Origin of the sequence: Alistipes sp. (assembly GCF_048465575.1) — a bacterium.
In the GTDB taxonomy this organism is placed as follows: Bacteria; Bacteroidota; Bacteroidia; order Bacteroidales; family Rikenellaceae; genus Alistipes.
Genome location: NZ_DBFWLG010000029.1, coordinates 1 through 54,824, shown reverse-complemented (window position 1 = coordinate 54,824; position 54,824 = coordinate 1). Strand labels below are relative to the sequence as shown.

35 protein-coding genes and 1 tRNA gene are annotated in these 54,824 nt (G+C 63.2%); 20 read left to right on the top strand and 16 right to left on the bottom strand.

The genetic code is table 11. The annotated features are described in order from the left end of the window. Window positions 1-730: 730 nt before the first annotated feature. The 8 genes from nagB to ACMQ11_RS08140 all read right to left on the bottom strand — a co-directional run bounded on the left by nagB (window position 731) and on the right by ACMQ11_RS08140 (window position 14,413). Window positions 731-1,525 carry a glucosamine-6-phosphate deaminase gene (nagB, locus tag ACMQ11_RS08175; RefSeq protein ID WP_418992275.1) on the bottom strand — a complete coding sequence of 265 codons (795 nt, stop codon included), beginning with the start codon at window positions 1,523-1,525 and terminating at the stop codon, window positions 731-733. Window positions 1,526-1,579: 54 nt separating this feature from the next. Continuing rightward, a complete protein-coding gene (locus tag ACMQ11_RS08170; RefSeq protein ID WP_418992274.1) occupies window positions 1,580-3,529 on the bottom strand; it encodes a 6-phosphogluconolactonase in 1,950 nt (649 codons plus the stop codon). A gap of 1 nt (window position 3,530) precedes the next feature. Further along, window positions 3,531-4,178, bottom strand: coding sequence for a carbohydrate-binding family 9-like protein (locus ACMQ11_RS08165; RefSeq protein WP_418992273.1), 648 nt, complete (start codon window positions 4,176-4,178; stop codon window positions 3,531-3,533). 1 nt (window position 4,179) lies between these two features. After that, window positions 4,180-5,277, bottom strand: a complete 1,098-nt coding sequence (locus tag ACMQ11_RS08160) for a phosphotransferase enzyme family protein (protein ID WP_418992272.1) — start codon at window positions 5,275-5,277, stop codon at window positions 4,180-4,182. 132 nt (window positions 5,278-5,409) lie between these two features. Further along, window positions 5,410-6,411, bottom strand: a complete 1,002-nt coding sequence (locus ACMQ11_RS08155) for a DUF5017 domain-containing protein (RefSeq protein ID WP_418992271.1) — start codon at window positions 6,409-6,411, stop codon at window positions 5,410-5,412. 20 nt (window positions 6,412-6,431) lie between these two features. Continuing rightward, window positions 6,432-8,270 (bottom strand): RagB/SusD family nutrient uptake outer membrane protein, encoded by a 1,839-nt coding sequence (locus ACMQ11_RS08150; protein WP_418992270.1) that lies wholly within the window; start codon window positions 8,268-8,270, stop codon window positions 6,432-6,434. Window positions 8,271-8,294: 24 nt separating this feature from the next. Further along, window positions 8,295-11,435: a SusC/RagA family TonB-linked outer membrane protein gene (locus ACMQ11_RS08145; protein ID WP_418992269.1), complete on the bottom strand. Its 3,141-nt coding sequence runs from the start codon at window positions 11,433-11,435 to the stop codon at window positions 8,295-8,297. 23 nt (window positions 11,436-11,458) lie between these two features. Then, entirely contained in the window at window positions 11,459-14,413 is a 2,955-nt protein-coding gene (locus ACMQ11_RS08140; protein ID WP_418992268.1) for a chondroitinase family polysaccharide lyase, read from the bottom strand. A gap of 181 nt (window positions 14,414-14,594) precedes the next feature. Between ACMQ11_RS08140 and ACMQ11_RS08135 the strand changes: the two genes are divergently transcribed. The 5 genes from ACMQ11_RS08135 (at window position 14,595) to ACMQ11_RS08115 (ending at window position 25,553) form a co-directional block, all read left to right on the top strand. Further along, window positions 14,595-15,809 carry a glucuronyl hydrolase gene (locus tag ACMQ11_RS08135; RefSeq protein WP_418992267.1) on the top strand — a complete coding sequence of 405 codons (1,215 nt, stop codon included), beginning with the start codon at window positions 14,595-14,597 and terminating at the stop codon, window positions 15,807-15,809. 21 nt (window positions 15,810-15,830) lie between these two features. Next, window positions 15,831-18,896, top strand: coding sequence for a chondroitinase family polysaccharide lyase (locus tag ACMQ11_RS08130; protein ID WP_418992266.1), 3,066 nt, complete (start codon window positions 15,831-15,833; stop codon window positions 18,894-18,896). A gap of 3 nt (window positions 18,897-18,899) precedes the next feature. Continuing rightward, window positions 18,900-20,435, top strand: coding sequence for a sulfatase (locus tag ACMQ11_RS08125; protein ID WP_418992265.1), 1,536 nt, complete (start codon window positions 18,900-18,902; stop codon window positions 20,433-20,435). 15 nt (window positions 20,436-20,450) lie between these two features. Next, window positions 20,451-23,042 carry a DUF4955 domain-containing protein gene (locus tag ACMQ11_RS08120; RefSeq protein ID WP_418992264.1) on the top strand — a complete coding sequence of 864 codons (2,592 nt, stop codon included), beginning with the start codon at window positions 20,451-20,453 and terminating at the stop codon, window positions 23,040-23,042. Between the two features lie 177 nt (window positions 23,043-23,219). After that, complete coding sequence (locus ACMQ11_RS08115) at window positions 23,220-25,553, top strand: PL29 family lyase N-terminal domain-containing protein (RefSeq protein WP_418992263.1); 2,334 nt, start codon at window positions 23,220-23,222, stop codon at window positions 25,551-25,553. 133 nt (window positions 25,554-25,686) lie between these two features. Here the strand turns inward: ACMQ11_RS08115 and ACMQ11_RS08110 are convergent, their stop codons facing one another. Together ACMQ11_RS08110 and ACMQ11_RS08105 are read right to left on the bottom strand one after the other, a co-directional pair. Then, complete coding sequence (locus ACMQ11_RS08110) at window positions 25,687-26,652, bottom strand: type I phosphomannose isomerase catalytic subunit (RefSeq protein WP_418992262.1); 966 nt, start codon at window positions 26,650-26,652, stop codon at window positions 25,687-25,689. A 4-nt stretch (window positions 26,653-26,656) separates the two neighbouring features. Then, window positions 26,657-27,763: an ROK family protein gene (locus ACMQ11_RS08105; RefSeq protein WP_418992261.1), complete on the bottom strand. Its 1,107-nt coding sequence runs from the start codon at window positions 27,761-27,763 to the stop codon at window positions 26,657-26,659. A 222-nt stretch (window positions 27,764-27,985) separates the two neighbouring features. Between ACMQ11_RS08105 and ACMQ11_RS08100 the strand changes: the two genes are divergently transcribed. The 11 genes from ACMQ11_RS08100 to ACMQ11_RS08050 all read left to right on the top strand — a co-directional run bounded on the left by ACMQ11_RS08100 (window position 27,986) and on the right by ACMQ11_RS08050 (window position 44,231). Beyond that, entirely contained in the window at window positions 27,986-28,909 is a 924-nt protein-coding gene (locus ACMQ11_RS08100) for an endonuclease/exonuclease/phosphatase family protein (RefSeq protein ID WP_418992260.1), read from the top strand. Between the two features lie 164 nt (window positions 28,910-29,073). Next, window positions 29,074-30,102, top strand: coding sequence for a LacI family DNA-binding transcriptional regulator (locus ACMQ11_RS08095; protein WP_418992259.1), 1,029 nt, complete (start codon window positions 29,074-29,076; stop codon window positions 30,100-30,102). A 66-nt stretch (window positions 30,103-30,168) separates the two neighbouring features. After that, window positions 30,169-31,092, top strand: coding sequence for a dihydrodipicolinate synthase family protein (locus ACMQ11_RS08090; RefSeq protein WP_418992258.1), 924 nt, complete (start codon window positions 30,169-30,171; stop codon window positions 31,090-31,092). Between the two features lie 293 nt (window positions 31,093-31,385). Continuing rightward, window positions 31,386-32,294 (top strand): ribokinase, encoded by a 909-nt coding sequence (gene rbsK, locus ACMQ11_RS08085; RefSeq protein ID WP_418992257.1) that lies wholly within the window; start codon window positions 31,386-31,388, stop codon window positions 32,292-32,294. 35 nt (window positions 32,295-32,329) lie between these two features. Continuing rightward, a complete protein-coding gene (locus ACMQ11_RS08080; RefSeq protein ID WP_418992256.1) occupies window positions 32,330-33,334 on the top strand; it encodes a GRP family sugar transporter in 1,005 nt (334 codons plus the stop codon). A 141-nt stretch (window positions 33,335-33,475) separates the two neighbouring features. Continuing rightward, window positions 33,476-34,498: a nucleoside hydrolase gene (locus ACMQ11_RS08075; RefSeq protein WP_418992255.1), complete on the top strand. Its 1,023-nt coding sequence runs from the start codon at window positions 33,476-33,478 to the stop codon at window positions 34,496-34,498. A 33-nt stretch (window positions 34,499-34,531) separates the two neighbouring features. After that, the gene (locus ACMQ11_RS08070) at window positions 34,532-37,603 is read left to right on the top strand and encodes a SusC/RagA family TonB-linked outer membrane protein (RefSeq protein WP_418992254.1); all 3,072 of its coding nucleotides are present in this window, start codon (window positions 34,532-34,534) and stop codon (window positions 37,601-37,603) included. A gap of 11 nt (window positions 37,604-37,614) precedes the next feature. Beyond that, window positions 37,615-39,264 carry a RagB/SusD family nutrient uptake outer membrane protein gene (locus ACMQ11_RS08065; protein ID WP_418992253.1) on the top strand — a complete coding sequence of 550 codons (1,650 nt, stop codon included), beginning with the start codon at window positions 37,615-37,617 and terminating at the stop codon, window positions 39,262-39,264. 1 nt (window position 39,265) lies between these two features. Then, the gene (locus tag ACMQ11_RS08060; protein ID WP_418992252.1) at window positions 39,266-39,916 is read left to right on the top strand and encodes a hypothetical protein; all 651 of its coding nucleotides are present in this window, start codon (window positions 39,266-39,268) and stop codon (window positions 39,914-39,916) included. Between the two features lie 11 nt (window positions 39,917-39,927). After that, complete coding sequence (locus ACMQ11_RS08055) at window positions 39,928-42,285, top strand: hypothetical protein (protein ID WP_418992251.1); 2,358 nt, start codon at window positions 39,928-39,930, stop codon at window positions 42,283-42,285. Window positions 42,286-42,290: 5 nt separating this feature from the next. Beyond that, window positions 42,291-44,231 (top strand): hypothetical protein, encoded by a 1,941-nt coding sequence (locus tag ACMQ11_RS08050; RefSeq protein WP_418992250.1) that lies wholly within the window; start codon window positions 42,291-42,293, stop codon window positions 44,229-44,231. 272 nt (window positions 44,232-44,503) lie between these two features. Here the strand turns inward: ACMQ11_RS08050 and ACMQ11_RS08045 are convergent. Together ACMQ11_RS08045 and ACMQ11_RS08040 are read right to left on the bottom strand one after the other, a co-directional pair. Continuing rightward, window positions 44,504-44,576, bottom strand: a tRNA-Lys gene (locus ACMQ11_RS08045). A 91-nt stretch (window positions 44,577-44,667) separates the two neighbouring features. Next, window positions 44,668-45,972, bottom strand: a complete 1,305-nt coding sequence (locus ACMQ11_RS08040) for a glycoside hydrolase family 2 TIM barrel-domain containing protein (RefSeq protein WP_418992249.1) — start codon at window positions 45,970-45,972, stop codon at window positions 44,668-44,670. Between the two features lie 50 nt (window positions 45,973-46,022). On the opposite strand from ACMQ11_RS08040, the gene ACMQ11_RS08035 reads away from it, so the two are divergent. Further along, window positions 46,023-46,469, top strand: coding sequence for a type I restriction enzyme HsdR N-terminal domain-containing protein (locus ACMQ11_RS08035; RefSeq protein ID WP_418992248.1), 447 nt, complete (start codon window positions 46,023-46,025; stop codon window positions 46,467-46,469). 11 nt (window positions 46,470-46,480) lie between these two features. Here the strand turns inward: ACMQ11_RS08035 and ACMQ11_RS08030 are convergent, their stop codons facing one another. The 4 genes from ACMQ11_RS08030 to plsY form a co-directional block, all read right to left on the bottom strand. Next, window positions 46,481-47,218 carry a LytR/AlgR family response regulator transcription factor gene (locus ACMQ11_RS08030; RefSeq protein WP_418992247.1) on the bottom strand — a complete coding sequence of 246 codons (738 nt, stop codon included), beginning with the start codon at window positions 47,216-47,218 and terminating at the stop codon, window positions 46,481-46,483. Further along, a complete protein-coding gene (locus ACMQ11_RS08025) occupies window positions 47,211-48,281 on the bottom strand; it encodes a sensor histidine kinase (protein WP_418992246.1) in 1,071 nt (356 codons plus the stop codon). The genes ACMQ11_RS08030 and ACMQ11_RS08025 overlap by 8 nt, the downstream gene beginning before the upstream one ends. A gap of 260 nt (window positions 48,282-48,541) precedes the next feature. Next, window positions 48,542-50,242, bottom strand: a complete 1,701-nt coding sequence (locus tag ACMQ11_RS08020; RefSeq protein WP_418992245.1) for an AMP-binding protein — start codon at window positions 50,240-50,242, stop codon at window positions 48,542-48,544. A 22-nt stretch (window positions 50,243-50,264) separates the two neighbouring features. After that, window positions 50,265-50,966 carry a glycerol-3-phosphate 1-O-acyltransferase PlsY gene (plsY, locus tag ACMQ11_RS08015; protein ID WP_418992244.1) on the bottom strand — a complete coding sequence of 234 codons (702 nt, stop codon included), beginning with the start codon at window positions 50,964-50,966 and terminating at the stop codon, window positions 50,265-50,267. Between the two features lie 207 nt (window positions 50,967-51,173). Between plsY and ACMQ11_RS08010 the strand changes: the two genes are divergently transcribed. The 3 genes from ACMQ11_RS08010 to ACMQ11_RS08000 form a co-directional block, all read left to right on the top strand. Further along, complete coding sequence (locus ACMQ11_RS08010) at window positions 51,174-52,163, top strand: YitT family protein (protein ID WP_418992243.1); 990 nt, start codon at window positions 51,174-51,176, stop codon at window positions 52,161-52,163. Window positions 52,164-52,207: 44 nt separating this feature from the next. Next, a complete protein-coding gene (gene miaB, locus ACMQ11_RS08005; protein ID WP_418992242.1) occupies window positions 52,208-53,566 on the top strand; it encodes a tRNA (N6-isopentenyl adenosine(37)-C2)-methylthiotransferase MiaB in 1,359 nt (452 codons plus the stop codon). 31 nt (window positions 53,567-53,597) lie between these two features. After that, window positions 53,598-54,824: DEAD/DEAH box helicase (locus ACMQ11_RS08000; RefSeq protein WP_418992241.1), on the top strand; the 1,227-nt coding region annotated here is incomplete at its 3' end.

Sequence of the window (54,824 nt, the reverse complement as noted above, 5' to 3'; positions counted from 1 at the left end):
GCGAAGACCGATCGGTAAGTGGAATAGTTATCCGGGATCGCCGGGTGGTGCCATGCATAGCTGCCGTCGTTCATGAAAGAGAGTTTGCGCGCAAGTTCCGACGGCCCGCCCGGCGGGGGACGGAACAAAGATACAACATCGGAGAGGCGATGTCAAGGGTTTAGCCGGATTTTTCTATCCGATTTTCGAAAAATCCGGCTAAACCGATTCACAATTCATCATTATTTTCGCAGGTGGTTGGGTTGCGGGCTGTCGATGTTGGTCAGGAAAGGAAGAAAATGGGCTTGCGACCCCTTGACGGGGCTCGGGGAGCGAGGAGGAGGGGTTTGCGAGCTCTCGACGGGGTTCGGGGGTCGAAGATGACTTTTCACCTTTGTCCTTTCACCTTTCACCTTGGTCTCGACCCTCGTACGGGCTCGGGGATCGAGGTCGGGTGAATTGGCTTCTCGGCGTTGCTCTGGTGTCGTGGGCACCTTTCACCTTTCACTTTATTTGCAGCCCTCCGCCCGGGGTGGCTGCGGACTGCCGCCGCCGAGGGCGGCGCGGACAAGACAGTAAGCGGAAGATTCCTTGCATGCGCTCGGAATGACAACGATTGACCGGCGACCCCTTGACCGGGCTCGGGGAGCGAGGGTTGGGATGACGGAATATAATTATGAATTGTGAATTATGAATGTGAATTTTTTGAAATCCCCCGCGAACCGGAGTTTGCGGGGGATTTAAAAACGTCTCAGATCAGGTTCTCGCGTTCGATGTCCTTGAAATAGCGGTAGGTCGCCACGCGCAACTCCTGTGCGGCTGCGTCGTCGCAGACCAGGATGCCGCTGGGGTGAACCTGGAGCGCCGAAATGGTCCATTGGTGGTTGTAGGAACCCTCGACGCCGTGGCGCACGGCGCGGGCCTTTTTGGGGCCAGTGGCCAGGATCAGCACCTTTTTCGACGCCAGCACCGTGCCCACGCCCACCGTGAGCGCCGTTTTGGGTACGAGCGAGGTGTCGCCGCCGAAGAAGCGGGCATTGACCTGGATGGTGTCCTGCGTGAGTGTTTTCTGCCGCGTGCGCGACTGCAACGATGAGAACGGTTCGTTGAAAGCGATGTGTCCGTCCTCGCCGACGCCGCCCATGAAGAGGTCGATGCCCCCCGCTTCGACGATGCGCGCCTCGTAGTCGGCGCACTCTTTCACGAGGTCCTCGGAATTGCCGTCGAGAATGTTGACGTTTTCGGGCCGGATGTCGATGTGCGAGAAAAAGTTGTTCCACATGAACGAGTGGTAGCTCTCGGGGTGATCCTCCGCGAGGCCGACATATTCGTCCATGTTGAACGTGATGACGTTGCGGAACGAAACGTCGCCCGCCTTGTGGCGACGGATCAACTCCTTGTAAGTCTCCAAGGGCGTGGAGCCGGTCGGCAGTCCCAGCACGAAAGGCGAGGTGGTGTACTGCTCCTTGTTCTTGATCTGGCGGATGATGTAGTCGGCGGCCCACTGGGCGACCTCGTGCGGGGTATTTTCGATGATTAAACGCATGGCTTATAAAAGTGAAAAGTGAAAGGTGAAAAGTGAAAGGTGAAAGATCGAAAATCAGAACATTTTCACGAAAACCTCGATCGCCTGGTATTCGGCCATGCCGAGCCGGTCGTAAAGTTTTGCGGTGTTCTGCGTGCGCTCTTCGGCCCGCTGCCAGAACTCGCGGGGGTCGCTGCCCGGGAAAGGCATGATGTCTTTCTGCGAGAGGTGGCGGTAGATGGCGTGACGCTTCATAATCAGCTCGTCGGGCGAGAGGGGCACGGCCATGTCGACCATCCCCAGGTCCCACTCCATCCAGGCGCCGCGGTAGAGCCAGAGGTGGCAGTCGCGCAGCCACTCGTCGTCCTTGACTACCTCCAGCGCGCCCAGGATCGCCTCCATGGCCGTGCGGTGCGTGCCGTGGGGGTCGGCCAGGTCGCCGGCGGCGTAGATCTGGTGGGGCCGCACCTCGCGCAGCAGGTTGACGATGATCTGAATATCCTTGTCGGTGAGCATCCCTTTCTTGATGCCACCCGTCTCGTAGAACGGGAGGTTGAGGAAATGGGCGTTGGTGTCGGGGTTCAGGCCGAACGAGCGCACCGCGGCGCGCGCTTCGGCGCGGCGGATGGCCCCTTTGAGGTCCAGCAGCGCACGCGGCTCGGGCTCGCCTTTCTTCTTGCCGGCGATGATCCGCTCGATGTCGGCGTAGCGGTCGCCGAAGCCCAGCTCGCGCGCCGTGTCGATGTTCTGGAGCACCACGTCGTCGTGCACGGCCACGTTGCCCGAGGTTTCGTAGGCCACATGCACGTCGTGGCCCTGCTGTACGAGGCGGATGAACGTGCCGCCCATCGAGATCACGTCGTCGTCGGGGTGGGGCGAGAAGACCACGATGCGCTTGGGGAACGGCGCGGACGGGACGGGGCGCGTCGAGTCGTCGGCGTTGGGCTTGCCGCCCGGCCAGCCGGTGATGGTGTGCTGGAGGTCGTTGAAGACGTCGATGTTGATCTGGTCGTAGGTGCGGCCCTGTTCGAGCAGCTCGCCCAGCGAATTCTCGATGTAGTCCTTGTAGGTGAGCTTCAGGATGGGTTTCCGGACCACCCCGCACAACCAGACGACGGCCTTGCGGACGAATTTGGGCGTCCAGTTGCAGGGGCCGACCAGCCAGGGCGTCTGCTCGCGCGTCAAGAGCTGCGCGGCGTTCTCGTCGATGACCACCTCGATGTTGGGGTGGCTCTGGAGGAACGAGGCGGGCACCTGCCCCGTGATTTCGCCCTCGACGACTTTCTGCACGATGTGGGCTTTCTCCTCGCCCCACGCCATGAGGATGATGCGCTCGGCGCGCATGATGGTGTCGATGCCCATCGTGATGGCCATCTTGGGCGTGTTCTCCAGGCCGAAGAACGCCCCCGACTGAATCTTGCGGGTGTTGTGGGTGAGCTGCACCAGCCGCGTGCGCGACTTGGAGTAGGAGCCCGGCTCGTTGAAGCCGATCTGGCCGTCCTCGCCCACGCCGATGATCATCAGGTCGATCTTGCGGATCGCATGGTCGTACGAGGCGCAATACTCCGAGATGCGGTCCTCGGGGGTGGTGCCGTCGGGGATGTGGATGTTCTCGGGCTGGATGTCGATGTGGTTCAGGAACTCCTCGTGGATGCGGAAATTGCGGCTCTGCTGCTCGGTGGTGCGGATGGGGTAGAACTCGTCGAGGCTGTATACGGCCACGTTGCGGAACGAAACCTGCCCCTCGCGGTGGCGCTTGACCAGTTCGCGGTAGAGGCCCAGCGGCGTGCGGCCCGTCGTAAGGCCCAGCACGAACGGCTGCGACTCCTCGTAGACCTCGTTCGAACAGTGGATTTCGTTGTAGTTGCGGATCGCCTTGACGATCACGTCGGCCACGTACTGCACGCCCCGGTACTCGTTTTCGTAGACCCGGGTGTGGATCTTCTCGTAGCGGTGGATGATGTCGCGCGGGGCCGATTCGGCGATCAGGCCGCCGTCTTTGGGCAGGGAATATTTGTTGTTCATGTCAGTTTGAAAATTTGATTCGTTCGAAAAATTCGGGGCGGTGGAAATCGGGTTTCGGAGCCTCGACGGGCCGCCACGAAAGGAAATGCGGATGCGACAGCCGGTCGCCGCACTTGTAGAGGTTCATGCGGGCCTCCAGGCCGTCCCACGACGTGATCGCGTGGCGGAAGAGCGCACGGGGCGGAATGGCAAGGGTGAGGGACCAGCGGTTGTCGCCCTCGCGTTCGGGGAACGGGATGCCCAATGGCAGCGTCGTCGTGCGCTTCACCGCAGCCATGATCTCCGGCGAGGCATGCACGGCGTCGGCATGCGTATGGCGAAATCCGAGGAGCATGCGGCCGATCGGGGTCGTCTCGAAATTGTAGTAGCCCCGTTCGCCGCCCACGGCCAGGAAGAACTCCACGCACGAATCGGTCCAAACCTCGCCGTTGTCCTCCGAAACGAGCGCCGCGGTATAGCGCTCGGCGACGTCGAAGCGCAGCAGCAAAAGGTCGCCCGTGTGGAACATGCGGAACGAGACCTGCGGCGCATAGGGGAACTGCTCCGGCCAGTTGCAGCACGCGATAGGCTCGGGTGCGATCCGCTCGAAAGCCCGACGGACGGCTGCCGCGTCTTGGGTATCGAGATCGGTTATCTTGCTGATTTCCATCTTATCTGTATTTGGCCGCGGTATCGCAGACGATGCGGCACATTTCGGGATAATGCTCCTCCATGCTTTCGAGCAGCCGGTACTGGGCGTGCGTGCGCACGAGGTTGTGCTCGGGGTACCTGATCTTGTAATAGGTGTCGCCGTCGATGTAGTCCATGAGAAAGCGCAGCACCTGTTCGAAAGTGATGTAGCGGGCCGAGAAGGCCAGGTGGTCGATCTCGGAGGGTGCAAGCTGGCGGGCGCGCTGCGAGAGGTAGCCGTCGGTGTAGGCGCGGAACATCTCGAGCGAAAGGCCCACGCGCGCAAGGTCGCGGTCGTCCTCGTCGCCCGTGTTGCAGTAGGAGCGGATGGCGTCGCCGAAATCGTTGAGCGATGTGGAGTTCATCACCGTGTCGAGGTCGATGGCGCAGAGCACCTCGCCCTGGCGGTCGAAGAGGATGTTGTTGATCTTGGTGTCGTTGTGGGTGACGCGCGTGGGGATGATGCCGTCCTCGACCAGCGACCAGAACGCGAGCATCTCCGCGCGGCGCGCCTCGATCCAGCCGATCTCTTCGGGGAGCTCGCCGACGCGGCCCGCGGCGTCGCGCCGGAGCGCCTCGTCCCACTGCGCGAAACGGTGGCGGATGTTGTGGAAGCCGGGGATGGTCTCCGCGAGCGGTTCGGTGAAATCGGCCAGCTGGGCCTGGAACTTGCCGATGCCCTCGCCGCCCTTGCGGGCCAGTTCCGGGGAGTCGGCCCGGTTGTAGGCCGCCGTGTCGTCGATGAAGAGCGTGACGGCCCAGTATTCCCCGTCGGAATCCAGATAGCAGAGTTTGCCGTCGAGGGTCGGAACGACGGTCATGGCTTCGCGCTCCGGGTCGCCGCCCGCGGCCGCCACGCGGCGGCGGATGTGCTCGGTGACCTTGCGGATGTTCTCCATCATGGCCGGTACGTCCCGAAAGATTGTCTTGTTCTTGCGCTGGAGGATGTAGTCGGGGGCGTCGCCCGCGGTGCGGACGATGAACGTGTCGTTGATGAAGCCCTCGCCCAGCGAGTCGATCTTCAGAACGGGGCCTGCGAGTGCGAAATGCGACGCTATCTCCTGTAAATGTGTCTTCATGTGCTAAGGTCCGGTCTATTTTCAGGTTACAGACTCAAAGGTACTGAATTAAACGCAGAACTGCAAACCCTATTGTGTGAAAAGAGCCTGTCTTTCGAAAGAAAAACAGGCTCCGGAACTCTTCGTGGCGCGTCATCGGATCGATTCGACCACCGTGAACGTCACCTCGCGCACGACGCGCGACTGGCCCTGGTAGTTGCCCTTGGAGACGATGAACGTGGCGGTGTAGGTGCCCGGACGGTCGTAGGTGTGCTCGTAGGAGGGGATGTCGTCTGTCACGCCCTTGATGTTTTCGCCCGTGTCGGAGGCGATCGTGTTGAGCCGGATGGGCTGCATGAAGACCCACTGCGCGACCTCGCCCAACTGGTTGGCGTTGCCGCCCTGGAACGTGATCTGCCCCGTATCGACCGTAGCGCCGCCCTGGCCCTGGAACTTGGGGTTGCCGTTGCCCGAGGCGTTGTGGATGTAGGGGTTCGAGGCGTGACGCGCGGCCAGCGAGAACGAGACGAAATTCATCGCCGAGTAGCCGTATGTCTGCGGCTCGTACTGCTTGAACTGCACCGTCAGCGACGGATTGACGAAATAGAAGCGCATGGCCTGGTCCGCCGGAGCGTGCAGGTACATGGCCCAGGAGAAATTGTCGGCGTAGGGCGTCACGTCGTAGGTGCGGGTCTGCCACTTGACCGTGCTCGAGCGTTTTTCGACCGTGTAGTCGAGCGTCTGCCAGTCGGCCCGGTCGATCGACTCGACCACCGGGCGGTCCTTGGCAGCATCGGAGCCGTCGAGCCCCGCGAACTTGTTGCCGACCAAGAGGTCGAGGTTGCTCGTGAGGTCCGTGGGCCCCCACTGCTGCCCGATTTCGAGCGTCAACTCGCACTTTTCGATGTCCGCCAGATCGACCGTCGTGCGGTCGCGGTAGCGGTATTCGTGGCCCGTGTCGCCGTTCCAGACGGTGATGAAATCGGCGTTGCCCTCGAACCGGAAGAGCACGGGTTCGCCCGCGCGGTAGGTGTTCTCGGGGGCGAGACTTACCGTGAACTCCATCTCTTCGTAGATGTCGTTGTGCTCGCAGGAGGCGGCAGAGACCGCGAGGGCCAGCGCCGCTGCGAGGTATGCGATGCGTTTTGGTTTCATATCGATCGGCTTCATAATGGTTACCATAGAGGATTCTGCCGCAGGGCATGGTTGACGCCCAGCTCCTTGGTGGGGATGGGCAGGTAGATATGCCGGGCCGCGACGTTGGAGTAGTTGACGGCGGCGAAATTGACGATCGTGCCGTTCTTGTAGCGGTTGTCCGACGGAATTTCGGCCCCCGCGGCGTGCATCTCTTCGACGAACTCGCCCCAGCGGATCAGGTCCCACTTGCGCAGCCCCTCGAACGCCAGTTCGCGAGCCCGCTCGTTGCGCACCAGCGCCAGGAACGACACGGGATCGCCCAGCTGGCTCTCGTCGGTCTTGATGCCCGCCCGGCTGCGGACCCGGCGCACGGCCTCGCGGGCCTGCTCGTCGGGCGCTCCGGTCGACCGGGTGACCGCCTCGGCGTACATCAGGAGCACGTCCGAATAGCGCAGGATCGGGAAGTTGATCGTGGTGTAGAGCCGCTTGGCCGACATCTGCTTCTCGTAGACGGTCTCGCGGCGCCACTTGCCGGCGTTGCGCACGGCGGCCATGACCGTGGGGTCGTAGAGGAGGCGGTCCGTGTCGAACGGATTCTCCACCGTGAGGTCCTGCCCGTCGATCTCCTCTTTGGGCAGCGAGAAATTGTTGTTATAGACCCAGGGCGACTTGTAGAGGCTGGCCGGGATGGTCAGAATCTCGTTGGTGTACTGCACGTTGTCGTATTTGTACGAAATCTTGCGCGCGTTGTGCCCCTGGTAGTTGTAGGGCGGGAGGTTCCACTCCTGGCGCACGTCGGTGATCTGCCTGTTGTCGGCCTCCTCCTCCGCGGTGCGGTCCGTGGCCCAGTAGAGCTGCCACAGTCGGTACGATCCGTTATAGTAGCCGTAGGAGTAGTTGCAGGCCCACTCCGAGTAGTTGTTGGCGCTCGACTGCGATTTCAGACCGATCAGGTCGCCGATGCGGCCGTTGGTCCACGCGGAGGCGTTGGAGCGGTCGCCGAGGAACTCGGCCTCCCACATCGACTCGCGGTACTGGGTGTCGTACTTGTCCTGGATCATGTTGATGAACACCTGCCGGTAGCTGGGGTTGAGGTCGTGCTTGCCCGAGGCGATCGCCTCGTTGGCCCAGTAGGCCGCACGGCCGTAGAGCTCCTGCTTGGTGAGCTCCTCGATCGGCTTGACGCTCTGGCCGGCCATAAAGAGGTGGATGCGCGCCAGGATGCCCTGGGCGACGGTCCGGCTCACGCGCGAGGGCGTGCCTTCGACCCCCTCGCTGAGGTCCGGGACGCAGGCTTCGATCTCGTCGACCGCCCATTTGAGGATGCGCTCCTGCGCCGTCGCGGCCAGCTGCACGTCCTCGGGGTTGGGCGAGGTGGTGGCGCGGGTCCTCAGCGGCACGTCGCCCCAAGCCTGTGCCAGCAGGAAATGGTAGTAGGCTCGCAGGAAGCGGGCTTCGGCGACATAGAGCTCCAGCGGATGGGACATCTCCTCGGGTTTGAGGGTCACCTTTTCCATCGCTTCGAGGAAGCGGTTGGCGTTCTTGATCCCCTCGTAGAGCTTGGACCACGTGCCGTAGATCACCTCCGTGCTGGCCGAGTGGTTGTACTTGTCCACGCGCGATTCGGTGTTGTTGTAGTTGGCGTAGTAGCAGAGGTCGTCGGCGTTGCTGATTTGCAGCGAGTAGTTGTTGCCGTAGACCTCCTCGCTGTTGAGTGCTCCGTAGACGCCGGCCAGTCCGTAGACGATCTTCTGCTCGCTCGTGTAATACCCCTGGTCGGGAATGACGTTCGGCTCCATGTCGAGGAACGAGCAGGCCGGGAGCGCCGCCAGAAGCAGCGCGCAGGTTCCCGGAACGAATATGCTTTTGATTTTCATAGCGTAAAGTGTCGTGTTAAGCCGTTAGAATGTGAGGTTCACGCCCGCCGTGAAGCCCAGGGCGCGCGGGTAGGCCGACCAGTCGAATCCGGGGGTGAGGACCGAGTTGCGGGTCGAGACCTCGGGGTCGGGACCGCTGTACCCGGTGAGGGTCCAGACGTTGTCCGCCGAGACGTAGAACCGCAGGTTGCTGATGCCCGCCTTGCGCAGCGAACGGCCGGGCAGCGTGTAGCCCAGCGAAACGTTCTTCAGCCTCAGGAACGACCCGTCCTCGACTACGCGCGAGGAGTAGACCTCCGTGCCGTTGGCCCGCGAACGGGGGATGTTCGACGCGGGGTTGTCCGCAGACCAGCGGCCGGCGTAGGAGGCCAGCTGGTTGGTCTGGCTCTTGCGGCCCGACTCGAAGATCAGCCGGTTGGCGTTCAGCACGTCGTTGCCGTAGCTCCACGAGAAGAAGATGTTGAGGTCGAAGTTCTTCCACGTGAGGTTGTTGCCGAAGCCGCCCGTATGCAGGGGCTGGCCGCAGCCGATGATCGTGCGGTCGAAATCGTCGATCGCCCCGTCGCCGTTCATGTCGCGGTATTTTGGGTCGCCCGGCCGGATCTGGTTCCGCTGGAACGTGCTCATGTGTGCAATGTCCTTGAGCAGCAGTCCGTTCTCGTCGAAATCCGAGGCCTTGTAGATGCCGTCGTAGATGTAGCCGTACATCATGCCCGTGGGCTTGCCCACCTGCGAAATGTAGGGGAACTGCGAGTTGTAGGTCATCTCCCACGCCACCGACGACTGGAGGGTGTTCTGGTTGTCGACCAGCGCCAGGATCTTGTTGCGGTTGAACGCGATGTTGAACGAGGTGGACCACTGAAAATTGCGGTTCTTGACGTTGACCGTTTCGAGCGTCAGCTCGAAGCCGCGGTTGCGGATCTTGCCGATGTTCATCATCGCCTGCGTGTAGCCCGTCGAGGCGGGCAGCAGGGCATAGAGCAACAGGTCGCGCGTGTCTTTCAGGTACCAGTCGCCCGTGAACTTGATGCGGTCCTCGAAGAAGCCCAGGTCGAGGCCCACGTTCCACTGCTCGGTGGTCTCCCACTTGAGGCGGTCGTTGGCCATGTTCGAGACGTAGTAGCCCGGGACGCGCTCGCCGTTGAAGACATAGTCCAGCGAGTTGCCCGCGCCGGGCTGCACGGTGATCTGCGAGTAGTAGTCGTAGGGGGTCTGCGTGCGGTTGTTACCCGTCAGACCCCATGAGGCGCGGAGCTTGCCGTTCGAGAGCCATTTCTTCTCTTTCAAGAGGTTCTCGCGGTTGAAATTCCACGAAGCGCCCACCGAGGGGAAATAGCCCCAGCGGTTGCCCTCGGGGAACTTGGACGAACCGTCGGCGCGGAACGAGAACGTGAGGTAGTACTTGTAGCGGAAATTGTAGTTGGCGCGCATGAGGGCCGACATCATCCGCCAGTCGCTGTATACGCCCTTGACGATCTGGTAGTTGCCGGTGTAGATGCCCGCGATGCCCAGCTCCTCGGAGGTGATCTGCGTCGAGGAGACGCCGTCGTAGGTCTGCTTCTGGCCCTGAAGCGTCAGACCGGCCAGCAGGTCGAGGTTGTGGCTGCGGCCCAGGCGCTTCTTGTAGGTGAGCGTGTTCTCGTTGAGCCACGAGCGCTGGTCGGTCCAGTAGATCGCGCCGTTGACCCCCTTGCCGCTGGGCGAGCCGGCGTAGCCGGTGTAGGTCTCGCTGCCGTTGAACTCCTCGCGGCGGCGCTGGTTGAGGGTGTAGCCGCCCGAGAGTTTGAGCGTCAGAGAGGGGGTGATCTTGTAGGTGAGCGCGGCGTTGGCGTTGAGGTAGTCCACCAGCGTCTTGCGGTATTCGTTTTTCGCCGTCTTGACGGGGTTGAAGCGGTAATCGTCCGAGCCGGAGACCGCCTGGTCGAGCATCGAGTCGAGGATGTCCTGTCCCGGGGGTGTTACCGGGCGGTAACCCCAGACCGAGAACATCAGCCACCCGGTCGACGAGGAGGTGCTCTCGGCCGTAGTGGGCGTGACGCCGTTGGTCGCCGTGCGCGAGTAGTTGGCGTTCATCGTCAGCTGCAACTTCTTGGTGATGGGCAGCGTGAGGTTGGCCTTGCCCTGGTAGCGCTGGAAATTGGAGCGGATGATGATGCCGTCCTGGTCGAGGGCCGAGAAGCCGACGTTGTAGCGCAGCCCCTCCTTGTTGCCGCCCGAGAGCGAGACGTTGTAGTTCTGCTGGAGCGAATTGCGGTAGAGCTGGTCCTGCCAGTCGACGGCCGGGATGCGGCGGTAGTCCTCGAGCGTGAGCCCCTCGCTGAAATAGCTCTTGTTCATGGTCGACTCGTCGAGCAGTTCACCCTGCAACTTGACGAAATCGTAGGAGTCCATCAGGTCGATCTTGTTGGCGATGCGGTTCAGGGTGAACGAGGCGCTGAAATTGACGGTCGGGCGCCCCTCGGTGCCGCGCTTGGTGTTGATGACGATCACGCCGTTGGCGCCGCGGGCGCCGTAGATGGCCGTGGCCGAGGCGTCTTTCAGCACGTCGATCGATTCGATGTCGGCGGGGTTGATCGCATTGGCGAACGAACTTTCGGAGGGGAAGCCGTCGATGATGTAGAGCGGCGCGCTGCTCTGCGTGAGGGAGTTGTTGCCGCGGATGGTGACGTTGGCCTCGGCGCCCAGCGCACCGTCGCCCGTGGTGACCACCACGCCCGCGATGCGGCCGCCCAAGGCCTGGTCGAACGAGGTGACGTTCGATTTGAGGATCGTCCCCAGGTCGGCCTTGGCCACCGAACCCGTCAAATCGCGCCGAGTCGAGGTGCCGTAGCCGATGCTGACCACCTCGACGGCGCCGATCGAGGCGGCCTCCTCCTGCATCTTGACGTTGATCGCCGTGCGCTTGCCGACGTGCTCCTCGACCGTGGTATAGCCCAGGTAGGAGAAGACGAGCGTCTGGTCCTCGCGGGCCTGGATCGTGTAGTTGCCGTTGGCGCCGGTCGCGGTGCCCGTCTGGGTGCCCTTGACCAGGACGGTGACACCCACCAGCGGTGCGTCGGAAGAATCGACGACGCGCCCGACGACGGTCTGCTGCGCAAATGCTCCGGCCGATACCGATAGGGTCAGCAGCAGCACGGCAGCCATTCGTTCGAGTGTTTTTCTCATGTTGGTTGTAGATTGGAATATGCTTACTTTTTCTTCAGCCGGAACTCCACGGGCTGTCCGTGGCGGCAGGTTACATGCAGGAGGGTGCCCGTGTCGGTGGAAACGGTCTCCACGCCGGGATATTGCGATGCAAGCTCCCAGCTGCCGGTCAGCAGCACCTCTTTTCGGATCGGCTGGCTCTCCTGGGCCGTGGTGTAGGTCTTTTCCGTCAGGCCCAGGTCGGGCGTGCAGACGCTCATTACCAGCTCTCCGTCCGCGACAGTGCGCTCCATGAGGATCGTCTCGCCCGTGGCGCTTTTCACCAGCCCCTCGCCCGCAAAGTCCGTGAAAAGCACGTAGCCGGTGATGCCCGTCTCCAGGTCGCGGACCACATGGGCGTCGTTGTCGCGCCGGAGGACCTCGTAGGTCTCTTTCTTGGCGATGCGGCCGATCTCCTTGTTCGTGGGCTGGATGTAGACCGCATACTCGTAGGCTGCCTCCCGGGGCGCCCGGCCGTGGTCGATGTATGCCGTGGCGAAATCGCCCGACTGCGGCTGGTGCGTCTTGTCGTTGGGCGAGGTCTGCCGCTGCCGGAGGATGTTGACCGGGCCGGAGTTCTTCACCACGTAGAAATTGCCCTTGGTGTCGGAGAGCATCAGCCGCTCGGCGCCGCTCTTCGAGAGGCTGAACGGAAACGCGTCGACCACCTCGCCGTCGATCTCCATCGGTTCGCCCTTGTCCTTGAGCTGAAGCTGGAAAAGGGTGGTCTCGGTGGGGTAGGAGGCGTTGTCGTTGCGGATGCCGCTGCCGATGCAGACCAGGCGGTTGTCGAAACAGAAGATCGACTTGCGGGCCGTGGCGCCCTCGGTGAAGCGGGGATAGTCGCGCTCGACGAACCAGAGTGCCAGGGCGCCGTTGCGGCCCTCGAGCGACGAAGCGCCGGAGAAGCGGATCGGGTTGCGCTCCATGAGCGTGCCGGGGCGCGGGCTCTCGAGCTCCTCGAACGGCAGGTGGATGGTCGTGGCGCCGGGCGGGCGGTTCCAGTCCCAGCCCTCCTGCACGAATCCGCTCTCGGCGGCCGTGACGGGGTTGCCCGAGCCGATGATCGGGGCGGTGCCGTAGCTCTGGTAGCGGCCGTAGCGGTTGTCCTTGGCGTAGATCTCCGAGCCCCAGACGTCGCTGTTGTAGGCCTTGAGCGTCACCATCCAGTCGCCGCGGCGGTGGATGCCCGTGGCGCCGTAGTTCAGCACGAAGAAGCCCGAGGGCGTGGGGCCGGCCTGGATGCCCTCCTTTTTGAAGCGAGAGGCGAGCTCCTTGTCGGTGCCTTTCAGGCGCAGGAAAGCGCCCGCCAGCTCGGGATCGGAAGCCTTGCCGCTGCCCGTCAGGTCGCCCAGCGCCGCGAGGTAACCGAATGCGTTGACGTCGGCGTCGGGGATGCGGCCGTTCTTGTTGAGCGGGTGGCGGCCGGCGATGCCCAGCCCCCAGTCGCGCAGGTCGGTGTAGTCGGCCATTGTCATGAGAGCCAGCTTGAACGTGCGCCGTGCGGCTTCGGAAAGGGTGAAATCGGTGCCCTCGGTGGCCTTGCAGTAGTAGCCGATGGTGGCGAACGCGCCGGTGGAGTAAGCGGGGTAGAAGCCGCCGTGGTGGAACGTCGTGCCGTCGGGTTTGATGCCGCCGATGGTGCCGGGCGTGAAATCGAGACTGCCCGAGAGCCAGACGCCGAGGGCTTTCATGGCGCGGTACTGCTCGGCCTCGGTGGGGAGCATCAGGGCGCTGATGAGCTTGGGCGTGAGGAGCGTGTGCCAGGCGTCTAACAGCTCGTCTCGGCCGTAGACGTAGGGTTTGCGGGTCTCGGCCAGGCCGCTCCAGTAGGCCAGCACCCGGACGTATTCGCCGGTCTTGCCGCGGGCGGCGATCTTGTCGCGCATGAGCCACATGGCGTCGTAAATCTTGCGGACGTTGTAGCCGTAGTGGTGGTTGGTGCCGTTGCCGTGGCCGAAAGCGAAGCCCTGGTCGATGGCGTGGTCCATGACCAGGAAGAACTGGTCGTCGTATTTGTCGTCGCGGTTGACGTAGCTGTTCAGCGCAAAGGCGTAGAGCATGTTCTCGATGTCGTCGAGCCGCAGTTCGCCCTTGGGGCGGTTGCACTCGTCGTTCGAGAGGAGCGGGGCGCCAGCGAGGCTGCCGTCGGCACGGCGCTCGATGGCCGCCTTCGCGAGGTTGGCCTGGGCGCGCGGAATGATGGTGCCGTTGATATAAGGTACGCTCGACATGGTGGCCGTGACGATGGCGTCGATGCGCGACTTGACGCGGTCCAGCATCTTTTTCTCATCGGCCGTCGGCTCCCGCAGCGGCTCGGCGTACTGGTACTGCTCCCACTCCCAGAGCCTCGCCCAGTGCCAGAGCGTGCGCCGCAGGTTGCGGTTGTTGTCGGGAATCTGCCGGTCGGGGGTGATCTGGTCGTTGAGCTTGAACTCGGCGAACGTCAGGCGGTCGAGGAAGATTTCGCCGTTGGGCACACCCTCGGGCGTGGTGACGGTCATGCGGGAGAGCTGCTGGGAGGAGTGGTCGCCCCACATGTCGTTCCATTTGATCCAGCAGGCGCGCCAGCCCGTGAAATCCATGTGGAAATCGAAATGGTAGGGTTTCTCGCCCGTCGGGGTCTCGAACGTGAAGCGCAGGTCGGCGTCGGCGGCCGCGGGGTTGTAGATCCAGAGCATGATGCCCGCGCCCTTGGTCCGGGCCGAGCGCATCAGCGAAGCATAGTCGGCGTAATGGAGCGCCGAGGGGGCCGTCCAACTCCAGCGCAGCGACTGCCGGCCGTCCTTGTAGCGGTCGCCGCTCAACTCGATCCGGCTGTTTTCGTCGCACGTGAATCCTTTGGGAATCTCGGTTTCGAACGTGATCCTGGCGTCGATCGCTGCCGAAACCTCCGTGCTCCGAAAGGCCGCAGTGAGCCCTAAAAGCGCTGCTGCACCATATATAAGTCCCTTTTTCATAGAGTATATATTTAGTCAAATGTAGGCAAAGAATTCGGAAAGCCCAAATTTAACGGGAAAATAATAATAAAAATTTTATCCACATAAGAAATAATTATTAAAAAGCGTTCTAACTCCGAAAAAAAGTTTAACTTTGTACGAAAAGCCTGTTCGATTTAAAATTAAATTTAAAGACTTTCTTATGAGATTCGCAATGAAGAGCCTGATCGCCGCGCTGCTGGTCGCGGGAGTTACGGCCTGCACCGAGGGCCCGAAGCGTGCAGCCATCATCGACGAGAACGTGGCCGTGGCCGTGCAGCAGATCGGTGCGCTGGCCGACCGAAGCGAGGCGGGCGGCACGATCCGCATCCCCTCGACCTACAAGAACGGCGAGGTGGAATACGTGCCCGTGGACGACTGGGTGAGCGGCTTTTTCGCCGGTACGCTCTGGTACATGTACGAGCTGACGGGCGATGAGGCGTGGGCCGAGCGTGCGCAGTGCCACACCGAGGTACTCGACTCGGTGCAGTGGCTCCAGTGGCATCACGACGTGGGTTTCATGATCTACGACAGCTATGGCAACGGTCTCAGACTGAAGAATATCCCCGGATACAAGGAGGTGATCGTCCAGACCGCCCGATCGCTCTCGACGCGCTTCCGCGAGGTGCCGGGCGTCATCCAGTCGTGGGACGCCGACCGCGGCTGGCAGGGCGAAAGGGGCTGGCAGTGTCCGGTGATCATCGACAACATGATGAACCTCGAACTCATGTTCAAGGCCTCGGAGTTCTCGGGCGACAGTACCTATTATAATATGGCCGTGCGCCACGCCGACCGCACGATGCAGGAGCATTTCCGCGACGATTACAGCTGCTACCACGTGGTCGACTACGACCTCGCGGACGGCCATGTCCGCGGCCGCTGCACGGCCCAGGGCTATGCCGACGACTCGGCCTGGGCGCGCGGGCAGGCGTGGGCTGTCTACGGTTTTGCGACCTGCTACCGCTTCACGGGCGACCGCCGCTACCTCGACCACGCCGAAAAGGTGGCCGGTTTCGTGCTGAACGATGAGAACATGCCCGCCGACCTGGTGCCCTACTGGGACTACGACGCCCCGAACATCCCCCAGGAGCCGCGCGACGCTTCGACGGCGGCCGTGCTCGCCTCGGCGTTCTATGAAATGTACACCTACACGGGCAACGAAATGTACAAGCAAACGGCTGACCGGATGATCGAGTCGCTCTCGTCGCCCGCCTACCGCGCTGCGGTCGGAGAGAACGGCGGGTTCCTCCTGATGCACTCGGTGGGCAGCATTCCCCACGGGAGCAACATCGACGTGCCGTTGAACTACGCCGACTACTATTTCCTCGAGGCGCTGATCCGCAAGGGGAAAGTGGAGGCCGGCCAACCCTTGTTCTAACACGCTAAACCGGGTACCGATTTGAAATTGCGCAACCTCATCCTGATCGCCGCCGCCGTGTTGGCCTGCCCGGTGCAGGCGCAGCCGGCCGCAGACGTGGCCGACGAGCGGATTCTCTCGTTCGAAAGTTCCGCGGCGCCCCTCGAGGCGTCGGCCGGCTCGCGCGTGGAGCTCTCCGGGCTCCACTACAAGCACGGGACCCGCTCGGCGCGCTGGCAGTGGTCGCGCGACGGGGCCCGGCTGCGCATCGCCGCCCCGGTCGACTACCTGTCGAAAAATCCCAACCCCAAGGAGACCTCCGTCTCGACGTTCGTCTTCTGGGTCTATGCGCCCCGGGCGCTGGAGGGAAAGTTGCGTTTCGAGTTCCGCAAGGCGGGGCGCACCTGCGCGTGGTTCGACTACGGCCTGGGCTTCACAGGCTGGCGCGGGGCGTGGGTGGCGTTCGACCGCGACATGCAGGGCCGCCCCGAGGAGGGGATGGACGAGCTGGTCGTGACGGTCGAGGGGGCGGCGGAGGGAGAATTGTTCCTCGACCACTGGATTCTGGCGTCGTTCCAGGACGTGAGGCACCACACGGCCGATTTCCAAGCCCCGCTGATCAATGCCGGGACAACCAACCACTGGCTCGTGCTGCTCGACTCGTGGCGGCATCCGCTGCCCGAGGCCGCCGCCGAGGTCTCTGCGGAGGAGTTGCACGACATGGCCACGGTCGAGAAGCGGCTCGTGGAACTATTGCTGGAGGACAAGCGCCCCGCAGCGCTCGGCGGGCTGCGCGAACGCTTCGCGGCTTACGGCATCGAGGAGAATCCCGACGGCACGGTGCGCGGCAAACCGATCTGGTTCGTGCGCTACTCCGAGACCTACATCAATTTGGGCCACCCCGACGTCCACAAGCTCTTTGCGGCCAACGGGCAAACCGTGAGGGCTTATAACGACCTCATGTACCAGATCGCAGTTGCCCACAGCCTGAACGAAAACCCGGCCGAGCGCGACGAACTGGCCGGCATGTACGTCCGCATGACGCGGCACCTGCTGGACCAGGGCTTCGCCGCCGGCAGCGCGCTGGGCACGCTTCACCACCTGGGGTACAGCATGCGCAATTTCTACACCGCTCCCGTGCTCATGCGCAAGGTGCTCGAAAGGGCGGGGCTGCGCCACAGCGTGCAGCAGGCGATGGAGTGGTTCTCGGGCGTGGGGGAGGTCAAGCTGCCGCCCCGGGAGTTGGGCATGGACATCGACGCTTTCAACACCTCGCTCGTCGGCCGGCTGGCCAGCATCGTCATGCTGCCCGACACGCCCGAAAAGGCGGTCTGGATGGAGTGCTTCTCCCGCTGGGTGGACAACGGCTACAAAGTGACCGAGGGGCTGTCGCCGTGCTTCAAGAGCGACGGCACGGTCTTTCACCACCGCCACCACTACCCGGCCTACGCCGTGGACGGCTTCAGCGGCGGAGCGGTCAACGCCGTGTGGCTCTTGAGCCGCACGGGCTTCCGCGTCAGCCCCGAAAGCCATGCCAACCTCAAGCGCGCCCTGCTCGAAATGCGCTTCTATTGCAACCTGCGCTCGTTCCCGCTGGCCCTTTCGGGCCGCCATCCCGACGGCAAGGGGGCGCTCGTGCCGTGGCACTACGCCCGCCTGGCCGTCTCGGGGACGCCCGACGGCATGCGCGAGGTGGATGAGGAATTGGCGGCGGCCTACCTCCGGCTGGCTGCGGGCGAGGACCGCTACACGCGGGCGTTCCGGGCTGTGGGCATCCGCCCCGAGCCCTCGCCCGAGGGGACGCGCGTCTACGGTTACAACGCCTCGGTGGCGCACCGCGGCGGCGACTGGCTTGTAACGGCGGCCGGACACAGCCGCTACCTCTGGGCGGCCGAGACCTACCAGGGGGCCAACCACTACGGCCGCTACCTCACGCACGGCAGCCTGCAACTGCTCGCGGACGGCGATCCCGTGTCGGCTTTCGGCAGCGGATTCCGCCAGGAGGGGTGGGACTGGCGCCACATTCCCGGCACCACGGCGCTCACGATTCCGATGGAGCGGATGCGGGCCGACATCCTGAACGTCGACACTTGCTCGGGCTATGAGGAGATGCTCCTCTCGGACGAGGCGTTCGCCGGGGGCGCGAGTCATCGGGGCCGTTTCGGGGCGTTCGGGATGAAACTGCACGAACACGACAAATACAACGGGTCGCTCAGGGCCCGCAAATCCTATTTCTTCTTCGGCAACCGCGTGGTGGCGCTCGGTTCGAATATCGAGAACGCCGCCCCGGGTGAGGTGCATACCACCCTGTTCCAGAACTACCTCGCCGACCGGGCCGCGCCCGTCGCCGTGAACGGCGAGCCGGTGACGGCATTTCCCTACCGGAGGACGTTGACCGATGGCGGCGTGCTGCGCGACAATTTCGGCCATGCCTGGTTCGTTCCTCATGGAAAGGTGGAGCTGCGGCGCGAGCGGCAGCACTCGCTCGATGAGGAGACCGACGCCCCGACCGAGAACGACTTTGCCACGGCGTGGATCGACCACGGCACGACGATCCGCGGTGGATGGTACGAATACCTGCTGGTCGTTCATCCCTCCGACGAGGAGGTGGCCGAATACGCGGCCCGGCAGCCCTACGAAACGTATGCCGCCACGCGCGAGGTGCATGCCGTGCGGGACCTTGCGAGCGGGGTCTATGCCGCGGTGGTGTTCGAGGCGACGGACGACGTGCCCGGAGCCGATGCCGTGGTGGCCGTCGAGCGGCCCTGCATCCTGCTTGCGAGCCGCGATGACGGCGGGTTGCTGACGCTGAGCGTCGCGGACCCCGACCTCAGGCTCTACGAGGGCCCGAGCGACGAGCGGTACGACGCCGACGGCAAACGCATCGAGCGGAGCATCTACTCCCGCACGTGGATCGACAACCCCTCGGCCGAGTCGCCCGTGCGTGTGACGCTCTTCGGGCGTTGGGAGCTCGCCGAGCCGTCCGACTTTTGCCGGGTCGTGCACGTCGGACCCATCCCCGGCGACGAGGGGGCGACGGGCACGGTGCTGGAATTCGCGTGCCGCGAGGGCGCGACGCGCGAGGCGAAACTCAGAGAGACAAGATAGCAAATGGTGAAATTCAGAAATATCGTTCCCTTTTCCGGGCTGATACTCGTGGCTTGCTCCCCCGGGGCGACCGCAGAGCGGCCCAATGTGATCTACGTCTTTCCGGACCAACTGCGCAACTCCTCGCTGGGGTTCTGGAGCGATCCGGAGTATGCGTCGCAGGTGGGGTGGCGCGGCGACCCGGTCCTGACGCCCAACCTCGACCGCTTCGCGTCGGAGTCGGTGGTGTTGAGCGAAGCGGTGAGCAACTGCCCCGTGAGCAGTCCCCACCGCGGGATGCTCCTCACGGGCATGTGGCCCGAGCGCAGCGGCGTGGTGCTCAACTGCATGTCGGAGCGGCCCGAGAGTTCGCTGCGCGAGGATGCCGAGTGCATCGGCGACGTCTTCGCGGCGGCCGGGTACGACTGCGCCTACATCGGCAAGCTGCACGTCGACCATCCCACGCCGAACAACCCCCAGCGCCCGGGCACCTACGTGAGCGACGACCTACCCGAGTGGGATGCCTACACCCCGCCCGAACGACGCCACGGATTCAACTACTGGTACTCCTACGGCACCTACGATGTCCACAAGCACCCCCACTACTGGGACACCGCCGGCAACCGGCACGACGTGGACGAGTGGTCGGTGCAGCACGAGATCGGCAAGGCGATCGACTACATCCGTAATGCGGATGGGGTGCGCGACGCGGACAAACCGTTCTTCATGATGATCGGGCTCAACCCGCCCCATTCGCCCTACGCCTCGACCGACGACTGCGACCTGGAGGGGTACGCCCACTACAAGGATAAGTCGGCCTCGGAGCTGCTGGTGCGCGCCAACGCCGACACGACGATGGCCAAGACGGCCGCCGCGCCGTTCTATTTCGCCAACGTGTCGGGCATCGACCGCGAGTTCGGGCGGCTGCTCGACGCGCTCGACCGGGCGGGCCTCGCGCGAAACACCATCGTGGTGTTCGCTTCGGACCACGGCGAGACCCTGTGCAGCCACGGCATCGTCGATCCCAAGAACTCCGTCTGGCGCGAGTCGATGAACATCCCCTTTATCGTGCGCTATCCGGGTCGGATCCCGCACCGCGTGGACGACCTGCTGCTCTCCTCGCCCGACATCATGCCCACGCTGCTGGGCCTGGCGGGCCTCGCGGAGCGCATCCCCCGAAGCGTCGAGGGGCGCGACCTGTCGTCGGTGCTGATGCAAAGTCCCGTGCAGGCCGAACGGCCGCAGGCCGCGCTCTACATGCGCAACCTCGACGGCGAGCGCGACGCCGAGGGGCTGGTGCGCGGCTTCTTCGCCGAAGCGCGGGGCGTGAAGACCCTGGAACATACGCTCGAACTGGCCGTGGACCGCGCGGGCCGGCTGACGCGCGTGCGGCTGTTCGACGACCGGACAGACCCCTACCAGATGAACAACCTCGACCCCGCGCGGCACTCCGAGCTCTTCGCCCGGCTGTCGGGCGAACTGGCCCGGCTGCTGCGGGAGTCGAACGACGCATGGTACCGCGAGCGGACCCTGTCGGATATAGTACCTTACGATAATTAATACTTTGAATCGAATATGAACAAAATCTTGCTGTGGATTGCAGCGGCGGCGGCCGTCGTCCTGCAATCGTGCGAAAAAACCGACGGCATCCGCGATGAGATCGAGTCGCTGAGGGACCGCATCGCAGCGCTGGAGGCCCGGGTCGGCGATGTGAACCGCGACATCGTGGCGCTGCACCGCCTGATGGACGAGTCGACGGTGATCGTCGGGGTGAAGACCACTGCGACGGGGTACGAAATCCAGTTGAGCGACGGAACGTCGCTGCCCGTCATCCAAGGCGAGAAGATCGAAGCGCTGGTGCCCCTGATGGGGATCGACGCCGAGGGCTTCTGGACCGTCAGCCTCGACAACGGCCAGACCACCGAGCGGCTCGTCGTGGGCGGCGAATTCGTCTCTGCCTGGCCCCGCAGGGACGGTGCTCCCGAGGAGAACGCCGAGGGCGTTACGCCCCGCCTTCGGGTCGATGCCGACGGGAACTGGCTCGTGGCGACCGACGGGGCGAACTACGTGCCGCTCTTGCAGAACGGCGAAAAGGTCAATGCCCTGGGCGACAAGGTGAACGTCCAATACAGCGGGTTCTTCAAGTCGGTGGAGTACGACGCCGAAAAGGGAACGCTCCGGATCGAACTGCTCACGGGCGGAACGCTTGCGCTGGCCGTGCAGGACGATTTCGGAATCACCGTCACGGCGGCTGCGAACGAACCGTTCCGCCTGGGCGAAACCCGGCAGTTCGAGGTCGTGCAGAAGAACGTAGCCGAAGCCCTTATTACGGCTCCCGCGGGCTGGTCGGCCCGGCTCGAGGAGACGACCCTCACGGTGACCGCGCCCCGCTCGTTCGACGCCGCCACGGCCGCTGCGACGCTGTCGCTGGCCGCCGTGTCGCCCCAAAACTACCGCAAGGTGACCGTCGTGAACCTAACGCTGCTCAACGAGCAACTGGATGCCAACGCCGCCCTGGCGTGGCGAAATTTTAAGGCCGGAACTGCGGAGAACGTACTGCTCGATTTCTCGTATGCCGGTTACAAACACGGAGAGGTCGCCCCTGCGGACGTTTCGACCTTGGGTTACAAGGTCTACAACGTCCTCGATTACGGCGCCGATCCCACGGGTGCGACCTCCTCGCGGGCCGCTTTCGTGCGGCTGCTCGAAGAGCTGAAGCTCACCGGACGCAACGCCTCGGGCGGCAACCAGGCCAATGCCGACGCCCGGGCCGTGATCTATTTCCCGGAGGGCGATTTCGTCCTGCACGACGCCGCGGACAACACCCCGGCCGGGGACGGCACCTACACCAGTTCGGACCTCGTCGTGCTGGGCGGCAATTTCGTCATCAAGGGCGCCGGACGCGACAAGACGCGCCTGCGGATGGACGCGCCGAACTGGCCGGCGAACCCGGCCAATCTGTGGTCGTCGCCCGTGATGCTCAACATCAAGCACAACAGTTCGCGCATCGACACGCCCTTGAAAAAGTACGAGGCCCTGGCCACCGTGACGGAGGACGCCGCCAAGGGCGCTTTCACGGTGACGGTAGGCTCTCCGTCGGGGCTGCGGGCCGGGCAGTGGGTGATGCTCTACCTGCAAAGCACCGATCCGCAGCTGGTGGCCGCGGAGCTGGCTCCGCACGAGCGCGGCTCGCTGATGACCGACATCCAGACCGTCTGCGTCTACGACTACCACCGGATCGCCTCGGTCGCGGGCAACCGCGTGACGTTCCGCGAACCGCTCATGCACGCGGTGGAGGCCCGCTACGGCTGGCAGATACGCGAATACCCCCACTATGAAAACGTCGGGATCGAGGACCTCACGTTCGTCGGGCACGCCAAGGAGCAGTTCAGGCACCACGAAACGTGGCAGGACGACGGCGCCTACAAGCCCGTGCAGATGATGCGTCTCACGGATTCGTGGATGCGCCGCGTGGCGTTCACCGACGTGAGCGAAGCCCTCTCGATCGTCCACAGCGCCAACTGCTCGGCCTACGACATCGAGATCGGCGGCAACCGCGGCCACTCGGCCGTCCGGGCCCAGGCCTCCTCGCGCGTCTTCATCGGCAAGGTCCGCGACCGCAGCGACGGCCACACGCTCGTAAACGCGGGCGGAAACCAGCTCGGAACCTATGCCGAGGGCGTCGGTCAGTACCACGCCTCGGGCGTTTCCGAGACGTCGATGGGCACCGTGCTGTGGAACAACACCTGGGGCAGCGACGCCCTGTTCGAGGCGCACTCGCGCCAGCCGCGCGCCACGCTGGTGGATCGCTGTACGGGCGGTTTCGTGCAGTGGCGCTTCGGCGGCGACCAGGCCTCGGTGCCCAACCACCTCGCGGACCTGACGCTGTGGAATCTGAACGCCACCACGGCTGTGCATGAATTCGGCTCCGGGGTGTTCAAGTGGTGGAAGCCCAACGGCGAGGATACCTACTGGAAGACGCTGCCGCCCGTGATCGTGGGATTCCACGGCGCTGCGGTGAATTTCGCCCTGCGCGACGAACAGGGGGTGGAGCAGGTCAAATACCTCGAAAGCAACGGAACGCCCGTCGAGCCGCTCTCGCTCTACGAGGCGCAGCTGCGCGAACGGTTAGGGTACGTTCCGGCCTGGCTCGAAGCATTGAAATGAATCATGCAATCCATCCTATCATGTATGATTACCCGTTACCGTATCCTCTTTTCGCCGCCTGCGGCGTCGTTTACTATTCTGACCCCACCCTAAACCCCTCCCTCAGGGAGGGGCTTGGCGCCGCAAGCGGCAAATGGCACTTTGCAAGGATTAGCATATAATACAACTGAATAAATTATGAAAAAGTTTCTGATGATGTTCTTCGTCGCGCTGGCTGTCGGTTTTCAGTCGTGCGACAACAACGACGACCTGTGGGATGCCATCGACGATCTGAAAGGTCGCGTGCAGGCGCTCGAAACCCAGGTCAATGCCCTGAATGGCAATGTCGAGGCGTTGCAGCAGCTCTACTCGGGCGCCACGATCAGCCGGGTCGAGGAGCTGGCTGACAAGTTCGTGCTGACGCTGACCAACGGGGAGCGGATCGAACTGGCGAAAGGCAGCCGGGCCGAGGCGGTCATTCCGGTGATCGGTATCGACGACGACGGCCAGTGGCGCTACTCGGTCGAGGAGGGTGTCTGGATTCCGCTGGGCGTCAAGGCCGAGGCCGAGGACGGCAAGACGCCCCAGTTCCGCATCGACGAGGCGACGGGCTACTGGCAGGTGCGTTACGCCGATACGGAGGAGTATGTCAACGTCGTCGACACCGCCGGCCAGCCGGTCAAGGCCATCGGCAACGGTACGGTGACGGACAAATTCTTCGAGGAGGTCCGGATGGAGGGCGACGAGTTCTATGTCAAGCTCCTGGACGGGACCGAACTGCGCGTACCGGTGGTCAAGGATTTCTACATCCGTATCGTGACCGCGACCGAGGGCGTGCAGCAGTTCGACGCCGGGGCCACCAAGCGCTTCGTGGTCGAGAGCAAAGGGGTGGTGAACACCGTGGTGACGGCTCCCGAGGGGTGGACGGCCTTTCTGACCGATGCGGGCGACGAACTGGTCGTGACGGCTCCCGAGGCCGCAACACCCGTCTCTCGCGCTTCGGCCGACACGTCGAAAGACGTGGCCGTGCAGGCCACCTCGGCCGGCGGGTTCTCCGCCATCGCCAAGATCGAGGTCGCTTCGAGCGGCGTGGCACCCGTGGCTCCGACGCTCACGGTGGCCAACTCCGCGACCGTCGAGCCTACCGCTTCGACGCTGACGTTCGACGTGACGACCGACGGCGACAGCTGGAAATACCTGATCCAGAAAAAGGCCGAGGCGACCTCGCCCGATGCCGAGACGATCGCTGCGACCGGAACCGCCGGCACGGGCTCCTCGGTGACGGTCGAGAACCTGGAGCCCAACACGTCCTACACGTTCTATGCGGTGGCTATCAAGCAGAACGAGCCGGTGCTGTACAGCGAGGTGCGGAGCGCCGAGAATACCACGGCCCAGATTGTCCAAAACGTGACGGATTACTACCAAATGTACCTCGACGGTGAAACGATCACTGTCGGCGACCTTGCCGTAAACAAAACGGCTTATCCCGAAGCACAGCTTGTCAAACCGGCCGAGCTGACGAGTGCGCTGTTGCAGAAAGGCGGATTGATCTTTATTGACAATTCGGACGAGACGGCCCTGACGCAGACGATCGCCGGCACGTCGCTCCGGGTGGGACAGACTGCCGCGGGAGACGGCACCGTGCTGATCGGCCGCATCCGGGAGAACGCCCAGGCCGAGTTCTCGATGCCGGAGTTGCGCTGCGAGAAGAGTGTGGCGGTGATGAACCTGCATCTGAAAGTCAACAGCGGGGTCAACTACAACTTTACCACCTCCAATGCGGTGGTGAATCCCGAACTGCTGCTCGTCGACTGCACCGTCGAGACTGGCCGCTATATGATCTACGATGTCAATCCCGATCACGGATTTGCCAAGGTTCTGGTAGATAATTCGATCATCAAATACCCCAATCTCACCAACCAGCCCGCTCTGTTCTCGCTTCCGACCACGGTGAAAGCGACTTATCCGAACCGGAGCATCCGGGTAACCAACAGCGTGCTTTACGCCGACGTCCGGTTGCAGGCGCATATCGTCCAGTGCGGAAACAATACAAATTTCAAGACGACGGACCTGCTGATCGAGATCAAGGGCAATACATTCTACAACCTCTTCCAGCCCAACGTGCTGACGCGGGCCGGACTGGTCAAGGGAATCGTGAAAGAGAACAACGTAGGCTATGTCGATTACACGGGCTTGGCCGCTACCAATCCGACCTACCTGATGTGCGTTTACGGTGCCGAAGCCGATACAGGCGTTTCGTCCGTGGCAGGCAACTACCTCTATGCACTCGGCATGGCCGGAACGGGAGCCAATGAGGGCAAGCTGGTCCCCTGGTCGCTGATCCACGGAAACAACAAGGTGACGGTGAACGGCCGCGATGAGGCGACGATCTGCAACGGAAATGAAAATCCGTCCGGTTACCCGTTCCTCTCCGCCGATACCGCCAAAGGCTATTTCCCGGTCGACACGGGAGTCGTGACCAACGGCGCGGGCGCTTCGTACGACACCAAGCTGTGGCTCGAAGCGAATTGATCCGCTCTTTCGGATGATGCAAAAAAGCCGGCTCGAAATTCGAGCCGGCTTTTTCGTGGCGCCGAAAACGGTACGCAAAAAAGGCTGTCTCCAGAGCGGGGACAGCCTTTCGCAGTCAGCCGGTACGCGCGCGCTATGCGATCCAGCTTGTCAGCACTTTCATTCCCTCCTCGGGGGCGATCGCAACCGAGCCGACCGAAGCCGGAATGAGCACGGTCTCACCCCGATGGAGTGGCATTTCATTCCCACGGTCGTCGCGGAGCGTGCCGCAACCCTCCGTGCAAATCGCCACGACGAACGAGTCCAGATCGGACAGATCGAGCGTGTAGGGCGCCGTCAGATCGAGCAGCGAGGTGGTGAAATAGGGGCAGGCGACCAGCTCGACGCGCTCGTTCGGCGCCTTGCGGTAGGGCGTGCGGTAGTCGGGCAGCACGGTGTAGTCGATGGCGCCCTTGGCCAGTTCGGTGTGCAGTTCGCGGGTCTTGCCTTGGGCGTCGCGGCGGTTGAAATCGTAGATGCGGTAGGTGATGTCGGAGGTCTGCTGGATCTCGGCGATGAAAGCCCCCGCACCGATCGAATGCACGCGGCCCGCGGGCAGGAAGAAGAGGTCGCCGCGGTGGATTTCGTATTCGGCCAACAGGTCGGTGATCGTGTTGTCCGCGACGCTGGCCTCGTACTCCTCGGGCGTTACGGCCTGGGCGAAGCCGGCGCGGAGTTTGGCGCCCGGATCGGCGTCGACGACGTACCACATTTCGGTCTTGCCTTTCGACCGGTGGCGCTCCCAGGCCAGGCGGTCGTCGGGATGCACCTGAATCGAGAGGTCCTGCCGCGCGTCGATGAACTTGATCAGGAGCGGAAACTCCCCTCCGAAGCGCTCGGCGTTGGCCTGGCCCACGAGGGCGGCGCCGTCGCGGGCGATCAGCTGGGGCAGGGTCATACCGGCGTCGGGCCCTGCGGCCACCACCGATTCATTGCCTTTCACGCCGGACAACTCCCAGCTTTCGCCGACGGCCGTCTGCGCCGATTCGATTCCCTTGTAGGGGATGATTTTCTCGCCGCCCCAGAGCGTCGATTTGAGAATGGGTTCGAATTTGTACATATTGTTACTCGTTTTGTGCATCCAACTGACTCAGGGCGAATGCGTAGGCCCCCACGGAGATGGCCTGGCTCGCGCCCAGTTTCGAGATCATGACGCCGATACGTTTCTGCGGGTCGTAGGCCACGTAGCGGTCGGTGCCGTAGACGGCCAGCGGGCGCATGTTGCCGCGCGCGAACTCCGTGAATTGCGCCTCGTCGTCCAGGTCGTAAACCTGCATCTGCACGCGGTTCAATTCGTCGCCCCCCAAGGTGCGCATCTTCGAGCGCAGCTCGGCGAGGAGACTGGGCATGATCCACTTGCGGGCCGCGGTGATGCCGCCGCCGATGACGATCAGTCCGTCGATGAGCGTCACGGCCGTGGCCATGGCGTCGCCGGCGATCTCGCCCAGCTCGGCGAATGCCCGTTTGGCGGCTTCCACATCGCCCGGACGTTTGCCGTCGGCGATCTCGCATATCTCCTTGGGTTCGAACGTGTGGTTCACGTCGCCCGACTGCTCTCCGTAGACGCGCTTGATGGCGCGCACGGCCACGCCCTCCTCGACGATCACACCGGGCTGCTTCTTGTGCCTCAGACAGAACGTCTCGACGCACGAGTTGTCGCCCCGGTTGAGGCGGTTGTCGACCACCACGCCCACACCGAAGCCGGTGCCGAACGTATAGCCGACCAGGTTCTTGTAGCGCTTCGAGCTGCCCGCGGCGGCCAGCCGCGCGTTGACCTCGGGCAGGGCGCCGCCCAGGGCCTCGCCGTAGGCGAACAGGTCGCCGTCGTTGTTGATGAAGACCGGAATGCCGAACGTGTATTCGAGGAACGGACCCAGCGCCACGCCGTCGCGGAACGACGGGAAATTCGGCAGGTAGCCGCCGATAATGCCGTTCGGGTAGTCGGCCGGACCGGGAAAGGCGAAGCTGATGGCCACGGGTTTCTCGGGCAGCCGGTCGATCACGGCCCGAAAGCCGTCGACCATCGTCCGAAGACACTTGTCCAGGTCGGCGGCATTCGAGGGGGTTGTGATGGGTTCGACGATGAACTTATTGGCCTGCATGGCGCCGAATACGAAATTCGTACCGCCCGCGTCGAGTGTGATGACCACACGGTTGTCGTTTCTGTACATAGGTAGCTGTGGGTTGATTCGTGTGACAAAAATAACAAAAAAACCGGAATATCGCCCCGGCCGGCCGCGGAAAGTGCTATCTTTTGCATTGCCGGCGAATTTCCGGCTGCCGGCCGGAAAAATCTGCGCGGTTTTTCCTACCTTTGCCGAACGTATAATCCGACACGGATGAGCGGTAGTATGAACTGCGCTCCGTGGCATTCAAAACCAAAACTGCTTGCTATGACCAAAAAATCGATTTTTCTGCTGTTGCTGCTCTTTGCAGTCCGTATGCTCCCGGCTCAGGAGCTGACCGTCGCATCGTACAATGTCCGCAATGCCAACGACTCGGATCGGGCCGCGGGCAACGGCTGGGAGCAGCGGAGCCCCTGGCTCTGCGGACTGATCCGCTTCGTGGATTTCGATATTTTCGGATCGCAGGAGGTGCTCCACAAGCAACTCGGGGACATGCTCGAACTGCTACCCGGCTACAAATATATCGGCGTGGGGCGCACCGACGGCAGAGAGGACGGCGAGTATGCGCCGATCTTCTACAAGGCCGAGCGCTTCGAACTGCTCGACGAGGGCAATTTCTGGCTCTCGGAGACGCCCGAAAAACCGAGCCGCGGGTGGGACGCCGCTCTGCCGCGTATCTGCACGTGGGGCCATTTCCTCGACCGCCGGAGCGGAAAACGCTTCTGGTTCTTCAACCTGCACATGGACCACATCGGTGTGCAGGCCCGCCACAACGGCGCGGAGCTGGTCATGCGCCAAATCGCCGCCATGTGTTCTCCCGGTGAAGCTGTCATCCTGACGGGCGATTTCAACGTAGACCAGACCGATGAGATTTATGGGATTTTCACCGCCTCGGGCCAGTTGCGCGATAGCTACGAGGTCGCCGCTCAGCGCTACGCCCCCAACGGTACGTTCAACGATTTCAAGACCGAACTGAAGACCGACAGCCGCATCGACCACATTTTCGTCTCGGCTCCGGTGGCGGTGTTCAACTACGGCATTCTGACCGAGACCTACCGTTCGCCCGTGGCCGACAGTGACAAGCGGATCAAGTCGGGCAATTTCCCCGAGCAGGTGGCCCTGCACAGCTACCAGTCCCGCGTGCCCTCCGACCATTTCCCCGTCGTGGCGCGCATTTCGCTGGGAGAATAGGCGTACTTTCCTAAGGATCGCACTATCCTGATCGTTCGAAACGAACGATCAGGATAGTGTTTTTTGTGCTGTCCGATGAAAAAAATGCGAAAAAATTTGGTGACTAAAACGTTTTAGCCTATATTTGCCTTTGTAAAACGATTTAACAACGCTGCAAACTCGAAATGGAACCTAAACGAATCACGATACGCGACATTGCCGAGGCGGCCGGAGTTTCCACCTCGCTGGTCTCTTTCGTGATGAACGGCAAGGGCAAACGCTACCGTGTGAGCGAGGAGATGACCCGGCGCATACTCGCAATGGCCCGCGAACTGAACTACCGGCCCAACAACGCGGCCCGCAGTCTGCGCAGCGGTCGTTCGCATACGATCGGGGTGGTGGTGTCCGATATTTCGAACAGTTTTTTCGCGGAGATCTGCCGCTGCATCGAGGACGATGCTTCGCGCCACGGCTACACGGTCATCTTCGGCAGTTCGGACGAGCGTGCCGACAAGTTCCGCAACCTGGTCGAGGTGTTGTTGAGCAAAGGGGTGGATGGCCTGATCCTGGTGCCCTGTGAGGGGGTGGAGCGTCGTATCGAAGAGATCCATGCCCGGGGAGTGCCGCTGGTGCTGCTCGACCGGACCGTCGGGACAGCCGATGTCGGCCGTGTGCTGCTCGACAACCGCAAGGCTGCCGCGCTGGCCGTCGAACACCTGGCCGGGGCCGGCTGCCGGCGGATCGAACTGGTCTCCTATTCGATGCGACTGTCGAACCTTTGCGAGCGGGAGCAGGGATACGCTGCGGCGATGGAGAAGCTGGGGCTGGGGAATGCTGTGCGAATCCATCGCATCGATTTCCACGACGTCAGACGCCGTTCCGACATGTTGATGCAGCAGTTGTTCCTGCGCCCGGACCGCGGGGTGGAAGCGCTCGTCTTTGCTACGAACAGCCTGGCGGCCTCGGCGCTCAAGGCGCTGGGGCGCTACGGAATTTCGGTGCCCCGCGACGTGGCCGTGGTGGCTTTCGACGGCAACGAGGTCTTCGATCTCTACCGGGTTTCGGTCACCTCGATCCGGCAGCCCATTCGGCGCATCGGCCGCGAGGCCGTGCAGTCGTTGCTGCGCAGTATCGAGCAGGACAGTGCCGCGGTCGGCTCGACGGTCGTGCTCGACCCCGAACTGGTCGCGGGGGAATCCTCGCGCCGCCTGTGACCGCTCCATTTTTTTAGCTGAATGCTAAAACGTTTTAGTTTAAAGGGAAATTAAATATAATAGATGATGAAAAAACTACCCCTGCAAGGTATTATCCCGCCGATGGTGACGCCTCTGACGGATAACGAAACGCTGGACCGCGACGGCACGGTGCGTCTGGTCGAGTACCTGATCGCCGGCGGCGTACACGGCATCTTCATCCTCGGCACCACGGGCGAGGCGCAGAGTCTGGCCTGTCACTTGCGCCATGAGCTGACCGAACTGGTGTGTGCGACCGTAGCCGGACGCATTCCGGTGCTGGTGGGCATTACCGATACCTCGCTCGAAGAGAGCCTGCGGCTTGCCCGCAAGGCCGCCGAATGCGGTGCCGCGGGTGTGGTGGCTGCGCCGCCTTACTACTATGCACCCTCCCAGCCCGAGCTGCTCGACTACTACCGGGCGCTGGCCGACGCCCTGCCCCTGCCGCTCTACCTCTACAACATGCCCGTGCACGTGAAGGTCACGCTCGAACCCCAGACCGTGCGCCGACTGGCCGCGCATCCCAATATCGTGGGGCTGAAAGACAGTTCGTCGGACATGGTCTATTTCCAGACGCTCCTCTACCTCCTGGGCGACCAGCCCGGTTTTGCGCTCTTCCTGGGGCCCGAACAGCTCACGGCCGAGGGGGTCATGCTGGGCGCCGCAGGCGGCGTGAACGGCGGGGCCAACGTCTTTCCGCGTCTCTACGTGGCGCTCTACGAAGCGGCGCTGGCGCATGATCTGGAGCGCGTAAAGAGTTTGCAATACCGGGTGATGGCCGTCTGCACCTCGCTCTACACCGTCGGCCGGTATGCGTCGAGCGCCATCAAGGGCATCAAGTGCGCGCTCTGGCTCAAAGGCATCTGCAACGACTACCTCCCGTACCCCCATCGGCGATTCCTCGCTTCCGAACGCGCGCAAGTACGCGCCGTCGTCGACCGACTCGATCACCTGATCGGGAGTGAACCGTAACCTAATTATTGCTGTGATGAAAACCTCTCCCTGCTTTTCGCCTCTCCGCGGGCCGGGCCGCGCTTTCCGGCAGCTCGTTCCGCTCCCGCAGCCGGAATGCACCGCCGTCGCAGCAAGTCGCAGGCACCCCGATTGCCGCAACGCGAGACGGCTGCAAGCGCTTTTACGAATTTTTGGCGTCGATGTTGCACGCTTACGTTCCGATGCACCACTCTTCGGCCGGTTTGCCTGCGACCGGTACCCCCGGGAACGTGCCTCGAAGTGATGTGCCATACTGCTAAAATCGATCAATTATGGGAAAAATCGTAGTTATAGGAAGCTCCAATACCGACCTGATGGTCCGCACGCCCCGCATTCCGCAGCCGGGCGAGACGCTCATCGGCTCGGGATTCATGGTCAATGCCGGGGGCAAGGGGGCCAATCAGGCCGTAGCCGCGGCCCGCATGGGCGGCCAAGTGACTTTCGTAGCTTCGGTCGGCGACGACCAGTTCGGCCGCGAAGCGCTGGAACATTACCGGGCCGAGGGGATCGACACCCGGTACATTGTCACCCGTGCCGACGTGGCGTCGGGCGTGGCCCTGATCTCGGTGGACGATGGCGCGGAGAACAGCATCGTCGTGGCTCCCGGAGCCAATGCGCTGCTCTCCCCGGCCGACGTGGAGGCCGCCGGGGCGCGGATCGCCGATGCGGATTATGTGCTCGTGCAGCTCGAGATTCCGCTCGAGACGGTCGCCCGGGCCGTGGAACTGGCCTCGCGGCACAATGTGCCGGTGATTCTGAATCCGGCGCCCGCCGCGCCGCTCGCCGACAGCCTGCTTGCGCGGCTGGACCTGATTACCCCCAACCGGTCGGAGACCGAACTGATGACGGGGCTGCGCGTGGGCAGCGTCAACGACGCCCTGGCCGCCGCCGAGTGGTTCCGCGTGCGGGGCGTGCGGCGCGTGGCGATCACGATGGGCAGCTCGGGAGCGCTTGTCGTGGATGAACGGGCTGCGCGGTTCGTGCCGGCCTACACGGTCCGTGCCGTCGACACCACCGCCGCGGGCGACGTGTTCAACGGCGCCCTGGCCGTGGCGCTCTCCGAGGGACGTCCGCTGGACCTGGCCGCGCGCTTCGCGGCGGCCGCCGCGTCGATCTCCGTGACACGTGCCGGAGCCCAGCGCTCCATTCCGCAGCGCGACGAGGTGGACCGGGTCGAGTAGCGGCTTTAAAGCAAAAACCTTAAAACCATCATCCTATGTTTATCGTCAACAATTACACCCTGGCCGTCGTCTTCTGCTTCGTGACGATGCTCTGCTGGGGATCGTGGGGCAACACCCAGAAACTCGCCTCGAAGAGCTGGCGTTACGAGCTGTTCTACTGGGACTACGTGATCGGCATGGTGCTCTTCAGCATCCTGTGCGGCTTCACGCTGGGCAGTTTCGGCACGGAGGGGCGCAGTTTCGTGCCCGACCTCATGCAGGCTTCGTGGCGCAATATCGGCAGCGTGGCGCTGGGCGGCGTCATCTTCAACGCTTCGAATATCCTGCTCTCGGCTTCGGTGTCGCTGGCCGGCCTGGCCGTGGCATTCCCGCTCGGCGTCGGGATCGCATTGGTGCTGGGCGTTGTGGTCAACTACGTCGGCGCACCGAAAGGCGACCCGGAGATCCTCTTTCTGGGCGTGGCGCTGATCGTCGCGGCCATCGTCCTCAACGGCATCGCTTCGGCCAAACAGTCCGGAGGCGTTCGGAACGGCAGCCGCAAGGGCATCGTACTGGCGGCGCTGGCCGGCGTCATCATGGCCTTTTTCTACCGCTTCGTGGCCGCGGCGATGGACCTGGACAATTTCGCCGATCCCACGCCGGGCATGCTGACCCCCTATTCGGCGCTGTTCGTCTTCTCGGTGGGCGTGCTGCTGAGCAATTTCCTCTTCAACACGTGGGTCATGCGGCGCCCGTTCGACGGACCGCCTGTCTCCTACCGGGCCTATTTCGCCGGGAGTGCTTCGACCCACCTGGTCGGTGTGCTGGGCGGCGCGATCTGGGCGCTGGGCACGGCATTCAGCTACATTGCCGCCGGAAAGGCCGGGGCGGCCATCTCTTATGCCCTGGGGCAGGGCGCTCCGATGATCGCCGCCGTCTGGGGCGTCTTCATCTGGCGCGAGTTCCGCGGTGCCCGACGCTCGGTCGCGTGGCTGCTGGGCTGGATGTTCCTGCTGTTCATCTGCGGCCTCGTGCTGATTATCCTCTCGGGCGCCAACTGATCCCGCTTCCCGATCCGCCTGCGGCAGCCCGGATCGCTCCCGCCCGGCCCGGTCACCTTGACTTGCCCCCACCCGTAAATCTCGGGGACCGGGATTACCTTTCACCTTTCACCTTTCACCTTTCACCTAACCTAACCCGACATGCTGAAGAAACTGCTGCCATTTGCCGGCGCTGCGGCGCTGTGCCTGCTCTGCGGCGCGGGATGCGCCGCCCCCGAGGCCGCCCCGGCCCCGCTGAACGTGATTTTCGACACCGACATGGGCAATGACATCGACGATGCCCTGGCCCTGGACATGCTCTACAAGTATGCAGACGAGGGGCGCGTCCGCCTGCTGGGAATCACCTCCTGCAAGGAGGAGCCCCAGAGCGTCAAGTACCTCGACGTGATGAACACCTTTTACGGCTATCCCGACCTCCCCATAGGCCGCATTACCGAGGGCGCTCCGTGCGACCGCATCGACAGCTTCACCCGACAGATCGCAGCCGACACGTCCTATGCCCGTTCGGTTGCGGATTACGCGAAACTGCCCGAGAGCGTCTCGCTCTTGCGCCGCCTGCTTGCCGGCCAGCCCGACGGGGAGACGGTCCTCATCGCCGTCGGATTCTCGACCAACCTCGCGCGGCTGCTCGCCTCGGCCCCCGACTCCTTTTCGCCCCTTGCGGGGCGGGAGCTGGTGCGCCGCAAGGTCCGCCACCTCTACCTCATGGCGGGGGATTTCCGCGAGCCCGCGCCCGACCTTGCCGAATACAACGTCCGGATCGACCGCGACGCGGCGAGGACCGTTTTCGACGAGTGGCCTACGCCGCTGACCGCCAGTCCGTTCGAGGTCGGCACCGAAATTTGCTACCCCGTGGAGTCGATCCTCCGGGATTTCGGCTATGCTCGGAAGCATCCGCTCGCCGAGGCCTACAAGGTCTACAAACCGATGCCTTACGACCGTCCCATGTGGGACCCCTCGGCCGTGCTCTTCGCCGTGGAACCCGAGGCCGGCTGTTTCACCCCGAGCGTTCCGGGTCGCATCCGGGTGGGAGAGGACTCCCAGACGCGCTTCGAGGCCGATCCGGCGGGTACGCACCGCTACCTGAAAGTCGACTCCGTGCAGGCCGTTCGTGCGCGGCGGCGGATCGTCGAGCTGGTGACGCGCCGGCCGAACACCTTTTAGCAAAACCGATCGAAAAACGCTAACCTCAAACTTATGAAACGTTTTGGACTATTTCTCTTCACGCTGGCTTGGGCTTTCTGCGCCCCGGCCGCCCCGGCCGGTCCGGTCCGGGTCTCGGGCGTGGTGACCGACGCCTCGGGCGGGGCGCTGGTCGGTGCGACGGTGGTCGTGCAGGGGGCGGCGCAGGGCGTCACCACCGACAACAGGGGCCGCTTCGAACTGGAGGTGCCCGCGGGCAGCGTGCTCGACATCTCCTATGTAGGCTACGAAAAGCAGTCCGTGCCTGCAAAAACCGCCCTGCGCGTCGTGCTGCAAGAGGAGGCCACCCGGGTAGACGAGGTGGTCGTCGTGGGCTACGGCGTGCAGAAGAAAGTGAACCTCACGGGCGCCGTGTCGCAGATTTCGGGCGACGCCATCGCCGACAAGGCCGCACCCAACGTATTGGCGTCGTTGCAAGGCGAGCTGCCCGGCGTGGTCGTCACGCAGTCGAGCGGCCAGCCCGGCGAAGAGGGCTTCGCGCTCCAGATCCGCGGACACTCCTCGGTGAACACGATCTCGACGCTGGTCCTGATCGACGGCGTCGAGGGCGACCTGGACATGCTCAACCCTGCGGACATCGAGTCGATCTCGGTCCTCAAGGATGCCGCTTCGGCCTCGATCTACGGTTCGAAAGCCGCTGCGGGCGTGATTCTGGTCACGACTCGGCAGGGGGCCGCCGAACGCATCAAGGTCAATTACAGCGGTTCGTACAGCTTCACCCGCCAGGGCCGCAAGCCCGGCCGCATCAACTCGTGGGAGGAGTACGAGATCACCCAGCGATCCAACGGCAAGGCGGTCAACGCCGAGATGGTCGAGTGGCTCAAAAACCCCAATTTCAATGCGATGCTCTCCTCGTCGACGGCCTTGAGCTACCTGGACAATACGGACTGGATCCGCGAGAGCCTCGATACGTGGAGCCACATGCAGCGCCACGCGGTTTCGGTGAGCGGCGGAAGCAGCAAGATCAACTACATGGCTTCGGCGGGCTACTACGAGCGCCGCGGATTCTTCAAGTACGGTCCCGACGATAACAACCGCTTCAATTTCCGGGTCAACCTCTTCTCGCGCATCAACCGCCACGTCGACCTGTCGCTCAAGCTCACGGGCGATCGTGCCGAGACCAACGCCAACGCCCTGAGCGCGGCCAGCGTGCTGGCCAACATCTACCGCTGCCGCACGCGCATGCCGGTCTATTTTCCGCAGGACGAGGACCCTGTGGTCAACCCCAACCTCTATGCCGGGCAGGACGGTTCGAACCCGATCGACCTGATGAAGCACGCCGGCACGACGGACAACGTCAACAACGACGTGACGGGCCAGGTCAACCTGCGCCTGCGCAACCTCGTAAAGGGCCTCAGGATCGACCTGACCGCCTCGCGCAAGTACCGTGCAAGCCTGAACGACCGCAAGACGCGCCGCATCATCTGGTACGGCCGCGGCGACTACGAGTACCGCTACTCGCAGACCACGCCCAACGGCGTGCAGAAGCGGCGCGACAACTCCTTTACGGACAACCTGCGGGCCGTGGCCGACTACGATTTCAAGCTGGGCCGCAGCCACAATTTCCACCTGATGGCCGGCGCCGAGTGGGAAAACTACCGCTTCGACCGCGTCTACGCCACCAAGGACTACATGCCCGACGGCTTCTACTCGCTCAATTTCGGCAACGCCTCCTCGGCTTTCAACTCCGACCAGATCAACACCTCGGCCGTCATGTCGTTCTTCGGCCGCCTGAACTGGAATTTCCGCGAGAAATACCTCATCGAGGTCAACCTGCGCTACGACGGCAGTTCGCGGCTGGCGCCCTCGAACCGCTGGGAGCTGTTCCCCTCGGTCTCGGGCGGCTGGGTCGTGAGCCGCGAAAATTTCTTCCGCGACCGGGTGCCGTTCGTCGATCTGCTGAAAGTCCGCGCCTCGTGGGGCCGGCTCGGCAATGCCAACGCGCTGGGGTACTACGATTACATCAACCTGATCGAAACGGGGAAGACCGTATTCGGCGGCACGACGGCCGCTACGAACTACATCAAGACGCTGGCCTCGCCCGCCAAGAGCTGGGAGATCATCGACGTGAAAAACATCGGTCTGGACGTGGCCCTGCTGCGCAACCGCCTCCAACTGACGGCCGAATACTACTGGAAGCGCAACATCAACATGCTCTCCTCGGCCATGGGCGTGCCGTCGCTCATCGGCGTGGGGCTCCCCTCGGCCAACGTGGGCGAACTGAAGACCTGGGGCTGGGAGATCGACCTTGAATGGAAAGACCGCATCGGCAAGCATTTCAGCTACTGGGCGGGCTTCAACCTCTCGGACAGCCAGAACGAACTGGTCCGCTACGAGGGCAGCAACGTCATCCAGGAGGGGATGGTGCCGCTGCTGGAGGGCTATCCGCTCAATACGATCTGGGGCTACCGCACCGACGGGCTCTACCAACAGACCCCCTCCGCCGAGGAGGCCATCCTGCAACCGGGCGGGGCGCTCACGGCGGCGGGCGACGTGCGCTACCTGAACCGCGACGGCGACCCCTACATCACGGGCGGCGACTTCACGCCCCAGTCCCCGGGCGATCTGGTGCTGCTGGGTACGTCCGACCCGCGCTACACGTTCGGCATCGACCTGGGCTTCGAGTGGCGCGGGCTGCGCCTTTCGGTGCAGCTGCAAGGCGTGGGCAAACGCAATTTCCTGCTCGACGAGGGGACGCTCAACCCCACGCAGGGATCGCTCTACCAGGCTATCGACATCCACCGCGACTACTGGACTCCCGAGAATCCGGACGCTTTCATGCCGCGCCCGGTCTACAAGGGCGGTTCGTACAACTACAAACCCTCCGACCGCTGGATTCAGGACGCCGCCTACCTCAGGCTGAAGAACGTCACGCTGGGCTATACGATTCCGTTCAAGGCCAACAAGATCGTCCGCTCGTGCTACATCTACCTCTCGGGCGACAACCTCTGGGAGACCACCCGCACGTGGGACGCTTTCGATCCCGAAGCCCCGGCCCTGACCTCGGTCAACGGCTGGTACGCCTTTTACCGCGCCGTCACGCTGGGCCTCAACGTCACTTTCTAATCCGTACCGCCATGAAACGAATCATTCGCAATTTCCTGTTTTCGATGCTGCTTGTTTTCGGATCGGCGGGCTGCAACCTCGACCGCTTCCCCGAGACCGCAATGGCCGAAAAGGATTTCTGGAATCCCCGCTCGGAGGACGAATTCGAGTACGCCGCCAACCAGCTCTACGCCCTGTTGGGCCACCGCTGGGGCGATACGCGCGCCGACGATCTGTTCCGCAACAACTATCCCGACGACATCAGCGCCGGGACGCGCAAGGTGCCGGCCAAGAGCGACGACTGGACCGTGCCCTACAAGACCGTCTTCTGGGCCAACCGCATCATCGAACATGCGCCTGCCCGGGGCACCACGGCCTCGCAGATCGACCGCTATGTGGCCGAGGCGCACTTTTTCCGCGCATGTGCCTACTACCAGCTGGTCTGCAAGTTCGGCGGGGTGCCCATCCTGACCCGCACGCCCGGCGACATCGACGACCCGATCCTCTTCGGTCCGCGCGCCACGCGCGAAGAGGTGATGGAACTGATCTATACCGAGCTGAACCGCGCGGCCCGCGACCTGCCGCTGCCCTCGTCGCTCGCGGGCGAAAACGGCGTGAGCAAGGAGTTCGGACGCATCACCCGCACGGCGGCCCTGGCGTTCAAGGCCCGCGCGGCCCTCTACGAGGGTACGCGCCGCAAGTTCCACGGCGTGGACGACGGCCGCGAACACCTCCTTATCGCCTGCGAAGCCGCCGACTCGGTGATCGGGTACAACGAGCATGCGCTCTACACCAAGGGTCCGCAGCCCTACAAGGACCTTTTCGAGTATACGGGCGAGGAAGCTTCGGAGCATATACTGGTCAAACTCTACGGATACCGCGAGACCCAGCTGCTGACGCACAACTACCCCTACCAGTACGCCGTCAACTACGGGGTCTCGCGCAATTTCCTGAACCTCTACCTCCGGGATTCAGGGCTGCCTTTTGTGGACGATCCGGCGTTGCAGCTCACCTACAACGACTATTTCGACGGCCGCGATCCGCGCCTGGCACAGACCTTTCTGAGGCGCGGTGAGACTACCTACCAGTTCGGGGCTTTCGTGCCCTATGCGCAGTCGCGCACGGGCTTCGGAATCCGCAAGTGGGTCCGCAACGACGGCGTGACCGACCAGCCCAGTACGCTCGACTACGCGCTGCTGCGCTATGCCGAGGTGCTTGTGACCTATGCCGAAGCGCGCTTCGAATACGACGGCGCCATCTCGGATGACGACCTGGACCGCACGGTCAACCTCTTGCGCGACCGGGCGGGCATGCCGCACCTCACGAACGCTTTCGTGGCCGAAAACGGTCTGGACATGCGTGCCGAACTCCGGCGCGAACGCGCGGTGGAACTGGCCCTCGAGGGGCTGCGCTACGACGATCTGATTCGCTGGAAAGAGGCCGAGCGGCTGCTGCCGCAGGACATCCTCGGCGCCCGATTCATCGCCGGAGAGTGGGGCGGCACGTCGCTCGGCTCGCTCGAAGACAAACTCACGCCCCAACAGGTGCTGGTGGTCGAGGAGGGCGGCAGCCGCTTCTTCGACCCGGCCAAGGACTACCTCTATCCCGTTCCGAGCAACGACATCGCCCAGAGCCGCGGCGCGGTCGTTCAAAACCCCAACTGGAAATATACGCCCGACTGAAATGAAAACGAACCTGTTTTTCCCGATCGTGGCCGCCGCGCTCTTTCTGGCGGCCTGCGAAGACGACTACCGCAACTACCCGGCGGGCTACGACCGCATGTACTACGCCACTTTCGACTACGAGGCCGACGACCAGGGCAATCCGACCCTTTCGAACCGCACGATCACCGTCGACCGCGCGAGCACCGAGCTGATCGAACTGCCTGTCAAGTTTCTCTCCGAAACCGAGCGCGGCTACGACATCGAGGTGCGTCTCTATGTGCGCAATTCGCCGTGGTTCCTCCGTCAGATGGGGGTGATGAAACCGCCCCGCAACGAGTTCTCGACCCCCGATTCGCTGGCTGTTCCGGGTGTGGATTTCCACATTCTGGACAGCGACAAACGGGTCATGACACCCGTCAGGCGGGATACGCTGACCTGGTACAGCATCCGCTTCCCGCGCGCCCGCAAAGGGGTCGAAAAACTCTACGTCGAACTTCTGAACAACGAGGATTTCGACCATGTGCGCTGTGCCTGGCTGACGCTTTCGGTCAACCGCATCGACCCCGCCTCGGAAGAGACGCTCCATGCCACGGCCCTCAACCACGATGCCGGGACGTACCGCATCTACTCCCTCTCGCGCTGCTACTACCGACGTCTGAACATCCAGTAAAACCCGAAACGATGAAACCCGACCGATTTCTTCCAATAGCCTTTCTCGTCGTCGGTGTGTGCGCACACACCGTGCTTTTTGCCGACCCGATCGACCTTTCCGGCGCTCGGATCGCGGTCGTGGGCGACGATGCCCTTGTCCGAAAGTCCGCCGAGGTGCTCTCCGACCAGGCGGCCCGCCGCACGCAGTCGCGGCTCCCGGTGGACGATGCGGCCGACGAATGCGGCATCCTGCTGGGCCTGGAGTGCGACCTGCTCGCCCGGTTCCCCGACCTGGCCGAGCCGCTCGGGGCCCTGCCCGCGACGGGCCCCGAGGGGTACAAACTGCTGCGCTCGGGCGAGCGCGTGGTGGTCGCGGGCCACGATCCGCGGGGCGTATTGTACGGCGCGGGCCGCCTGCTGCGTCTGTGCGACATGCGGCCCGGGAGCCTCCTCCTGCGCGACTTTTCGCCCCTCTCCTCCACGCCCCGGTATGCCATCCGCGGGCACGAGCTGCACCCCTCGCCGCGCGCCGCGTCGCCCGACGAGCAGTGGGCCAAGGACAATTTCGAGCAGTACGTGCGCGAACTGGCCCTCTTCGGCATGAACAGCATCGAGATGCTGCGCCACGTGCCCGCCGATTACGTCCGCATCGCCAAGTCCTACGGGCTGGACGTGTGGATCGTGACCTACGACAACGGGCCCGATTTCGAATCGGCCGAGGGCGAGGCCACGGAGCTGCGCATGCGCGAAAACATCTTCCGGCGGCTTCCGGCCATCGACCACTGGTGCATGAAGAGCGGCGACCCGGGCGAATTGACGCTCGAACGCTTCTTCGCCTTTTCCGAAAAGGAGGTCGCGCTGCTCAAGCGCTACCACCCCGAAGCGCGGGTGTGGCTAAGCCCCCAGCACTTCGTCGATGCACCGATGAGCTATTTCGAGGAGTTCTGCCGCCGGGCCAACGCCGTCGATTGGGCCGATGGGGTGGTCTTCGGCCCCTGGTGCCGCATGCCGTTCGCGGAGCTGCGTGCGAAGATCCGGCCCGAGCTGCCGATCCGCAATTTCCCCGACATTACGCACCTCTACGCCTGCCAGTATCCCGCCCGGGCGCTCGACCTGCCGCTGGCCATGACCCTGGGCCGCATCTGCATCAACCCCGCCCCCGTGCAGCAGAAGCATATCCACAACCTTTTCGCCCCGCTGGGCGCTGGGTCGCTGACCTACTCCGAGGGGACCAACGACGATCTGCACAAATTCTTCTGGCTGATGCAGGACTGGGACTCGGAGATGACCGCACGGGAGGCCGTGCGCGACTATGCCCGCTACTTTATCGGACCCGACCTGGCCGAAGCCTTTACCGAGGGTATCTTCGCGCTGGAACGCAACCTCGCGGGCCCGCTCGCGGAAAACGAGGGCATCCTGCCGACACTCGGGCAATGGCAGGCGATGGAGCAGCGCGCAGGAGAAGCGGCGACGGGCAATCCGCGTTTTCTCATGCCGCTGCTCCGGGCCCATTACGATGCGTACATTTATCAGCGCTGGCTGCACGAACTGGAGATTGAACGCCGGGCCTTTGCCGCGCTGGCCGAAGCGCCGAAGCGCGGCTCGTCGGGCGCCGCAGCGCGGGCCCGGAAGATCCTCGCGGAGGCGGACCGCAAACCCGTGGCGCAGGAACTTGAAAAGCGCTGCCGCGCGTTGTACGAAGCCGTCTACCGCGACGAGGGCCGCTGGACGATGGAGTACCAGCACTGCCCCTTGATGGACCAGATCGACTTGCCGCTGAACGACCGCAAGTGGATCGAAATGCGGCTGGACGAGATCGACGCCCTCCCCACGAACCGCGAGCGCGTGGCCGCGATCGACCGACTGGTGAACCGCACCGACCCCGGCGAGGGCGGAATCTACTACAACCTGGGGGATTTCAGCTCGGAGCACGTGGCGGGAATCGATGCGGCCTGGGAGCGCGATCCCTCGCACCTGGAAACGCCCCATTGCGGGCTGGGCGCCAAGATGAAAAAGGGCTTCGTAATGACCCACCTCGGCTTCGACGGCAAACCCGTTCCCCGTGCCTGGCTGACGCAGGCGGGCATCTATTACGACCGGCCGCTGCGCCTTACGTTCGAGGGCTTCGACCCGGCCGCCACCTACCGCGTCAGGGTGGTCTACGTCGGCGAAGCCAACAAGTTCCGGAGCCACGTGCAGCTCGAGGCCGACGGGCAGACGGTGCACGGACCGATCCGTCTCGACGGCGACGTGGTGCGCGAATTCGACCTGCCCGCCGATGCGGCCCGCGACGGACGCATTACGCTCACGTGGCGCTGCAACGAGGGCGAACGCGGCGTGCATGTGGCCGAGCTGTTCTTCCTGAAAAACCAACCCCTAAAACCATAAATGTCATGTCGATTTTCAAATACATCCTGATTCCTGCGCTTTCGGGGGTGCTCGTCGTCGCTTGCACTGACGACGAAAGCCTGCCCGCAGCCCGGCCGCAGCCGCTGCGGATTCACGCCGCGGCGACGCCTCTGCTCGCGGCGGACGGTACGACGCCCGTTGCGGCGTGCCGGATCGAATGGACCGGGGACGATGCGTTCGGGCTGTGGAGCCGCAGCGCGCGTTTCGCAGACGACAACCTCCGTTTCGCATACTCCCCTGGCGCGGAGGTCTTTGCGGGGGAGGTCTCGTCGGCTCCGGGCGAACGCGCACACACGCTGCGCGCCCTCTATGCCTACCGGCAGAACGGCGGGTTCGATCCCTCATACCTCTCGGTGAAGATTCCGGCCGCGCAAACGCAGTCCGCGGGTCGCTGCGACGTGAAGCGGCACGGATTTCTGGTGGCTCGCGCCGACGCCGCCGACCTCTCTTCGGGCGAGGCCGAACTGGCGTTCTCGACCCCCTGCGCCGTGCTCGGGCTCGTCGTGGATGCCACGGGAACCCCGCTTGCGGAGAAGCGGCTCCGAAGCGTGCGCTTCGAAGCCGTGCACCCCGTCGTCGGCAGCATGATCTACGACCTGGAGCAGAATCGGGTCATCGTCCCGCCGAACGGCCGTTCGGTCACCCTGATGCTGGACGATACGCCTGCGCTCGGGGCGGCGTGTCCCGTCTGGTTCACGCTCTGCGCCGCCGACCTCGGCGATACCCGGTTCAAGGTGCAACTGCTGTGTACCGACAAAAGCGTGGTGGACATCGCATGCCCGGCCGTGGCCCTCGAATCGGCGCGCGTGAGCGAATGCCGGCTCGATCTGGCCGCTCTGATCGCTTCGGGCGACGCCGAGATCAGCGAATACCGCGTCGATCTGAGCGCCGGAGGCACCGCCAACTGCTATGTCGTCTCCGCCCCCGACAAGTACAAGTTCCGGCCCACGATGGGCAACGGCAGCGAGCAGCCTCGGGGCATGGTGCGCGTCGACTGGCTCTGGATGAGCGAGGCGGACCTGATTGCGGACGTGGGGTACGAGAAAGGCATGGTCGTCTTCCGTGCCGGCGAAAAGCGGGGCAACGCCGTGATCGCGGCGTTCGACGAGGCGGGCGAAATCGTGTGGAGCTGGCATGTCTGGCTCACCGACGACCCGGCGGCCGACCTGCATTACGGCATGACGAAGAGCTACCAGCTGCTCGACCGCAACCTCGGCGCCCTCTCCACCGAGACGGACGACTATCTTTCCTACGGGCTCTATTACCAGTGGGGGCGCAAGGACCCCTTCGTCGGACCGCGCCACAGCGGCACCCGCGTCAAGCGCGAGGAGACGCCCGGATTCACGACCGCCACGGCCGATTACGTGGTCAATCCCGCTTGCGGGGATACGTTCCGGCTGGTGAAGAACACCGACCTGCCGTCGGGCGGCGAGGTGGCCTATGCGGTGGCTCATCCGATGGACTTCGTCTGCTTCGCTGCCGAAGCCAGCGGCAGCGGTCAGAGCTGGTTCAACTCCGATTTCGGTCAGTATGTGACTTTGTGGGGCTACAACGACGCCACGGCCTCCAGTACGAAGACCGTCTACGATCCCTGCCCTCCGGGGTACAAGGTGCCCCATTTCACCGGAACGGTCTATGCCGGCATCGGGGCGGCCCAGCTGCCCGTGAGCTCGTCTGCCGGGCTGAGCGGCGTGCTCTTTACGGGTGCGGGCGGAACCTCCGGCTATCCCGCTGCGGGTTTCCGCGACCATACGGGCGGCTACCTCTCCTACATGGGGCAGTGCGGCACGTTCTGGTCGGCGATGACCTACAACAACGTCAGCGTGCGCGGCATGAAGATCGAACCCTCGGGCAAGACCTATGTGAATACGAATGTCAAGTTCAATGCGGCGTACGGACAGTCGGTGCGCTGCGTAAAGGAGTAAAGCCTGTGAAACTCGGATGAAATTTATTTGTGATCTGCGCGGCGGTCCTCGGCGGGACCGCCCGCGCCGAGATCCGCCTGCACCCGCTCTTCAGTGACGGCAGGGCAGCGGACGACCGTGCCCGTGTGGGGCTGTTCGGACGCCGGGAGCAGGATTGTGCTTACGACGTGTTGGAACGACAAAAACCTGTCGGTGAATTCTTTTTTTCGCCGACAGGTTTCTCTGTGTTTGTTTGTACAAAAAAAGCGGAAAACTTACGTTTTCCGCTTTCGTACCCCCTCAGGGGCTCGAACCCTGGACCCCAACATTAAGAGTGTCGTGCTCTACCAACTGAGCTAAAGAGGCATTTGCGTGTGCAAAGGTACGTATAATTTTTATTTCTGCAAATTTTTCCGCAAAAAATTCACATTTCGTATCGCAAAAAGCCTGCCGTGGCCTATTCCAGGGTGAGTTTGTCGCTGTTCCATTCGCCCCCGGCCTCGGGGTAGATGAACGGGCGCTGTTCGTCCAGGCGCTTCATCTCGAGGTAACTTTCGTAGAGGTTGATGCCGTTGGCCGACTGCACGGCCAGCGAAAAGGCGATGACCGAGGGGTGGCGCTTGGCGGTGTGGTAGCTGTTCTGCGCACGCTCGATGTAGGCCTGCCGCCAGGCCGGATCGTTGGAGGGGTTTCCGCCCTTGCGGCGCGACTCTCCGCTGCGGCGGGTGTCGACCGGGGCCTGGGCGATGACGTACATACCCTGCACGTCGCAGATGTCGTAAAGTGCGGGTGACACGGGACCGGGCAGCAGCTTGAGCGTATTGTATCCCTGCTCGCGCAGGGCGGCGATTTGGTTGCGGTCGATGGCCGCGGGGACCTCGCGGACGCGCAGCCGGACGGGCCGTCCGTTCACATGCAGCGTTCCCTCTTTCAGTTCGACGGTCCGGAACCCAAGCCGGTGCTCCTGGTATTCGGTGTAGCGCCCCTCGTGCTGCGTCTTCAGCCGGAGCGTGTACTGCGTGGGCAGCTCGGGACTCCACAACAGGTTGTCGGGAATGCGGGCCAGCAGGCGCACCGTGTCTTCGCGCCGCATGTCGAGCGTGAGGTCCGCGTGTTCCGTGGCGGCCGTTTCGCCCGCGGGCGTCAGGAGTTCGTACCAGATGCGCGAGGTGCGCGGATTGAGTGCGTCGCTCTTGACCACGATCCCCACCTCCGCCATCGCCGTGCTGTCGGCGTCGTTGCCGCGCCACGTCTTGACCACGACGTCGCGAATGCGCATCGTGGGCTGGCTCATCACCCAGGCCGGCCCGATAGCCGGCGCTGGGGCCTCTTTCCAGCTTTCGAGCGGCGCAACAGCGGAGGGGGCCGAGAGGACGATCTCGATCGTGTTGCGCCCCTCGTGGACGGAGCGCGTGAGGTTGAACTCCGCGGGGGCGTTGGCATCGGCGTTGCGCGCCACCGTGCGGCCGTTCACGCGGATTTCGTAGTCGGCCGAAGCCCATTCCAGGTAGAAGAGCACCTGCCGGTTGGCCCAGGCGAACGGCACGGTGAAAGGCGTCGAGAAGATGCTGCCGTCGCGGGTCCACTCCGTAAGGCGGGTGAAATAGCGGTTGTCGCCCCCGTCGGCGGCGGTGGCTTCCTGCGCGGTGGGGTAGGCGAGGAGTTCGCCGCGGGGCAACTCGCGGCCGCAGGTCGGTGCATACTCCTGCGCCACGGCGCCGCAGAGCGAAAAAAGGGCTATGATCGGGATGATACTGCGCATAAGTTCGTATATTTGTGCTCCGAAAGATACTGATTTTTTTCGATACTGCGATGCCCGGCCTCCCCAAACTCAATTTTCCTGCCATCCGCCTCAGGGCCCGCCGCCGCGACGGGCAGGTCGAGGTGTGGGACGACCTGCGGGGCACGTACCTCGTCCTCACGCCCGAGGAGTGGGTGCGGCGGCACCTGGTCGCCTACCTGGTGACGCACTGCGGCGTGCAGCCCAAACGCATCGTCGAGGAGTATGCCGTCCGGCTCAACGGGCAGCCGCAGCGGGCCGACGTGGTGGTCGTCGGCGACCGGGCCGAGCCGCTGCTGGTGGCCGAATGCAAGGCTCCGGACGTGGCGGTCGGCGAGCGGACCCTCGCGCAGGCCGTGCGCTACAACTCGGTGCTCGGTGCGCGCTACCTGGTGCTGACCAACGGGCTGGTGCACTACTGCTGCGAATACCGCGACGGGCGCTACGTGCAGTTGTCCGGCTTCCCGGCGCTGAGGTAGCGCCTCCCCGCTTACAGATTCTTGAAATTCCGCTCGATGTAGTGCTGGAAAGCCTCCTTGTAGTTCTCGCCGATGGGCACGTACTCCGTGTCGCTGAGGTAGACCCGCCCCTTGACATAGGCCTTGATCGCGCGCAGGTTGACGATGTAGGAGCGGTGCACGCGCATGAAGAGCTCCGACGGCAGCGCCGCCTCCATGTTCTTGAGGCGGAAGAGCGTAGTGATCGTCGAGGAGTCCGCCAGGTGCATCCGGACGTACTCGCCCTCGCTTTCGAGGTAGACGATGTCGGTGATCTTGATGAGCGAGACCTTGTAGTCGGCCTTGACGGAGATGTATTCCCGGTCTTTGGGCAGCGCCTCGGCCAGGCTTTCGGCCGGCCGCTGGTTGTGCCGCAGTTCGTAGAGCGAGTTGGCTTTGGCCGCCGAACGGCTGAAATCGGCGAAGCTGAACGGTTTGAGCAGGTAGTCCACGGCGTCGAGCTTGAATCCCTCGACCGCATACTCCGAATAGGCCGTGGTGAAGATCACCATCGGCCGTTCGGTGAGCGAGCGGACGAACTCCACGCCGCTGAGGTCGGGCATGTTGATGTCCACGAAGATCAGGTCCGCATGGTGCGCCGGGAGCAACTGCTGCGCTTCGAGGGCGTTGTTGCAGGTAGCCGTCAGTTCGAGGTAGGGAATCTTCGAGATGTAGGCGGTCAGCTGACGCAGAGCCAGCGGCTCGTCGTCGATGGCGATACATTTAAGCATGGAGCGTGGGGATTACGAGTTTGACTGTGTAGGTTCCTTTCTCTTCGCGGATGTCGAGCGTGTAGCCCCGCTCGCCGTAGATCAGCGAGAGCCGCTTGCGGACGTTTTCCAGCCCGATGCCCGCTGCGTGGGCGTCGTTGCGGTGGGCGTGGAGGCTGTTGGCGATCACGCTCGTGACCGTGCCGTCCGCATAGTCGATGCGCAGGCGGATGAACGACGGGCGGCTGTAACTGACGCCGTGCTTGAATGCGTTTTCCACGAAGACGATCAGGAGCAGGGGCGGAATCGAGACCGTTTCGGGCAGGTCGGCCGGGTATTCGAGCCGGATGTCGATGGCATCCGTGTAGCGGATGCGCATCAGTTCGATGTAGTTCTTCAGAAACTGGATGTCGCGGTTGAGCGATATGATCTCGCGCCCCGAATCGTAGAGAACGTAGCGCATCATCTTCGACAGCTCGATCACGGCGTTCTTGGCCGACTCGGTGTCGATGTCGATCAGCGCGTGGATGTTGTTGAGCGTGTTCATGAAGAAATGGGGGTTGATCTGGTATTTCAGATAGTCCATTTCGGCCTGGAGGTTCTGCTGCTTGAGGAGCTCCATCTGCTGCTCGTCGCGGATGGACTGGTACATGAGTTTGATGCCCGAATTGGCTCCGGTCATGAAGAGGGCCAGGATGACGTTCCAGTAGATTTCGAGGTTGGTGAACGAGGCCATGCGGTAGGCCTCCGAGGCGCCCTCCGAGATGACCGGAATGAGGTTGCGGGCCAGGTGCTCCTCGTAGAGGTAGACCAGCGAGAAGACGCCGATTACGAGCAGGAGGTTGGTAGCCAGGTATTTCCAGTAACGGTGGCGGAGCATGTAGCGCGGCGCCAGGTAGGAGTTGTGGACCAGGAAGATGATCAGATAGGGGGCGATCTGCCGCCAGGCGATCAGCACGTTCTCGATGTTGACGTGCATCTCGGACATCATCTGCGAGTTGAGCACCGGCACCAGGATGATGGCCGACCAGACCATCACGTACAGGAGGTTTTCGCCGATGGTTTGCTTCTTGGTGATTTTCATGCCCCAAATATAGCAAAAAAGTCCGGAACCGAATGCCCCGGGCACAACACCCGGCCTTGCGGACCGGGTGCGGCGGATGTTGTAAAAGGAGGTTTTCGCAATGGATTGAGCATAACAGCAACACGCGGGCACCGCACGCTTTGTTCGTTCCCGAACCTTTCCTGTTGTGTCGTCCCGACCCTTTCTTGTTGTATTTAGCTCCGACTCTGTTCTTGCGAGGCAGCGGGCCGCTCTCTCGGCCCGCCCCGTGGATAATACGCTTACTTGCTGAGCAGCGACGGGTTGTAGAGGTAGCGCTTGATGCTGCGCTTGGGGGTCTTTTCGAACTCGGTGGGGTAGAGCACGATCTCCGAAATGCGTTCGTAGGCCGCCAGCTGGGCGTTCAGCTCCTCCATGTTGTTCTGCATGATCCCGGGGAGGTCGTTCTTGTCCACCTCCTCGTTCTCGGCCTGTTCGTAGTCGGGCACCACCAGCGCTTTCAGGCGGCCGTTTCCGGTGTCGACGACCAGCGATTCGAGCACCAGGTACATGTTGTTGAGCTTGTCCTCGATCTCCTCGGGGTAGATGTTCTGGCCGTTGCCCGAGAGGATCATGGTCTTCGACCGGCCGCGGATGTAGAGCGTGCCGTCGGCCTCCATCGTGCCCATGTCGCCCGTGTGGAGCCAGCCGTCGTCGTCGAGCACCTTGCGGGTGTCCTTGTCGTTCTTGTAGTACCCTTTCATCACGTGCTCGCCACGGACGATGATCTCGCCGGCGACGTGCTCCGGATCGGGCGAGTCGATCTTCACCTCGAGCATTTCGCGGATGTAGCGGCCGCACGAACCGGCCTTGAACTCGTTGTCGGGGGCGAAACTGATCAGCGGCGCGCACTCGGTCATGCCGTAGCCGATGGTGATCGGGAAGCGGATCTTCATCAGGAACGCCTCGGTCTCCTGGTTCATCGGTGCCCCGCCCACGATGAAGATCGAAACGTTGCCGCCGAAAGCCTCCATGAGTTTCTTGCGGATGACCGTGTGGATGGCCGCGTTCAGAAGCGGGAGCTTCATGGCGATCGACATGGGTTTCTTTTCGAGCAGCGGCAGCACCTGCTTGCGGTAGACCTTTTCCAGAATCATCGGCACGCAGCAGATGATGGTGGGCCGCACGACCGACATGGCTTCGAGCAGAATCTTGGGCGAGGGGATCTTGCCCAGCAGGGTGATGTGCCCTCCGACGGCCAGCGGAGCCAGAAAGTCGAACGCGCAGCCGTAGGCGTGGGCCAGCGGCAGGAACGAGAGGGTGCGGCCGCCTTTCTGGAAATAGAGCTGCCCGGTCTGCGTGTTGAGTGCCGACATGGCGAACAGGACGTTGCCCGTGAGGTTGTTCACCGTGAGCATCACCCCTTTCGAGTAGCCCGTCGTTCCCGAGGTGTAATTGAGCAGAATCACCTGGTCGTTGGGTATTTCGGGGTACTTGATGTCGTTGATGCTGAAGCCCCGCGGGTAGCGCGAGCGGTAGTTCTTGAGGATGTCGCGCTGGAATTTCTGAAGCGACTTGCCGTTCCGCTCGTAGATGACGTGGAAATCCGTAAGCGAGAAGACCGCTTCGATCTGCCGGATCTGCTCCTCCTCGATCACGTCCCAGAAATTGTCGCCCAGAAAGAGCAGGCGGCTTTCGGAGTGGTTGACGATGTGGATGATGTCCGCGGGGGTGAAATCCTGCAAGATGGGGACGATCACCGCGCCGTAGGTGATCGTGCCGATGTAGGTGATGCACCAGCGGGGGTTGTTGCGGCCGATCAGCGCGATCTTGTCGCCGGGCTTGATCCCGGCCTTTTTGAACAGAAGATGCAGCTTGGCGATCTCCTTGGCCATCTCGTAGTACGAGAAATCCTCGTTTTTGAAATAGTCGGTCAGCGCCGGCATTTCACGGTTTTCACGGAAGCTGCGTTCGTAGAGCTTTATCAGGTTCTCCTCTAACATGGTCGGGTCGTTTTAGGCGGAACTAACGGGGCGCATCGCTCCGGTCTTTGCCGTGCGGGGGCGTGTCGCCGGTTTTTATGCGCCGCGGTTTCCAGATATAGATTTTCGATTCGGTACCCCGGGTGAGGCGTTCGATATTCTTGCGGTGGGTGAAGATCAGCAGCACGGCGATCACGAACGAGAAGACCACGAACGGCACCGACTGGTTGACCTTGGGCGAGACGAGCGTGAAGACGGGGAAACAGCAGCCGGCCACCATCGACGCCAGCGAGACGTAGTGCGAGACCATCAGCACCACGAACCACACCCCGAAGCACAGCAGCGCCACCGGCGGGTAGATGCCCGTCACGGCGCCCACGAGCGTGGCCACGCCCTTGCCGCCGCGGAATCCGGCGAAAATGGGGAAGATATGCCCGAGCACGGCGGCGAAGACGGCGATGATCTTGATGTTGATAAGCCACATGTCGTTCACGTTCTCGTCGTATTTGAGCATCTCGATCAGCGTCACGGCGACGAACCCCTTGAGAAAATCGAGCGCGAAGACCGGCAGCGCCGCCCGGCGGCCCAGGACGCGCAGCATGTTGGTCGTGCCGGCGTTTTTCGAGCCGTGTTCGCGGATGTCGATGCCGTAATATTTCTTGCCGATCCACACGGCGCTCGGTATCGAGCCCAGCAGATAGGCGATGATAATCATGGTGGTAGCGGTGTAGTATGTCAGGATCATGCCGATTCGGAATTGGGTTTAGTAATGCAAATATAATTAAAAATTCGATATTCGTATCCGCACGGCGAAAAAACGGGGTGTGCGTAGCGGCTTTTCGGGGGAATTTGCTATCTTTGCACAAATAATTTTCCGCGTGGACAGCCGCCGTCCCGCCGTCCGGCGACGAATGCCGGCGCTGCTGCCCCGAACCGTTAAAACGATACTCGCATGAATACGAAAGCATTGCTCGAACCGATGGGTTCGTGGGCCTGGTGGCGGTCGTGGATCCTGATTTTTGTGGGCTGCTCGATCATGGGCGCCGGGTTCGTGCTCTTCATCAACCCCTACAATTTCGTGCCGGGCGGCGTCTACGGCATGGGTATCGTCCTGCACAACATCTTCCCCTCGATCCAGGTCGGAACGTTCGGCTACATGTTCGACATTCCGCTGATGTTCACCGCCCTGCTCGTCTTCGGCGGGCAGTTCGGCACCCGCACGGTCCTGGCGGCGCTCTACACCCCCGGCTTCATGAACGTCCTCACGCGGCTGGTCTACCCGTCGGCCGAGGCGGTCGAGTCGCTCGACCCCGCGCTGCTGCTGGGCGGCCGGCTCGATCTCTCGCACGACCTGCTTCTGACGTGCGTCATCGGCGCCGTGGTGGTCGGCGTGGGGCAGGGGCTGGTCGTGCGGCAGCAGGCCACCACGGGCGGCACCGACATCCTGGGCATGCTGTTGCAGAAATTCGCGGGCATCAAGTTCTCGACGGGCATCTTCCTGGCCGACGGGTTCGTCGTGCTGTCGGGTCTTGCGGTCATCGGCTTCGGCGTGGGTACGGGCGAGGCGGCCTCGAACGGCTGGATGCTGACGCTCTATTCGCTCATCACGATCTGGATCTCCTCGCGCGTGGTGGCCTACCTGCTGGACGGCGCCTCGTACGACAAGCTGCTCTTCATCATCAGCGACCACCACGACCAGCTTAAGCGATTCATCATCGACGACCTGGACCGCAGCGCCACCTACATCAAGTCCAAAGGCATGTACACCGACGCCTCGCGCGACATGATCTTCCTGGTCATCAGCCGCAAGGAGGTCCACGTCGTGCAGCACAAGATCAAGGAGATCGACCCCCGTGCGTTCGTCGTGGTGACCGACGCCTACGAGACGTTCGGCGAGGGGTTCAAGCAGTTCCCCGACAAGAACGAGATCAAGGCGGAGTAGCTGCGCAAATCCGCAATTAAGAATTAAGAATTAAAAATTAAGAATTGGAAATCAATACGTTAAGACCTCTCCACGGAGCCGGACGCAAACTCTACGTCGAGACCTACGGCTGCCAGATGAACGTGGGCGACACGGAGATCGTGGTCGCCGTGATGCAGCGGGAGGGGTATGTCCATACCGAGCGGATCGACGAGGCGGATGTCATCCTCTTGAACACCTGCTCGATCCGCGACAACGCCGAGCAGCGCATCCGGGGCCGTCTGGCGGAGTTGAAACGCTGCCGCCGCGAGCGTCCGGGGCTCGTCGTGGGGGTGATCGGCTGCATGGCCGAGCGGCTCAAAGAGCAGCTGCTGGAGGGCGCGCACGGCGTGGATGTCGTGGCCGGCCCCGACGCCTACCGCGATCTGCCTCGTCTGGTGCGCCAAGCCGAGGCGGGCGGCAAGGGGGTCAACGTGCTGCTCTCGGCCGAGGAGACCTATGCCGGGATCGCACCCGTCCGGCTCGACCGCAACGGCGTGAGCGCTTTCGTGTCGATCATGCGCGGCTGCGACAACTACTGCGCCTACTGCGTGGTGCCCTACACCCGGGGCCGCGAGCGCAGCCGCGATGCCGCGACCGTCGTGGCCGAGGCCCGCAGCCTCTTCGAGAACGGTTACCGGGAGGTAACATTGCTCGGGCAGAACGTCAACTCCTACCGCTTCGGGGAGGTCGGCTTTCCGGACCTCGTGCGCCGCGTGGCGGAGATTTCGCCCCTTTTGCGGGTCCGCTTCGCCACCTCGCACCCCAAAGACATGAGCGACCGTCTGCTCGACACGATGGCCTCCATGCCCAACATCTGCCGGGCGATCCACCTCCCGGCGCAGTCGGGTTCGTCGTCGATGCTCGCGCGTATGAACCGCAAATACACCCGCGCGTGGTATCTGGACCGCATCGCCGCCATCCGGCAGCGAATGCCCGACTGCGCCGTCACCACCGACCTGATCGCCGGCTTCTCGGGCGAGACCGCGGAGGAGCACCTCGAAACCCTCTCCCTGATGCGCGAGGTGGGGTACGATTTCGCCTACATGTTCAAATACTCCGAGCGCCCCGGCACGTTCGCCTCGAAGCACCTCCCCGACGACGTGCCCGAGGAGATCAAGTCGCGGCGCCTTTCCGAAATAATCGCCTTGCAGAACGAACTGGGCCATCGGAGCAACCTGCGCGACGTGGGCCGCGAGTTCGAGGTGTTGGTCGAGGGCACCTCCAAACGCGACGAGCGCCAGCTCTCGGGCCGCACGTCGCAGAACAAGGTCGTGGTCTTCGACCGCGGGACGCACCGCGTGGGCGACTACGTGCGCGTGCGCATCACGGGCTGCACGGCGGCGACCTTGTTCGGTGATCCGATCACCGAACAAGGAAATTAAAAATTAAGAATTAAAAATTACACCTTTCCACATGCAATTCGACGAACTTGATTTGGAGGAAGAGATCCTCGACGGACTTTACGATATGAATTTCAGCGAGATGACCCCCGTGCAGGAGCACACCATCCCGGTGATCCTCTCGGGCCGCGACCTGATCGGCTGCGCTCAGACCGGCACGGGCAAGACGGCGGCCTACACGCTGCCGCTGCTGAATAAACTGCTGATAGAAGGCAATCCGGACAATGTGGTCAAATCGCTGATCATCGTGCCCACGCGCGAGCTGGCGCAGCAGATCGACCAGCAGTTCCAGGGCTTCTCGTACTACGCGCCCATCTCGACGACCGTCGTCTACGGCGGCGGCGACGGCAAGGGCTGGGACGTGCAGAAACGGGGGATGCTGATGGGCTCCGACGTGGTCGTGGCCACACCGGGCCGCATGATTTCGCACTTGCAGAACAGCGGCGTCGACCTCTCGCACGTCGAGGTGCTGATCCTCGACGAGGCCGACCGGATGCTCGACATGGGCTTCTCGGAGGACATCATGCAGATCATCTCCTACCTCCCCAAGGAGCGCCAGACGATCATGTTCTCGGCCACGCTGCCCCCGAAGATCCGCGAACTGGCCCGCTCGATCCTGCACAACCCCGCCGAGGTCAACATCGCCATCTCGAAGCCCAACGAGGCCATCGACCAGGCGGCCTACGTCTGCTACGAGAACCAGAAACTGGGCATCATCCGCGAAATGTTCGCCGAGCCGTCGGGGTCGAAGACGATCATCTTCTCCTCGTCGAAACTCAAGGTCAAGGAGCTGGCCCACACCCTGAAGCGCATGGGGCTCGACGTGGCGGCCATGCACTCCGACCTGGAGCAGGCGCAGCGCGAGGAGGTGATGCTCGCGTTCCGCAACAACAAGATTTCGATCCTCGTGGCCACGGACATCGTGGCGCGCGGCATCGACGTCGAGGACATCGGCATGGTCGTCAATTACGACGTGCCGCACGACCCCGAGGACTACATCCACCGCATCGGCCGCACGGCCCGCGCCGCCGCTTCGGGCGCCGCCGTGACGTTCGTCAACGAGGAGGAGCAGGGCAAGTTCCACCAGATCGAGAAATTCATCGAGCGGGACATTCGCAAGGCCGAACTCCCCGCCTCGGTGGGCGAGGGGCCCCGCTATGCGCCCGACGAGAACCGGGGCCGCTTCGGCCGCGGGGGCCGGGGCGGGGGCCGCAACGGCGGACGTTCGGGCGGCTCGGGC

What these genes read in the sequence shown, in the direction of transcription:
- plsY (WP_418992244.1), bottom strand. Translation starts at nt 50,966, where the DNA reads ATGATCCTGACATACTACACCGCTACCACCATGATTATCATCGCCTAT.
- ACMQ11_RS08025 (WP_418992246.1), bottom strand. Translation starts at nt 48,281, where the DNA reads ATGAAAATCACCAAGAAGCAAACCATCGGCGAAAACCTCCTGTACGTG.
- ACMQ11_RS08140 (WP_418992268.1), bottom strand. Translation starts at nt 14,413, where the DNA reads ATGAAAAAGGGACTTATATATGGTGCAGCAGCGCTTTTAGGGCTCACT.
- ACMQ11_RS08125 (WP_418992265.1), top strand. Translation starts at nt 18,900, where the DNA reads ATGGTGAAATTCAGAAATATCGTTCCCTTTTCCGGGCTGATACTCGTG.
- ACMQ11_RS08070 (WP_418992254.1), top strand. Translation starts at nt 34,532, where the DNA reads ATGAAACGTTTTGGACTATTTCTCTTCACGCTGGCTTGGGCTTTCTGC.
- ACMQ11_RS08090 (WP_418992258.1), top strand. Translation starts at nt 30,169, where the DNA reads ATGAAAAAACTACCCCTGCAAGGTATTATCCCGCCGATGGTGACGCCT.
- ACMQ11_RS08135 (WP_418992267.1), top strand. Translation starts at nt 14,595, where the DNA reads ATGAGATTCGCAATGAAGAGCCTGATCGCCGCGCTGCTGGTCGCGGGA.
- ACMQ11_RS08075 (WP_418992255.1), top strand. Translation starts at nt 33,476, where the DNA reads ATGCTGAAGAAACTGCTGCCATTTGCCGGCGCTGCGGCGCTGTGCCTG.
- ACMQ11_RS08035 (WP_418992248.1), top strand. Translation starts at nt 46,023, where the DNA reads ATGCCCGGCCTCCCCAAACTCAATTTTCCTGCCATCCGCCTCAGGGCC.
- ACMQ11_RS08115 (WP_418992263.1), top strand. Translation starts at nt 23,220, where the DNA reads ATGAAAAAGTTTCTGATGATGTTCTTCGTCGCGCTGGCTGTCGGTTTT.
- ACMQ11_RS08110 (WP_418992262.1), bottom strand. Translation starts at nt 26,652, where the DNA reads ATGTACAAATTCGAACCCATTCTCAAATCGACGCTCTGGGGCGGCGAG.
- ACMQ11_RS08150 (WP_418992270.1), bottom strand. Translation starts at nt 8,270, where the DNA reads ATGAAAATCAAAAGCATATTCGTTCCGGGAACCTGCGCGCTGCTTCTG.
- ACMQ11_RS08120 (WP_418992264.1), top strand. Translation starts at nt 20,451, where the DNA reads ATGAACAAAATCTTGCTGTGGATTGCAGCGGCGGCGGCCGTCGTCCTG.
- ACMQ11_RS08040 (WP_418992249.1), bottom strand. Translation starts at nt 45,972, where the DNA reads ATGCGCAGTATCATCCCGATCATAGCCCTTTTTTCGCTCTGCGGCGCC.
- ACMQ11_RS08165 (WP_418992273.1), bottom strand. Translation starts at nt 4,178, where the DNA reads ATGGAAATCAGCAAGATAACCGATCTCGATACCCAAGACGCGGCAGCC.
- nagB (WP_418992275.1), bottom strand. Translation starts at nt 1,525, where the DNA reads ATGCGTTTAATCATCGAAAATACCCCGCACGAGGTCGCCCAGTGGGCC.
- ACMQ11_RS08155 (WP_418992271.1), bottom strand. Translation starts at nt 6,411, where the DNA reads ATGAAACCAAAACGCATCGCATACCTCGCAGCGGCGCTGGCCCTCGCG.
- ACMQ11_RS08170 (WP_418992274.1), bottom strand. Translation starts at nt 3,529, where the DNA reads ATGAACAACAAATATTCCCTGCCCAAAGACGGCGGCCTGATCGCCGAA.
- rbsK (WP_418992257.1), top strand. Translation starts at nt 31,386, where the DNA reads ATGGGAAAAATCGTAGTTATAGGAAGCTCCAATACCGACCTGATGGTC.
- ACMQ11_RS08100 (WP_418992260.1), top strand. Translation starts at nt 27,986, where the DNA reads ATGACCAAAAAATCGATTTTTCTGCTGTTGCTGCTCTTTGCAGTCCGT.
- ACMQ11_RS08080 (WP_418992256.1), top strand. Translation starts at nt 32,330, where the DNA reads ATGTTTATCGTCAACAATTACACCCTGGCCGTCGTCTTCTGCTTCGTG.
- ACMQ11_RS08105 (WP_418992261.1), bottom strand. Translation starts at nt 27,763, where the DNA reads ATGTACAGAAACGACAACCGTGTGGTCATCACACTCGACGCGGGCGGT.
- ACMQ11_RS08020 (WP_418992245.1), bottom strand. Translation starts at nt 50,242, where the DNA reads ATGTTAGAGGAGAACCTGATAAAGCTCTACGAACGCAGCTTCCGTGAA.
- ACMQ11_RS08065 (WP_418992253.1), top strand. Translation starts at nt 37,615, where the DNA reads ATGAAACGAATCATTCGCAATTTCCTGTTTTCGATGCTGCTTGTTTTC.
- ACMQ11_RS08010 (WP_418992243.1), top strand. Translation starts at nt 51,174, where the DNA reads ATGAATACGAAAGCATTGCTCGAACCGATGGGTTCGTGGGCCTGGTGG.
- ACMQ11_RS08060 (WP_418992252.1), top strand. Translation starts at nt 39,266, where the DNA reads ATGAAAACGAACCTGTTTTTCCCGATCGTGGCCGCCGCGCTCTTTCTG.
- ACMQ11_RS08160 (WP_418992272.1), bottom strand. Translation starts at nt 5,277, where the DNA reads ATGAAGACACATTTACAGGAGATAGCGTCGCATTTCGCACTCGCAGGC.
- ACMQ11_RS08095 (WP_418992259.1), top strand. Translation starts at nt 29,074, where the DNA reads ATGGAACCTAAACGAATCACGATACGCGACATTGCCGAGGCGGCCGGA.
- ACMQ11_RS08145 (WP_418992269.1), bottom strand. Translation starts at nt 11,435, where the DNA reads ATGAGAAAAACACTCGAACGAATGGCTGCCGTGCTGCTGCTGACCCTA.
- ACMQ11_RS08030 (WP_418992247.1), bottom strand. Translation starts at nt 47,218, where the DNA reads ATGCTTAAATGTATCGCCATCGACGACGAGCCGCTGGCTCTGCGTCAG.
- ACMQ11_RS08055 (WP_418992251.1), top strand. Translation starts at nt 39,928, where the DNA reads ATGAAACCCGACCGATTTCTTCCAATAGCCTTTCTCGTCGTCGGTGTG.
- ACMQ11_RS08050 (WP_418992250.1), top strand. Translation starts at nt 42,291, where the DNA reads ATGTCGATTTTCAAATACATCCTGATTCCTGCGCTTTCGGGGGTGCTC.